The following is a 46,720-nucleotide window of genomic DNA, read 5'->3' as shown; positions in this document are numbered from 1 at the left end:
CACATCCCGCCACCGACAACGTGCGCCGCCAGGGACTCGAACCCCGGACCCGCTGATTAAGAGTCAGCTGCTCTAACCAACTGAGCTAGCGGCGCGTGCTGACAGGAAAATAGTACCTGGTCCGCGGGGGTGCCCGCGACCAAGATCGAGGGTGGGAGGTCAGGGCGCCGGGAGCAGCGCGGCGCGCCCGTGGGTCCGGTACACCCCGGCCAGGGCCTCGTACGCGTCCGGCGTCAGAAGGCGGTACGTCGCCTCGCCCGCCGGACGCCACCAGACCTCTCCCCCGCTCCAGAACCCCGCGCGGCGCAGCTCCCCGCGCCGCACCTTATTGGTCGCCGTCACCGGCATCCGCTCCACCACCCGCACGAAGCGGGGCGCCATCTTGGTGCCGAGGTCGTCCTGGCCGCGCAGGAACTCCGCGAAGGCCGCCGGATCGAACCCCGCCCCCGCGCGGAGCGCCACCGTCGCCATCACCTGGTCCCCCGAGACGGGGTCGGGCACCCCGTACACGGCGACGGCCGCGGCGCCCGGCCAGCGGGCGAGGATGTTCTCGATCATGGCGGGGGCGAGGTTCTCGCCGTCCACCCGGATCTTGTCGTCGCCGCGCCCGGCGAAGTACAGGAACCCGGCCGCGTCCCGGTAGAAGAGGTCGCCGGTCCAGTACCAGCCGTGGTCCCGGACCCGCTCCGCGTACGCGGCGTCGTTGTGCCAGTACCCCTCGAACGCCGAGCGACCGCGGTTGACCAGCTCCCCGATCGCGGCTCCGCCGTTGACCAGCCGCCCGCCCGCGTCGAACCGGGCGGGCGGGCACTCGGCCCGGGTCCGCGGGGCGAGCACCGCGAGGTCGTCGCCGGGCGCGGGGCGTCCGATCGCGCCGGGCGGGGTGTCACCGCTCCGCTGCACCGCGGCGCCGCCCTCGGACGACCCGTACCCCTCGACGAGCCGCACCCCGAACCGCTCCTCGAACCGCGCCGCGTCCACCGCCCCCGCCTCGGTGCCGAACCCGGCGCGCAGCGGATTGTCCCGGTCGTCGGGGCGTTCGCCGGTGGCCAGGATGTACTGCACGGCCCGCCCCACGTACGTGAAGTACGTCGCCCGGTACCGGCGCACGTCGGCCAGGAACCGGGACGCCGAGAACCGCCGCGCGAGCGCTACCCCCGCCCCCGCCGCCATGGCCGGGGCCCAGTCGGCGATGACCGCGTTGCCGTGGAAGAGGGGCATGCAGATGTAGTGGACGTCGTCCGCGCGCACCCCGAAGGTGGCGGCCAGGGACCGGCCGGCGGCGGCGAGCCGCCCCTGCGTGCAGATCGCGGCCTTGGGCGCGCCGGTCGACCCGGAGGTGAAGTAGAGGAGCAGCCGAGAGGCGGGCCCGGCCCCCGCCGCGATCACCGGCTCCGCGCCCGCATAGGGGGCGAGCAGTTCGGCGTAGGCGCCGGTGTCGGTCACCAGGACCCGGACCCCGGGCAGCCGTACCCCGTCGAGCAGCGGCAGCCGCGCCCGTTCGGTGACCAGGACGCGGCACTCGGTGTGGGTGATGTCGCGGGCCAGTTCGGCGCCGCGCCGGGTCGGGTTGATGCCGGCGACGGCCGCCCCGGCGAGCGCAGCCGCGGCCAGCCACTGCGGGAACTCGGGGGTGTTGTCCAGCAGCACCCCGACGTGCGGCGCGACGCCGCGCGGCAGCAGGTCGGCGAGGAGCGCGGCGCGCGCGGCCGCGCCGGCGGCGAACTGGTGGTGGCTGAGGACCCGGTCCTCGCAGGCGAGGCCGGGCCGGTGGTCGCCCCAGCGCTCCTGGACGAGTTCCGCGAAGGTGCGCGTCGTCGGTGCCATGGCCGCGCACCCTAATTGACGGGCCGTCAGATGTGGAGACCCGTACGCGACTCTGTACGCGACCCCGTACGCCGGCCCGCGACCGGGGCGGCGTACGGGGAAGCTGCGTGCCAGGGGCTCAGAAGGTGACGTCCGAGCACGCGTAGAACGCGTTCGCCGTGTCGGCGATCGTCCACACCGCGAGGATCACGTGGTGGCCGGACTTGCCGGACGGCAGGGTGCCGGAGTGCGAGAGGGTGGCCGGCGGCTGGCCGCTGTAGGGCACCGTGAGGAACGGGGTGGTGTCCAGGGCGGCACGGGTGAGCGGCTGGCTCTCGTTCCAGCCGTTCTTGGTGACGTAGTAGCGGAAGTCCGTGGTGGAGTGCCGCGCGGTGAACTGCCAGCGGAACGTGTAGCTCTGACCGCCCGTCACCTTGGTGGTGGGCCAGGCGGAGCCGTTCGGCTGCCGGGCCCCGTTGAGCTGCCCGAACTCACCGTGGTTGCCGGAGCATATCTGCCCGTCGGCGGGGCCCGAGGCCGGGAAGCCCTTGGGCCCTTCGACGCTCTGCGGCTCCCACTGGATGTTGCCGCAGTTGGCGACGGTGCCGTTGGCACAGAGTTTCTGCCGGCTGATGGGGAGGTCGGTGTAGCCGTGGCCGCTCGCGCCGCTCGCCGAGAGCGCGAACGCCCCGGCGGTGGTGAGGCCGAGCAAAGCCGCGTAGATCTTCTTTCGCATGCTGCCGCTCCTGGGGGTGTGGGGAGTGCCGGAAGCCGTGCGCACAGCGGTACCGAGATTCAGGTCTAGACCAACCCCCAATGTATGGCTGGGAGTTGGCCGTGTCCATACAAAGACTTGACCCGCTCTCGCGCGGCGCCGGAACCGCCCCGTCACCTCACCGGCCCGTCACTCGCCCCGGCCCGTGCAGAACGCCACCGTCAGGTCCTTCACGAGCGCCTTGCGCTCGTAGTCGTCCAGCTCGACCAGGCCGCGGGCGGTCAGCCGCGTCACCGTCTCCTCCACCGAGTCCACGACGGAGGTGAGCACGCTGGCCCGGTGCTGCGCGTCGAGCGCCGCGGCCCGGCGGCGCCGCATCGCCGCCGCCACCTCGGGCGCGTACTCGATCCGGGTCGGCTGCGCCGAGAAGATCTCGATGCCGACCGTCCCGACGTCCGCGGCGAGCCGCCGGGTCAGCAACTCGCCGACGGCCTCCGCGTCGCGCAGCGTCGGCGCGCCCGGATGGGCGGCGGCCCTGCCGGCGGCGGGCGGCGGCGCGTCGACGGGCAGCTGCGAGACGACCCGGGCGAGCCCCGCCTCGACGCACTCACGCAGGTACGCCTCGTGGTCCTCGACGCCGAGCGTGGCCCGCGCCGTGTCCTTGACCCGCCACACGACGAGGACGACGACACGCAGGGCGACCCCGTTCGCGTCGACCGCGGGCAGCTGTTCGCTGCGCCAGTGCCGCAGGCGCAGGTCGACGCGGCGGCGCAGCAGCAGCGGGTTCACCCACAGCAGCCCCGACCTGCGCACGCTCCCCCGGTAGCGGCCGAACAGGGTGAGCACCCAGGCGCGTCCGGCCCGGCCGCGGGCGAGCCCTCCGAAGCCGAAGAGGGCGAGCGCCCCGGAGGCCGCGAGCGCCGCCCACTGCCGGACGCCGAGCCCGACACCCTCGTACCCGGGCAGCCCCGCCAGCTCCGTCACGATGTGCGGCAGCGCCCCGGCCCAGCCCAGGCAGGCGGCGGCGCCGACCACGCCCGCGGCGCCGCCGAGGACGCCGAGCGCTCCGGGCAGCACCCGCCCCCGCCGCTCCCCGAGCTGCGGGTCGACGGCCGGCACGGTCCGGGCCGGGGTACGCGGAGCGCCGCCGGGCGCGGGGCGGCCGCCGCCGGTGCCGGTGCCCACGACGGCCGGGCGCAGCGGGACGGTGACCGGGTCGGGGTCGTCCCGGAAGAGCAGGTGGACGGGGATCTCGGTGGTGGTCTCGTTGCGGATGACCCGGGTCCCCCGCAATCTGAGCACCCCGGCGACCGCGCCCCCGGCCGGGGCTCTGCCACCGCTTCCGCTCGGGGCTCCGCCCTCAAGGGCGCCGGGCCCGCCGTCGCGGCTTTCGGCCACGACGGCCCCGGGCGCACTCTCGCCCCGTCCGTCCCCCGCGTACTCCTCGGGCTCCTCCGCACCCCGGCGCCCCAGGACGGGCGCGCGCTCCGGCCCCGACCCGTCGCCGGCGCCCCGCGTCCCGCCGTGCCCCTCGTCCCGCACCGCCGCCGCGCCCTTCGCGACCTGTCCCGGCTCTTCCGTCGTCGTAGTCATCCGCGCCTCCGTCCAGAGATCCGCACCGCGTTCCGTACTGCGTTCCGTACCGCGCCCCGCGCCGGGCCGCGTCCTGCGTGCCGCCCCCGACGCCGTACGGGGAGGTCACCACCCGGGTCCGTGCCGCCACCGGCCCTCACGAGAAGAGCCGTCGCCAGGTCTCGGGGCCCGGGTAACCGTCCGCCGACCGGCCCCGCCAGCCCTGGGCCCGCTGGAACGCCTCGACGTTGCGCCGGTCCGCCTCGCTCCACCGGGGGCCCGGCCCCTTGGCGTAGTGCTTGCCGAATCCTTTCTTCACGAGCTGTCGGCCGAGCTGGGTCACCGCCGCGTTCTGCGCGCCGGGCCGGAACTTCGCCGCCCCCGGGAACGCGGGCGCGTCCCCCGCGCTCGCGGCCGGGATGTCCCGGCCCTCACCGGTGAGCAGGTACGACCACGTCGTCGGCCCGGGCAGCCCGTCCGCGTCCCGGCCGCTCCACCCCTGCGCCCGCTGGAACGCCGCCGTCGCCCTGCGGTCCGCCTCGCTCCAGCGCGGCCCCGGCCCCTGGCGGTAGAACCGCTTGCCGCCCCGCTCCACGAGGAGTTCGCCGAGCCGCGTGACGTACGTGTTCTCGGCGCCGGGCCCGAAGGAGGTGGCACCGGGAAAGCGTGTGGCCGGGGCGGGTCCGGGTGCCTGGGCTCCCGCGGCGCCGCCGGCCCCGACGCCCTTGTAGCGGTAGGGGACGTAGCGGCTGGAGTTGGTCCAGTACGCGTAGGGCGTGGACTGACGGCGGGCGCCGGGGCGGGTCTGCTCGTAGGCGAAGTAGGAGTTGCGGGTGTGGTCGGTCCAGCCGCCGAAGATCGTGACGTGCGAACCCTTCTCGGGGTTCTTGGGGTTGTGGAAGAGCAGGATGTCGCCGGGTTCCAGCCCCGCCTTGGTGATGCGGGTGGCGAACTTGGCGAGGCTGCCCGTCCATTCGTTGCCCGGCAGGCCCCAGGCCATGGAGACGTAGCCGGAGCAGTCCTGGCGGTAGCCGTCCTTCCAGTACTTGTTCATGGCGTACGGGACCTTGGCCTCGACCCAGGTCTGGGCGCGCTGGATGATCGCGGCGCGGGTGGTGCGGCCCTCGGCGCCCTCGGGGGCGTCGGTGTCCTCGGGGCCGTCGGTGGCCTCGGTGGCTTCGGCGGGCTCGGTGCTCTGCTGCGCCTGCTGGACGGTCGGTTCGGGCTCCGGGGTGCCGTGCAGGGGGCCGGTCCCGCCCTGCGGGGTCGACGTCGGGGCCGGGGTCGCGCTCCCGTCGCCGGGGCCGGGGTCGTCCGGTCTCTCCTCGTGGTGTTCGGCGGCGACCGCGGGGGTCAGCTGGAGGCCGCCGACGACGGTGCCCGCCGCGGCTGCGACGACCAGCGCGTGCCGGGCGCCGATCCTGGTGCGCACCGGGTGCGGGACGGCGCCGCGCCACTGGAGGCAGCCCGCGCAGTCGCAGTCGTCCGCCGGGGCGATCTCCTCGAAGACCGGCGGTTCCATGCGGTGTCCGCACTCGCTGTGCTCCATGGGATTTCCCTCACATTCCGGTGCCGGGCGTTGAACTGTCGAGCCACGTTTTCGCACGCGGAAAGCGTCTCAACTCTCTGCGCAAATCGCATGTTGACGGTGCGAAAGGTGGAAATCGGCACAAAAGGGGGCCACGCTCGGCGCGGCGAGTGGTCACGAGCACTCCGGGCCGTCGGGTAAAGTTATGCAGGTCAGCAGGCGCCGCTAGCTCAGTTGGTTAGAGCAGCTGACTCTTAATCAGCGGGTCCGGGGTTCGAGTCCCTGGCGGCGCACGTTGTTGGTGGCGGGATGTGTTCGCGGAAAACGCGAACCGTCCCGCCACCGTTCTTTTTGCGGGGCTCCGCCGCGCGTGGTGGGGGCTTCGCCACCCACACCCCCGTAGGCCGGGTTCGATCCCGCCGGGGCGCACGTTGCCACCGTTCTTTTATGCGCGGCCGCGCCACCCTCAGGTCCCCATCCGAGGCGACCGATACCGTTGGGGCATGGCGCGTGTCCTGCAAGAGCAGATCAAGAAGCTGATCGTCGACCGGCGGCTTCCGCCGGGGGCCTCGTTGCCCACCGAGCCCGAGCTGATGGAGATGCTCGGCGTCAGCCGCAACTCCGTCCGGGAGGCGCTCAAGGCCCTCCAGGCGATGGGCATCGTCGAGATCCGGCACGGCTTCGGCACCTATGTGGGGCCGATGTCGATGGCCCCGATGATCGAGGGTCTCGCCTTCCGCACCGTCGCCGGGCACTACCGCGGCGAGGACAGTCTGCTCCAGCTCCTGGAGCTGCGCGAGGCCGTGGAGACCGGGCTCGTGGCGCGTCTCGCGGGCCGCGTGGCCGATTCGGACCTGGCCGAACTCGACGCCCTGGTGGGGCAGATGGAGCAGGAGGCCGCCGCCCCGGACGGCACGGTCGCGGCCGCCACGGACCGCGCCTTTCACGCCACGCTCTACCGGGGCCTCGGGAACCCGTTGCTCGTCGAGGTGATGGAGGCGTTCTGGGAGGCGTTCCACCGGGTGCGCACCGACCTCGTGGACGTGCCGCAGGACCCGCGGGTGACGTGCCGTCAGCACCGGGAGATCCTCGACGCGGTGCGGTCCGGGGAGGTGATCCGGGCGGAGCGGGCCATACGGGATCACTTCGGCAACATCCGCCACCGGCTCGCCGCGACCCCCCAGCAGGACCGGTGACCACCCACCGCCGAGCGCCGGACGCCCTCTAGGCCGAAGGGCTCATCCGTTCTAAAGTCGGACCCGTGGCCCCGGACCTCGGCCCCGCAGGTTAAGTACGACCGGACCGACTTCTCGCACCTCCCGCGCCGACGCCGGGTTACTCCCGCAATCCGCTGCGCGCGCGGTCGAGGACCAGCCCGGCCGGCGGCTCCGGGGGGAGCGGGCCGTCGGCCGGGTCAGGTGCCGCGCGGGTCAGCGCCCGCGCCCCGGCGCCTCGTCCACGCCGGTCAGATAGGCGGAGACGACGACGTTCGCGGTGTACGTACGCGACGTTTTGTCGAAGGTGCCGCCGCAGGTGATCAGCCGGAGTTCGGCGCGGCCGGCCCGGTGCTGCCCGTACACCTTGTGCGGGTCGAAGGTCTTGCGGGAGAAGACCTGGACGTCCTCGACGGTGAACTCCACGACGGAGCCGTCGTCGCGCACCACCCGTACCTTGTCACCGGAGGTGGCCTCGCTGAGGTGGTAGAAGACGGCCGGCCGGCTCTCGGTGTCGACGTGGCCGACGAACAGGGCCGTGCCGCTCTCCCCGGGCCGGGCCCCGGCGCCGTACCAGCCGACGACGCCCTCCTGGTCGTAGGGCGGCGGGTCGATGGCACCGCCGCCGTCCAGGCCGCGGGCGACGACGGGGGCCCGGATGTGCAGCGCGCCGATGTCGATGCGCTGCGGTTTCGCGGCCCGGACCGGCGGGTGGGCGCCGGGCAGCCGGACGGCGAAGGGCCGGCCGACGGCCGCCGCGTCGCCGGTGGTCGGCGAGGAGAGGTTGAGGTCGGTGATGCCGCGGCCCCACAGCCACAGGCCGAGCAGCAGCACGGTCCAGGCGAGGCCGGCGATCAGGCGTCCGGCGCCGTGCGAGCGATCGCTCATGACACACCCGCCTACCGGGGGGACCGGCGGCGCCGGACGCTGCGGAAGGCGACGGCCACCGCGGCGATCGCGGTGAGCACCAGGCCGATGACGGCGTGCCGGGTGCCGGGGCCGTCCGAGACCGCGTGCGGCACGGGGTGGGCGGCGAGCCGCGCCGCCGTACCGCCGCCGCCCGCGTGGACGAGCGCGGTCGGTGTCGGGGCGGGCGCGCTGCCCGGCGCGAGGACCCGGACGGTGCCGTGGAGCGGGGCGCCCTGGCCGCAGACCACCTCGACCGGGTACTGCCCGGCGGCCGCGGTCGACCTCACCCGGGCCTCGGCGAGCAGGGCGGGCCGGCCGGTGTCGGGGGCGAGCACGCCGGGTGCGGCGAAGGCGTCGGAGCGGGCGCGGCCCGTGGTGCCGTCGCAGCCGCTCACCCGCAGGTCGACGTCGGTGCCCGGGGCGACGGCGGCGGGGCTGACGGAGACGGATCCGCCGCGGTCGGCGGCCGGCGCGGTGGTGACCGGTACGGTCACCAGGACGACGGCGGCCGAGGCGGCACTGAGAGCAAGCGGACCTGCACGCATCGTGAACCTCCTGATACTGGCAGGTTCACGCGTCCGGCCGCATTCCGCATCCCGGGAGCGCGGGAGTGCAGGTCAGGGCCGTTCGTGCCGGTGGACCGGGGCTCGCGGGAGTCCGGCGACGGGTCGCGGTCCGGGCGGCATGAATACGATGGCCGTCCCGTAGATCGACAGGGTAGGAGCACGCACCCATGACAGAGCCCAGGCCCATCGCATCGTGGCTGACCGACATGGATGGCGTCCTCATGCACGAGGGGGTGCCGATCCCGGGCGCGGACGCCTTCATCAAGAAGCTGCGCGACTCCGGCAAGCCCTTCCTCGTCCTGACGAACAACTCCATCTACACGGCCCGGGACCTGCACGCCCGGCTCAACCGCATCGGTCTCGAAGTGCCGATAGCGAACATCTGGACCTCGGCGCTGGCCACGGCCCGGTTCGTCGACAGCCAGCGGCCGAACGGCACGGCCTACGTGATCGGGGAGGCGGGTCTCACCACCGCCCTGCACGAGGCGGGGTACATCCTCAGCGACTCGGACCCCGATTTCGTGATCCTGGGCGAGACGCGGACGTATTCGTTCGAGGCGCTCACCAAGGCGATCCGGCTGATCAACGGCGGGGCCCGGTTCATCGCCACCAACCCCGACAACACCGGGCCCTCCCCCGAGGGCGTGCTGCCCGCCACCGGTTCGGTGGCCGCGCTGATCACCAAGGCGACCGGCAAGGAGCCGTACTTCGTCGGCAAGCCGAACCCGCTGATGATGCGTACGGGGCTGAACGCCATCGGGGCGCACTCGGAGACCAGCGCGATGATCGGCGACCGGATGGACACCGACGTGCTGGCCGGCCTGGAGGCCGGGATGACGACGTTCCTCGTGCTGACCGGGCTGACCACCGAGGCCGAGCTGGAGCGGTTCCCGTTCCGCCCGACCGAGGTGGTCGACTCGATCGCGGATCTCGTCGACCGCGTCTGAGCGCGCCCGCCACCCGGCGTCAGCTGCCCGTCGCGGACTTCCAGTCCGCCACGTAGGACTGGAGGTTCGTGCCGATGTCCTGCCAGTCCGGCTCGAAGATGTCGACGCCTGCCATGATCCGGCCGAGGGCGAGGGCGTGAGCATCGTCGTGGCGCTCAACTCGCCCATGGACAGGGCGAAGCACAGGCCCGCCGCCGCGTTCAGGGACGGCAGCAGCAGCCTGACCTTCCACAGGACGTACGCAGGCCGCGCGCCGAGGGAGGCCGCCGCCTGTTCGCAGGCCGGGTCGAGGCGGACGACGGCGGCCGAGACGGACTGGTGGGCGAAGGCGGTGACGAGGACGGTGTGGGCGAGGACGACGATCCAGCGGGTGCCGTTGAGCAGCAGCGGCGGCTTGCTGAACGCGACCAGCACGGCGAGGCCGACGACCACGGACGGCACCGCGACCGGCGGCATGAACAGGGCGTCCATGGCGCGCCGTCCCCGTGCGCGCAGGGCGGCGGCGGCGAGCACGGCCCAGCCGCCGACGACCAGGGCGAGCACGCTCGCGGTCAGCGCGGTGATCAGGCTGGTGGTCAGGGCGGTGAGCGCGTCACCGCTGGTGGCCGGTAGTCCACGCGGAGATCGTCCCAGACGGGGGTGAACGGGAGGGGACCGTCGCGTGGGCCCTTGCCGGGCCGGGGCCGGGGCCGGGGTCGCCGGGTCGGGGTCACCCCGTGCGCAGGCGCCGGGCCGTGGCCATCAGTGCCGCGCCGGCCAGGAGGAGGCCGCCCGCGACGGCCCCCAGGGCGAGGAGCGTCGCGTCGTCGGGCCCCGTCGCGGCGAGCTCACCGGCGTAGACCCGGCCCGGAAGATTCCCGCTTCCGTCCCCGTCCCCGTCCCCGTCTCCGTCCCCGCGCCACTCTCGGCCGCCGCCCTCGTCCGGGACGATGTCGAAGGGGTAGTGGCCGGACTCCCCCACCCAGTCGCCGTCGTCGCCGCGGCGCTGGACGAGCGCGGCGTCGGCGACGATGTGGCCGGGGGCCGTGTCCGGGGCGAACGCGAGCCGGACCCGAACAGTGACCGTCTCCCCCGGGCCGGCCGAGAACCCCCGGAAGCCGTCGTCGAAGACGCCGACGTGGTCGCCCTGGCCGGTCCTCTCGAACCGCACCGGCCGCCACTGCCCGCCGTCGTCGAACTCCAGGTGGATCTGGCCGGACCGCAGCGTGCGCCGGTGGTCCACGAGGACGAGGACGGGGTGGAGGGCGTCGCACGCCGCGTCGGTCGTGTTGGTGAGGCCGAGCGTCCACGGCCGGGGGGCGCCGCCGGGGCGGTAGGCGTCCGGCCCGGCGTGGATCGTGCTGGTGACGGGGAAGGCGCCGCCGTCCGACGCGGCCTCGCACGCCCGCCCCGCCGGGGGTCCGCCCGCCGCGCTCGCCGCCGGCACCGGCCCGGACAGGGCGAGGCCGGCGGCGGTGGCGGTGACGCCCAGGGCGAGCGTGCGGCGCAGTCGCATGAAGAGCCTTTGCTGGTCGCGGAGTCGGCGACCACCGCGGGCCCGCGGGCCGGGCGGCCGTGGCCGAGGAATCTGCCACCCCGCCCGGCCCGCCCACGCACGACACGGCCCTGTACGGCCCGATGGACCCCGAAATCCCCCTCGATCAGGCCACGTCCAGGCCATTTCGGATTGAGGCGGAGGCGGGGGTGCGAGAAGCGCGTGCGCGGCTGCGTGCTGTGGGGGTGAGCCGGGCGGCCCGGCCCGGCACCCACCAGCCCCCGCGCCCCGGGAATCCGCGGAGCGGCTACGTCCTCGGGGTCGGCCGGGCCGCGTTCCCACGGCCGAAGAGGGGCGCGAGGATGAGTTGCGCGGCGCCCTCGACGACGAGGGTGGGCCCGCCGGGCGCGGCCCGCACCGGTATCGCGGGGACGCCCTCCCGCCGGGCCCGCGCGGCCAGCACCCCCGCCACGCCCCGCACGAACCGCTCCTCGGCGGCGGTCACGGTCCGCCCGCCGAGCAGCACGGCGTCGATGTCGAGCAGGCTCACCAGGTTCCCGGCGCCCTCTCCCAGCACGCGCGCGGCCTCGTCGAGACCGCCCTCGCCGCCGGCCGCGACCGCGGCCAGACAGAGCGCCTCGACGCAGCCGCGGCTGCCGCAGGAGCACCGCGGCCCGTCCAACTGGATCACCTGGTGGCCGAATTCACCGGCCCCGGTGCGCGCGCCGCGGTACAGCGCCCCGCCGAGCACGAGCCCCGCGCCGAGCCCGGTCCCCAGGTGGAGGTAGGCGAAGGAGCGCTCACCCGCGCCCGCGGCGCCGCCCAGGGCGAGGCCGAGAGCCGCCGCGTTCGTGTCCTTGTCGACGACGACCGGGAGCCCGAGCCGCTCGGCGAGCGCGTCGCGCAGCGGGAACCCGTCCCACTGCGGGAAGCCGGTGACCCGGTGCAGCACGCCCCCGGCGTGGTCGAGCGGCCCCGGCACGGCGACCCCGACGCCGAGCACGGACCGGCCACCACGTGCACCCGGGTCCCCCGCGCCCCCGCTCTCGCTCTCGCCCGCCCTGAGCAGCGCGTTCACCTCGCACGCGGTGGCGGTCAGGACGGCGTCGGCGCCCGCGCCCAGGTCGAGCGGGGCGCGCCGGGCGGCGACGACGGTGCCCGCCAGATCGGTCAGGACGGCCCGCAGCTCGTCCCGGTCCAGGTGCAGCCCGACCGCGTGCCCGGCCCCGGCGACGAGCCGCAGCACGGTGCGCGGCTTGCCTCCGGTGGAGGCGCGCCGACCTGCTTCGACGGCGAGCCCGTCCCCGCGCAGCCGGGCCGTGATCTTGCTGACGGCCTGCGGGGTGAGGCCGGTGCGTTCGGCGAGCTCCAGGCGGCTGATCCCGCGCTCGCCCGCGGTGCGCAGCAGGTCGAGCACGAGGGCGGCGTTGTGCCCGCGCAGAGCGGTCAGGTTCACGCCCGCGGTGGGCCTCGCTTCGCTGTTCACCTGCCCATTGTGCCTCGCGCTTGCACTTTGGCAACACCGTTGCTTAAGTGGAGCCATGACTGGTACCAGCTCCCCGCTCAAGGTGGGCCTCGTCGGCTACGGCCTGGCGGGCTCCGTCTTCCACGCCCCGCTGATCGCCGCGACCGAGGGCCTGGTCCTCGACACGGTCGTCACCTCGAACCCGGAGCGGCAGGCCCAGGCCCGCGCCGAGCACGGCGACGCGCTGCGCTTCGCGGCCGCCCCGGACGAGCTGTGGGCCCGCGCCGGCGACCTCGACCTGATCGTCATCGCCTCCCCGAACAAGACGCACGTGGCGATCGCCACCGCCGCGCTGGAAGCGGGCCTGCCGGTCGTCGTCGACAAGCCGGTGGCGGGCACGGCGGCCGAGGCGCGCACGCTCGCGACGCTCGCCGACGAGCGCGGCCTGCTCCTGTCGGTCTTCCAGAACCGCCGCTGGGACAACGACTTCCGCACCCTCGAATCCCTCCTCAAGAGCGGCGAGCTGGGCGACGTGTACCGCTTCGAGTCCCGCTTCGAGCGCTGGCGCCCGCAGCCCAAGGGCGGCTGGCGCGAGTCCGGGAACCCGGCGGAGATCGGCGGCCTCCTCTACGACCTGGGCAGCCACGTCGTCGACCAGGCCCTGGTGCTCTTCGGCCCGGTCACTGCCGTCTACGCGGAGTCGGACGTGCGCCGCGCGGGCGCCGAGGCCGACGACGACACGTTCCTCGCCCTCACCCACGCAAGCGGCGTCCGCTCCCACCTCTACGTCTCCGCGACCACGGCCCAGCTCGGCCCGCGCTTCCGCGTCCTCGGCTCCCAGGCCGGGTACGTGAAGTACGGCCTGGACCCGCAGGAGGCGGCGCTGCGCGAGGGCAGGCGTCCGGCGCCGGGCGTCCCGTGGGGCGTGGAGGACGAGTCCCAGTGGGGCCGGGTCGGCTCCGGCGAGTCCCCGCTGACCGGCGGTGGCCGCCCGCAGCCCACGCTGCCCGGCGACTACCCCGCGTACTACGCCGCCGTGGCCGCCGCCCTGCGCGACGGCGCCCCGAACCCGGTGCCCGCCACCCAGGCCGCCGACGCGCTCGACGTGCTGGAGGCGGCGCGCCGCTCCGCCCGCGACGGTGTGACGGTGACCCTGTGAGCGCCCCCGACATCGAGACGCTGGAGGAGCAGGAGCGCCGCCTCGTCCTGGACTCCTTCACCTACGACGACGCGTGGGCGCTCGGCACGCTCCTGGTGGAGCTGGCCCGCGAGCGCCGGGCACCGGTCGCCGTCGACATCACCCGCGGTGGCCAGCAGCTGTTCCACGCGGCGCTGCCCGGTGCGACCCCGGACAACGACGCGTGGATCGCCCGCAAGCGCCGCGTGGTGGAGCGCTACCAGGCGTCCTCGTACCTGGTGGGCAGCCGCTTCCGCGCCAAGGGCACGACCTTCGAGGACTCCTCGCGCCTGGACCCGGACACCTACGCGGCCCATGGCGGCGCGTTCCCGCTGACGGTGCGGGGAGCGGGAGTCGTGGGCGTCGTGGTGGTCTCCGGCCTGCCCCAGATCGAGGACCACGCGCTGGTGGTGGAGGCACTGGAACGCTTCGTCGCCACCGCGTGAGAGACGCCGCGCCCCCGGAAGGCGCCGCACGAAGTGCGCACCTTCCGGGGGCGCGGGGAACCGCGCGACCAGCCACGACGGCGCTGAACCCGCGTCTCCGGCGCGCGGCGCGACCAGCCCCCAGGCGGAGCCCTACGCCGGCTTCAGCTCCTGCCGCTGCCGCCCCAGTCCCTCGATCTCCAGCTCCACCACGTCCCCGGCCCGCAGATACGGCTTGGGCTCGGGCTGCCCCATCGCCACCCCGGCCGGGGTCCCGGTGTTGATCACGTCTCCCGGGTACAGCGTCATGAACTGGCTGACATAGCGCACCACTTCGGCCACCGGGAAGATCTGCTGAGCCGTGGTGCCGTCCTGCTTGAGCTCGCCGTTGACCCACAGCTTCAGGCCGAGGGCCTGGGGGTCGGGCACCTCGTCCGCGGTGACCAGCCAGGGGCCGAGCGGGTTGAACGTCTCGCAGTTCTTGCCCTTGTCCCAGGTGCCGCCGCGCTCGATCTGGAACTCCCGTTCCGACACGTCGTGCGCGACCGCGTACCCGGCGACACAGGCGAGCGCCGCCTCCTCGGACTCGACGTAGCGGGCCGTACGTCCGATGACCACGGCCAGCTCCACCTCCCAGTCGGTCTTGACCGAGCCGCGCGGCACCAGCACCGTGTCGTCCGGCCCGACCACCGTGTCCGCCGCCTTGAAGAAGACCACGGGCTCGGCGGGCGGCTCGGCACCGGTCTCGGCGGCGTGGTCGTGGTAGTTGAGGCCGATGCACACGACCTTGCCGATCCGGGCCACCGGCGGGCCGACGCGCAGCCCCGTGGCGTCGAGCACGGGCAGGTCGCGGGCGGAGGCGGCGGCGCGGACCCGGTCCAGTGCCGCGTCGTCCGCGAGCAGCGCCCCGTCGACGTCCGGCACCAGGCCCGACAGGTCGCGCAGGGTGCCGTCGGCGTCCAGCAGTGCGGGACGCTCGGCTCCGGCCGGACCGACTCGCAGCAGCTTCATGGGTAACTCCCTCTGTGCTAGGAGGAGCCTCCTAGGCCCGGTGCGGCCGACAGCCATCGGAGGTCTGGTCGATCCTCCAAGTTCGGCGTCCACTCCGCAATACCCCGTTCACGGAGTGGACCCGGAGGGGGCCGGAGGGGACCCGGCCGCCGCCCGCCCGGGGTCAGAGCGCGGGAAGCGCGGCCCCGGCCCCGTACGGCATGTCCCGGTACAGGACGGCCCGCTCGACGGCGCTCCAGGTCGTCGACGTGACGACGTACAGGGCGGCGGCGAGCGGCACGAACGCGACCGAGAACAGCGTCATGAAGGACATCAGCGGCATGTACCGCGACATCGCCGCCATGCCGGGCACCTGCGGCCGGTCGCCGGCCGGGGCCGCCGCCGCGGCCTGGGCCATCTGCCGCTTGGTGCGCCGGTAGTTGAAGGTGGCCACGGCCGCCACGAGCGCGAACAGCGCCACGTAGACCAGTCCCTGCGCGCCGAGGAGACCGCCGTGGGAGAGGGCGTCCTTGGCGTTGCCGCTGAGCGGGGCCGCGCCGAGGGTGTGGCCGAGCAGGGCGTTGGGCGCGCCGCCGATGCTGTGGCTGGAGAACAGGTGGTACAGCAGGAAGAACGCCGGCATCTGGAACAGCATCGGCAGGCACCCCGAGAGCGGGGAGACCTTCTCCTCGCGGTGCAGTTCCATGATCGCCTTCTGGAGCGCCTCCGGGTTCTTCCGGTGCTTCTCGCGCAGCGCGGCGACGCGCGGCTGGAGCTTGAGCCGCGCCCGCTGGCCCCGGGCCCCGGCGCGGGACAGCGGGTGGACGAGGAGCCGGACGGCCGCGGTGAACAGGATGATCGCCGCGGCCGTGGCCGAGGCGGCGAAGAGCGGCTGGAGCGCGCTGGCGAGATGAGCGACCAGGCTGGCGAAGACGGACATGAACGACGACATGGGTGAGCCCTCCGGGGGTCTCGTCGGACCGGAAGATGCGGGAGGCGCGCGGTATCGCGACACGTCGATACTTCGATACGACGAACACGCGCGGGACGCGCTGCATGATGCGGCGGGACGGACCTGCGGGCCGGGACGGAGGATCACCGGGTCCCCGGTGTCTCGTGGCTGAGGCAGCCAGGGATCACCGGGTCATCGGGCCATCGGGGTCCCCGGGCCTCATGGCTGAGGCAGCCGGGGATCACCGGGTCGGCGGGGTCTCCGGTCAGCAGGCCGTCGGGACGAGGCAGCCCGGTGCCCGGGGCCTGGGGCGCCCGGAGGCGTCGGGGTCGCGCTGGGGCAGGAAGGCGGTGCGCTGCGCTCTGTCGCGCAGCGCGGTGCGGACCCGGTGGCGGGGCACGGCGGGCGCGCAGCGGGCGGCGAGCAGGGCGCAGGCCGCGAGGGCGGAGCCGGCGGCGGCGGTCGCGGCGAGCGCGACGGCCCCGGCGAGGCTGCCGGTGTCGACCAGGACGGTCTGGACGAGCAGGAGGAGCAGCAGCGCGGCCGGGCGCGGGCCGGTGGGCCAGGTGCGGGGGCGAACCATGCGGCGTCCTCCTTCCGTCGTCGACGCGTACGGACCCGCTGGCGGGTCCGTGAGGCATGTCCTGCCAGTTATACAGCCTCGGTCACGACCGGCTGAAGCAGGCGGCGGGGAGCGAGCAGGGCCCGGCTGACCGGATCGGCCGGGTCCGGGTCGAGTCCGGCGCCCGGGAGCATCTCCACGTCTTCGAGCGGGACCGGGCCTCCGCAGGCCGGGCACTCCCCCACGGTGCCGAGCGCCGTACCGCACACGGCGTGCCGGAACTCCCGCAGCGGCTCGGTTCCCGGGATGCCCCGTCCCCAGGCGCCGAGGGCGCGCAGCGCGGGCCACAGTTCGCGGCCGCGCGCGGTGACGACGTACTCGTCGCGCGGCGGCGACTGCTGGTAGCGGCGCTTCTCCAGGACGCCGGCCGCGGTGAGGGTCTGGAGCCGGGAGGCGAGGACGGCGCGCGGGATGCCGAGGTGCACGAGGAAGTCGTTGTAGCGGCGCACGCCGTACAGGGCGTCGCGCACGACGAGGAGCGTCCAGCGCTCGCCGACGATCTCCAGCGCGCGGGCGATCGAGCATTCCTGCGCCGCGTAGTCCTTGCCGAGTGCCATGCCTCCCACTGTAGCCACCCTCCTCCCCAAGGTTCAATGAACGAACCGACAGTGCTACGCTCGCCCCACAACCAGAGTTCATTCACTGAACCCACGAGTGGACGGCCCTCCCATGTCACAGCCCACCCGCACCGAAGCCGTCGCCGCCCCGCCCGGGCCTGCGGCCCCGCCGGCGCCCCGCCCCGCGGCCACCCTCGCCGTCACGAGCGCGGCGACGGCGGTGGCCCTGATGACGTACACCGCGCCGATGATCACGCTCGGCGACACCGCCGCGTCCCTGCACACGCCGCTGTCGTCGCAGGCCTGGCTGCTCAACGGCACGCCCCTCGGGCTCGCGGCCCTGCTCCTCGTCGCGGGCAGCCTCGCCGACGACTACGGCCGCCGCCGCGCCTTCCTCTACGGCACCTTCGCCCTCGGCGTCACGACGGTCCTGAGCGCCCTGGCCCCCACCACGCTCCTGTTCACGCTCGCCCGGGTCGCGCAGGGCGCCGCGTCCGCCGCGGTGATCGCCGCGAGCCTCGGGCTGCTGGTGCACGCGTTCCCGACCCCGGCGGGCCGTATCCGGGCGACCGGGGTCTGGGGCGCGTTCGTCAGCGGCGGCATCGCGCTCGGCCCGGTGGTGGCGGGAGCGGTGGCCGGGGCCGCGGACTGGCGGTGGTCCTACGCGGTGCTGGGCGCGGCCGCGCTCGCCGTCGCCGCGCTCGCGCCGAAGGCCCTGACGGAGTCGCTGTCCCCCCGCCCCGGCCGCCCCGACCTGCCCGGCGCGCTCACCCTCGGCCTCGCGCTCGTCGCGCTGCTGGCCGCGCTCACGCTGGGCCGCGACGGATGGCTGCGCGCGCCCATCGGCCTGCTGCTCCTGGCGGCCGTGCTGCTCCTCGCCGCCTTCGGGGTCCTGGAGCGCCGCAGCGCGACCCCGATGCTCGACCTGTCCCTGCTGCGCCGCCCGCTCTTCCTGGCCTCGACGGCGGGGGCGCTCTTCACCGGCCTGTCGGTCATCGCGCTCTTCAGCTACGTCCCCACGCTCGTCCAGCAGACGATGGGGGTCTCCCCGATGGGTACGGCCGGGCTGCTCGTGCTCTGGTCCGGCTCGTCGTTCCTGGTCGCCCTCCAGGCGCGGCGCCTGGCCGGCCGGGTCTCCCCGCGCCACCAGCTGGCCCTCGGCTTCGTCCTGCACGCGCTGGCCGTCGCCACGATGCTGGGGGCGGTCGGCTCCGGTCACTGGCAGCGGCTCCTGCCCGGGCTGCTGCTCTCCGGCATCGGCAGCGGCCTGCTCAACGCGGCGCTGCCCCTGCTCGCCGTCGAGTCGGTCCCGGCCGGGCGAGCGGCGATGGGCTCGGGGGCCAACAACACGGCGCGGTACATCGGTTCGGCGGCGGGTGTCTCCCTGACGATCGCCCTCGCGACGTCCTCGGGCCCCTCCCACCACGCGCTCGCCCAGGGCACGAACACGGCGCTCCTGGTCTCCGGGACACTGGCCCTGGCGGCGGCCACCCTCCTCCTCACCCTCCACGACAGACACCCCACCGCCCAGCTCTGACCCCGCTCCTGCACGGGCCCCAGAGGGGGCAGGCGCCGACACCTTTCAGGGGAACGCCCCCGATGAGATGCCGCACGCAGTGCGCATCCCAGGGGCGCGGGGAACTGCACGAGAACCCCCACGACGGGAAAGCCGACCATCCTCCCAGGAACCCGCAGGGCACCACGCCCCCACAACAACCCACCCAGGGGCGCGGGGAACTGCGCGAGAACCCCCACCGGCCGCGCACCCGAAGACCGACCCATCAGGGGCGCGGGGAACTGCGCAAAAACCACAACCCGGCCGCACCCACCCCACGCCCCCCACACCAACCCGGGCGCCCCCTACCGCTCCCCACCCACCCCCAAAGAACCCCGCGCCAAAACCTCCTCGTCCCCCCGCCCATCCCGATCGGGCGACCCCCCGTAAGTCACCACACCGGCCACCACGACATTGCAGCCCAGTGCAACGACCCCCGCATTGACCCCGAACACCGGATCAAGCCCCCCGAACACCAGCCCGCACACCACCCCCACCCCCACCACCAGCCCACTGACCGCCCCCACAAGACTCAACCGCCGCCACACCAACCCCACCAGCACCATAGGCAGCAGCTGCGCCATCCCCTCGTAGGAGATGAGAGAGAGCCGCACAAGCGTGTTCGGCGCGCCATACGTGAGCAGAAGCGCCACCACCCCCGCGACGACGACCACCACCTGCGCCCCGGCCTTCCGTGCCGCGGGTCCCCGCCACCGCGGCACGAGGGACAGCACACTGCTCCCCCACATCGTGCCGATGACCAGCATGAACACCGCCATCGGCACGATCGACGACAACGCGGCCGCGACCCCGATCACCCCCACCGCCCAGGCCGGCAACGAGTCGACGACCAGCTTGAGCAGCGCGAGGTTCGACTCGGCCCCGCTCAGCCCCGGCACGACGAACAGCGCGGCCATGCCCAGCAGCATCGGCACGAACAGCAGGATGTTGTAGGCGGGCAGCCACATCGCGTTGCGTCGCAGCACATCGGCGTCGCGGGCCCCGAGGTACCCGGCGACGGTGGTCGGGAAGATGACGACGGTCAGGGCGTTCAGGAAGGTGGTCGTGGCGAACCACCCGGTCCCGTACGGGCTGGCGCCACTGCCCGGCAGCGTCAGCCACGCGCCCTTCTCCTCGACTAGCCGCCCGAGGAAGTCCCCGTAGCCGCCGAAGTAGTGCAGCGGCACGTAGACGGCGAGGAAGGCGAGCGTGACGATGACGAGCACGTCCTTCAGGACGGAGACCCAGGCGCTGCCGCGCAGCCCGCTCACCACCACGAAGACGGTGGTGACGGCGAAGCCGACGAAGTAGGCCCAGTTGAGGCTGATCGCGCCGTAGGACATCGTCGACACGACCACGCCCATCCCGGTGATCTGCAACTGGATGTACGGCAGCAGGAAGACGGTCACGAGGATCGCGACGGCGGCGCCCAGCCACGGCCGGCCGAACCGGTGGGCGACCATGTCGGTGATGCTGACGAGGCCGTGCTGCCGCGCGTACGCCCAGAGCAGCGGCCCGACGACGTAGCCGACGGCGTATCCGCACGACATGTAGGCGACGACGTACAGCACCGGGGCGCCGTAGTTGTAGCCCCAGCCGGCGGCGCCGAGGTAGCTGAAGCTGGTGTAGCCCTCGCCCGCCATCAGCACCCAGATGAAGACCGTGCCGAGCGAGCGGCCGCCCACCGACCACTCGGCGAGGCCGCCGCCCTTCCCCTTGCCGCGCACGGCGAGCAGCCCGAGGGCGAGGGTGACGACCATGAAGGCCCCGAAGAGGGTGCTGGCCACCGCCGCGTCGCTCATGACCGCTCCTGCCTCTCGCGCGCCTTCCGGTCCCCGCGCCACGTCAGCCAGACGGCGGCGGGCGTCAGCAGGGTCGCGGCCAGCAGCCACACGAACAGGAACGGCAGGCCGAACACCACGGGCTCGACCCGGTTCGCGAACGGCAGCGCGCCGATGTACAGCACGAAGGGGACGAGGAGCCAGAGCAGCTGGGGCCGTTTGATCACGAGCAGGCAGCCTATGCCCGCGGCGCCGTCCGGCTGAGCTTCCCCCACACCACGAGCCGGTACCTGGACGTGAACTCGGGGGTACAGGTGGTGAGGGTGATGTAGTACCCGGGTTCGCGGTACCCGGCCGACGGCACGACCCGGCTGCGCGGCACCGCCCCGACGACGCCCCCGTCCCCGGCGGAGGTCCGCGCGAGGCTCTTGTCGACGACGTACGTGTAGGTGGCCTCCCGGGTCCGCACGGTGAGGGTGTCGCCGCGCCGCAGCCGGTTGATGTACCGGAACGGCTCACCGTGCGTGTTGCGGTGCCCGGCGAGCGCGAAGTTCCCGGCGCGGCCGGGCTGCGCGGTGCCCGGGTAGTGGCCGACGTACCCGCGGTCGAGGACGTTCGCCTTGCTGATCCCCTGGGCGACCGGGGCGCGCAGGCCGAGGCGGGGGACGTCGAGGATGGCGTAGGCCTGGTCCCAGCGGGGTTGCGCACCGCGCCCCCGGGCTCCGGCCCCGCCGCCACCGCTGCCGCCCCCACTGCTGCCGCCCTCGCTGCCGCCGGAGCCCGCGGCGGGACGCGACGGAGCCTCGTCCCCGACCGCCGGATCGTCCCCCGGGACGCCCGCGTCGCCGCCCGCCTCCACCGGCGCGGGGCCGGTCCCGCCTGCCCACTCCCGCTCCAGGGCCCGCACCTTGTGCCCGGCGTCGGCCTTGGCCTGCCGATTGGTCCACCACAACTGGTGCACGACGAGCAGAAGCAGCACGACGCCGACGGTGACGGCGACCTCGGCACCGCTCCACAGCACGCGCCGCAGGGGCGAGCGAGGGGGCCGCCGCCCCTGGGCGACGACGTGAGGCCGGCTGTCCGTACGTTGCGGGGGCACGCGCGCAAGATAGGCCGCCTCGCCCCAACTGGCCAGGCACACGCCCTCCCGATCTGCCCCGCCCCCGAGCCGGGCGCCCGCCGCCCCTCCCTCCTGTCCCTCTTGAACGCCCCTCCCGCCGGGCACCGGCGTCGCCGGACACGGGCGGTCCCACCCGACCCGTCCGGCAGTACCGTGTCCTTCATGCGCCCCGACACGCCTGCCACGCCCGCCGAGAACGAGCACGCCGACCACGTAGCGGAAGCCGAGCGCCTGGAACGCACGGCGGCCATGTACCCCGAGGACGCGGAAGCGCTGCTCCTCCAGGCCGCCGCTCATTACGAACTGGCCGACGCCCGCGAACGCGCCACCGCCCACTACGACGCCCTGCTGGCCGCGCCGGACGTGCACGACCCCGCCCTGATCCGCGCGCTGAAGGCCGCGAACCTCTGGGAGTACGGCCACGAGGCCGAGGCCCAGGCGATCATCACGGGCCTGCGCGCGAGCGCCCCGCGCTCCCCGGCGCCGTGGGTGATCATCGCCGAGTCCCTCGAAGCGCACGACGAGCTGGAACCGGCGCACGAGACGTTCACCGAGGCCCTCGAACTCCTCGTCCCGCAGCCGGAGCGCGACTCGGGCGACGTCGGGTACGCCAAGCACCCGCTCGTCCTCGGCCGGCACCGCGTCCGCCGCCTCCTCGGCGCCGACCACGACACGTGGGACGCCCTCGCCGACCGCGTCAACCGCACGTCGGTCTCCCTCGACGAACTCCACGACCCGAAACGCCTGTGGGCTCTCGGCTCGAACAACCCGGCGGAACTCCGCGCGGAGATCGACCGCCTCCACGCGGAACTGGGCTCGTTCCGCGAGGCCCTCTCCCGCCCGTTCCCAGTGGCGGTCCTGCACTGGCCGTCCGCCGAATACGCGGAACTCCTCGCGGCGTACCCCGCGCTGGGCTCCGAATACCCGTCCTACGAAGCCCACTTGGCGTCAATAGAGTCCTCCCTGCGCGAACTCGCCGCGTCCGGCACGGCCAACCTCGGCATCGTCACAGGCACGCTCCCGTCCTACGAGGCCTTCGCCGCGTCGGAGGCCTCCTCCCCCGACGACGCGTCGCTGCTCCCGCAGTACGCGACGACACTGGCGGCCCGGGGCCGAGCGGTGGCTTGGCCGCCGGCGGGGGACGGGGCGTGCTGGTGCGGGTCGGGGTCGGCTTATTCGGGGTGCCATGGGGAGTGATCCCCGCCCGTCCGCCCCCCGTACCCCGGCAGGTCCGCACCCGGTGAACCAAGTGAAGCCTTCCTCACCGACAGTCTCCGCCCGGATGTCCAAGCAGGTCAGCAAGGACACAGCGGCGGAGTTGGCGGTACGCCGGCTGCTGCATGCCGCCGGGTTGCGCTATCGGATCGAGTACCGCGTACCAGGCATGGCACGGCGCCGCATCGACGTGGCCTTCCCCCGCGCGAAGGTCGCGGTACTCATCGACGGTTGCTTCTGGCACGGGTGCCCTCGTCATGCCACACAACCGAAGTCGAACGCGGAGTGGTGGCGGCGAAAGCTGGAGCGGAACGTGGCTCGCGACCGTGAGACGACAGAGCACCTGACCGCCATCGGCTGGACCGTCCTCAGGTTCTGGGAACACGAATCGCCCGAACACGTGGCCGCACTCGTCGAGCAAGCGGTACGGGAGCAGAAGGTCCCCCCAGCGACATGAACCTGGAAAGGCCATGTGACCAGGTCATATGCGCATGCGCCAGGCAAGGGCTCGGAAGTCGTGACCTGGTCCCTGCGCCACCTGCCCCGGCCACCGGTTAACGTTGGATCGTTCGGGGCGGAGCGTGTGCCGACATCGACGTGCAGTCACGTGTCGATGCCGCTCGCCCGGGACGGTTCGATGGTCCTAGGGGGAGCGCGGCGCCGTGGCTGACGAGTTTGACGACATGTACGACACCTTCAGCATGCTGCTCGACAAGTGTCCGCCGGCGGAGACGGTGAAGCGGCTGGAGCAGTTCGGCATCGACGCCTCGACCATCCGACGGATCCAGGACCGACACGAGCAACAGATCACCAGGATCCGGGAGCTCGAAGAACCGCAGACCGTCATTCGCGGCAACCGTGACACCTGGTACACCGGGCCGCGCCCCGGGGACCGATGCTGGCCGGCGCTGGAACAGTCGTTGCACGATCGGGGTTGGAGCGACGCCTCGACCAAGTCCCTCGACGACTCCTCCACCCGCATCATGTCGCTGCTGGACCACCCTCGGGAACAGGCCTTCTCGACGCGCGGTCTGGCTCTCGGATACGTCCAGTCCGGTAAGACCACCAACTTCACCGCGGTGATGGCCAAGGCGGCCGATCGCGGCTACAAGTTGTTCATCGTGCTCTCGGGTATCCACAACGGACTGCGCAGGCAGACGCAGGCTCGGCTCGTCTCCGAACTCGTGGAACCCAACCCCGATCTGTGGTCACAGCTGACCGGCCTCGACCAGGACTTCGTCCCGCCCGCCAACCCGGCCTCCTTCTTCGGCAAGAGCAACCGGACCCACGTCCTGTGCGTGGTGAAGAAGAACGCGGCGGTGCTGCGAAAACTGGCCACGTGGTTGGAGGGCGCGTCCAGCTATCTGGAGAACTGCCCGGCACTGATCATCGACGACGAGGCGGATCAGGCGACCGTCGCCACCAAGTCGATCAACCCCTTGATCCGACGCCTCATGAAGGGACTGCCGCGCAGCGCCTACATCGGCTACACCGCCTCCCCCTTCGCCAACCTTTTGATCGACCCGAGCGCCGAGGACCTGTATCCGCGGGACTTCATCGTCAACCTGCCCAAGCCCGCGGACCATTTCGGCACGGAGGTGCTGTTCGGCCGTTACGCCCTGGACGGCGAGGACCCGGCGGACGTGGACGACGGCTATGACATGATCCGCTCGGTCCCCGAGACGGACATCGAATACGTCCGGCCGCTCACGCGTGCGGACGTGGACGGGTTCGTCCCGGAGATCACCGCGACCCTGCGCAGGGCGGTCCTCTACTTCTGGCTCGTCGTCGCCGCGCGTCGTGTGCGCGGTACCGGCAACCCGCACAACACGATGTTGATACACACCAGCGTCAACACCTCGGTCCACAACAGCTTCAGGACTCCGCTGGAAGCGCTACGGGCCGACACGAAGGCTTCTCTGCGAGATCCCTCCCTGATCGAAGAGATGCGCAAGCTGTGGGAGGACGAGACCGGGCAGGTCGCCGCCGAAGAATTCGGAGAGACCAAGGTCCCGTTCGAAGCCCTGTCGAGGGAGCTTCCGAACGCGCTGGACAGTTGTCGCGTCATCATGGACAACTCCAGCAGTCAGGACCGGCTCGACTACGAGAACGGGCCGGTGGTCGCCATCGCGGTGGGTGGTAACACCCTCTCTCGTGGGCTCACCCTGGAGGGCCTCTCCGTCAGTTACTTCGTGCGCGCGGTGTCCGCCTACGACACGTTGTTGCAGATGGGGCGCTGGTTCGGGTTCCGCAAGGGATACGCCGACCTTCCGCGTACATGGATGACCGACGAACTCGCCGAGTGGTTCCGCCACTTGGCGACGGTCGAGACCGAGATGCGCCGCGACATCGACGTCTACCTGCACAATCCCAACGAAACGCCGTTGACCTTCGCGGTACGCCTGCGGACCCATCCCTCGCTGCAGGTGACCGCGGCGGCCAAGATGAAGGGTGCCGTCAAGGCCGCCTCGTCCTACGGAGGCAAGCGTGTGCAGACACACTGTTTCCACACGGATGCCGCGTGGTTGCGACAGAACCTCGAGGCCGCTCGGCGACTGGTCTCCCAGGCCGCGACGAACAACGCGGTGGCGAAGGAGGACCGCGCGGCCGAGGGGCGCATCCTGTTCCGTGGAGTACCCCACGACGTGGTCCTCGACTTCCTGAGCGAGTACCGGTTCCACGAGGGGACGCGGGAGAAGGGAGCGAAGCTCGTTCGGGAGAACGATGCCAAGCTCATCACCGAGTACATCAGGAAGCGGGTTCGCAACGCCGGCGCGCTTCGCCGCTGGAACGTGGCCGTCATCGGCAATCCGCCGAAGACGCCCGAGGGGAATCACGAGTTCGCGCCGAACGTGTCCGTGGGTCGTGTCACGCGAGCCAAGCTCGCCACGCGGGCCGACGACAAGGGTGACGCGTTCGCGGACATCAAGACGCTGATGAGCCGCAAGGACGCGGCAGTCGACCTGGCGGGCGATGCCACGGGGCTGACGGAACAGCAGATCCGAGACGCACGACGGATGCAGCTCCCGGACACGGGACTGCTCGCGCTGTACCCGATCGACAAGTACTCCGAGCCCGATCGTTCCAAGAAGTTGCGCGAGCCTTTGGATGCGGAGGACCACGTGATCGGCGTCGGTCTCGTGTTCCCCGAGCCGGACGGACCCGACTCCGCAGTCGAACCCGAGTACGTCTCCGCGGACCTCTCCGGCGTACAGCTCGAGGAGTTCGAGGAGGAGGAGCTGCGCCTCATCGAGGGGGCGGAGTAGTGGACGCCGAGTCGCTGCGTGACATGGTCGCCCAGCAGTGGTCGGCCCTCGAGACGGAGCCGGTGACCGCCGAGCGCCGGTTGCGGGTCACCGACCTTCCGGTCCGGACCGACAACGGCAGTCTGGTGGCCGCGATCGACTACGAGGGCCATCGTCACTTGCTCGTGCCCATGAAGTCGCGCCAACAACTACGCAGAGGCCCCGACGGCCCTGTACTCCATCTGCGCAAACGTCCCCTCGAGGACGAAGCGGGATACCGCACGTACGCCGATCTGGGTTGTCTGGAGCGCAACCTCAACGATCTCTTCGCCACGTTGTGTTCGGACGTCCTGGTCGCGGCCGAGCAGTTGCCGTCGAACCCGGTCAAGGCGCTGTACCGCGCGATGGACCGGTGGAAGTCGCTGTTCCGGGTCCAAGGAGCGCCCCTGAGCGCTGAACGGCTCACCGGCCTCTTCGGCGAGCTGACGGTCCTGGTCAGGATGCTCGAGAAGGATCCCAGCGCCCACCGTCTGTGGCTGGGACCCACCGGACACCGACACGACATCGCGGCCCCGCAGGGAGCGATCGAGGTCAAGGCGACAACCACCGCGGAAGGGCGGCGCCCACGCATACACGGGCTCGACCAGTTGGAGACGCCGGACGGGGGGTCATTGCATCTGGTCTGGTTCCGACTGGCTCCGTCGGCGAATTCGGGCGCCTCGCTCCCGGATCTGGTTGATCGCGCGTTGGAGCTGTGCGATGACGAAGCCGCCGTGCGTCACCTCCTGAGCAAGGCCGGCTGTCAGGCCTCGGACGTCGAGCATTACCGCGACACCCGCTTCGTCGTCGCGGAGGAGCGTTGGTACCGCGTGAGTGAAGACTTCCCGCGCCTGACCGCACGACAACTCCGACAGGCGGGCGTGCCCGTGACGGTTCTGGATGTCGAGTACTCGATCGATCTGTCCGGCAAGCACCCCGAGCCCCTCGACGACGAAGGTGCCGCCGAGGCCCTCGAACTGCTTCTCCAGGAGCTTGAATGACCGTCCCGGTCTGGTTCTCCCAGCCGTACCCGCCGGAGGGGGCCAGCGCCGCCGAAGGCATTCGTAACCAGTTGGGTAGTCCGGCGCTCGACCTGTTCACCATCTTGGTCCGCGAGTCGGCACAGAACAGTTGGGACGCACGCCCACCGGGGTCGTCCGAGCCCGTGCACTACGAGATCGACCTGTCGAGTGTCGGCCCGGCGCACGCTCCGGCCTGGCGAGATCTGCTGCTCAGCACCGCCCCGTCGAGCAGCCAACTCCCCCTGCGTGATTCGCTGGCCCGCGGGCCGATCCGGTTGCTCACCGTCTCCGACCGCGGTACCACGGGTCTCGGAGGCCCCACCAGGGCGGACCGAACGGCCGATGAGATGTCACGCGACTTCGTCTCGTTCGTCCGCAACATCGGGGAGCCGCGCGACACACCTTTCGGGGGTGGCACCTACGGTTTCGGCAAAGGCATCTTCTACTTGCTCTCCCGCTGCGGCACTGTGTTGATCCACACACGGTGCCGAAACCCGCAAGGCGAACTGGAGACACGGCTCATCGGCTGCTCCCTGTGGCGGAGCTACTACGCGGACGACACACACGCCTCTCGGCGCTACACAGGTCGTCACTGGTGGGGCGATGCCTCGGGTGAAGTCATCGAACCCCTGATCGGACCGGAGGCGGACGCGGCCGTGCGTCGGCTCGGCCTCCGTTCGTTCGGGCCGGTGGAGACCGGCACGTCGGTCGTGGTGATCGACCCGAAATTGGAACGCGACGAGCGGCGTATCGAGGCTGACGAAGTCGCCGACTACCTGGCTGAGACGATCTGTTGGCACCTGTGGCCGAAGATGATCGAGAAAGAGTCCGGTGTGCCGGCGATGCGGTTCAAGGTCAGGTGCGAAGGTCGGGACGTCCCGGTGCCCGATCCCCGCCGACACCGTCCGCTCAGTCTGTTCGTCGCCGCCTACGAGCGGATGGCCGGTGAACAGGGACACGATCTTTCATGCGGCAAACCGCGGAAGTTGTTGGGCAGGTTCGGCGTGGTCAAACGCATCATGCCGCCGCTGCAGCCGAAGCCCGCGTCGCGCATGCTCGGTATCGAGGACCTGGTGCACCACGTCTGCCTGATGCGGCCGGCCGAACTCGTGGTCACGTACCACGCCGGGCCGAAGCCCCCGAGTGAGAATCAGGGATACGCCGGCGTGTTCCGCGGTGACCCCGACATGGACGAGGCATACGCCAAGGCAGAGCCACCCACGCACGACGCCTGGCACTGGCACTCCCTGGAGATTCCGGACAGCACCTACGTGCGGACGACGTTCCGTCGCATCCACGAGGAGATCAACAAGCTCCTCGCGCTGAGCGGCGGAGTCCGCGCGGGAGCCGCCCGCGTCCCCTTGGGCGCGGCCAGCGCCCGCTTCTCGGGTCTGGTCGGCGGGGCCTGGGGGATCGGTGGGGCCACTGCCTACGCCAGGCCCGGCGCCGGACTTCCCGGTCACGGCAACGCAGGGGACGAAGAGGAAGGGCCCGAAGCCACTGTCCGCGCCTCCGGTCACCGTACGGCCGCGTCCTCGGCAGAGCCGGGCGGCACCCCGGAGGCGGGTACCTCACAGGGTTTCGAGGCTCCTGTTCTGCGTCGGGTCAGACCTCGCGTGCAGTACGTGGGTGAGCCCTATTACGACGAATGGGGGCAACGAGCGGTACTGGTTCAGGAGTTCAGGCTCCCCGTCGATGTCCCCCAGCAGGTCCGGATCAACCTCGCCGTCACCCTTCCGGGTTCCGGCGGTCGGGAGACCGACCCACCCGCGGGTGCGCGCATGCCCACCCTTCTCGGATGGCAGGATCCGAGCGGAGGTCTGTACACGACACCCGAGTTCGAGATCACCGGAGGCGAAGCGGTCTGGCGGGTGTTGGTCGAGCCCGCTCCGGACACGGTCACAGAGATCGCCATCAAGGTGAAGGCGATGACGGACTGATGGCTCGCCATGCCCTCCCCTATCGCGTTCCGCCGCGCGACGTCGTCGAGACCGGTCCTTGGACGCTCGTCACTCCTGACGGCGAGGTGCCTCTCCCGGAAGCGATCGACGACTGGGACTACCAGATGGACCTCAGCCTCCGTCGTCGGGTGACAGTCGATCAGGTCCGCACCCGAGCACGAGCCGGCCTGCCCGAGGACACCGAACTCATGCTTTCCGCCGTGTGGACGGCCACCGGATCGAATCTGCGTGGCCCCGGTCATGTCACCTGTCTCACCGGGGCGGAGCCGGTGACCGTCGATCTCGACGTCCGGCTACGTGGCGCCGATCTCGGCGGAGTACTCCTGCTGGAGACCGCTCTGGTCCTGGGGCGGCGCCGCGACGACGCCCGACCGGCCGCACCGAGACGTGCCGGTTCCGTGTTGTGGCAGGACACCGCGGAGCTGCGGCTCCAAGGCGATGCGCCGCAGTTCCCGATGGCTGTCATCGACTTCTCCAGGACGTCGTTCCCGAACGGCGCCGCCTGGCACGTCCAGATCGACGGAGAACTGGACAGTGCCGCCATGGGTTCGCTGTTGTTGCTGATCAACGAGAGAAACACGGTGACAACCGAAGCGTTCCAGAACGCCGCACGTCCGCGACCTGTGGACCGTGCCGTGCTGTCAGCCGCCCATGCGGACGTCGCTCGGACCTTGATGGAGCATGCGCTGTCCCACGAGGATTTCGCGGACGGCTGCGACTTCGCCGAGGGCTCCTTGGGCGCCACGCTGCTCTCGCTGTTCCAGCGATTGTTCCCGGAACAGTCCGTCACCGACGTACGTCTCCGCCGACAGCACTCCCCCGGCCTGTTCTCGTCCGAACTCCAGGCGGCCGTGAAGATCTTCGAGGAGCCCCAGTGAGCTTGCTCTACCCCCGCTTGCTCGCGGGCCAGGCCAGGCCTCTCTTCGACGAGTACCAACAGTTGTCGATCACGGAACTGACAGAACGCGCGGACGTCTCCCATCCGTCGACGGTCTATGTGGCCACCGGCGGCGACCGTGTGGGTCCCGAGCAGTTGTCGGAGCTTCGCGAGGCAATCCTGCACCTGGCCCGACAGGCGGGTTTCCCCGACGCCTCGGACCGCTCGCGCAACGCCGAGTTCGATGTCCGTCTCGCTCGGCTACTGCACTCCCGCATGTCCCTGGCTCCCGCCGAGGCGGCCTCGCGTGACCTGTGGGCCTTCCTCGCGCTTGTGCTTCTCCCGGACGTCGCCTTCTGGCGGTACCCCAGACCGCCGAAGGACCGTGCGCTCGGCACCGACCTGACCCGTCACGTCTTCGGCCGCCTCTGGTGGCGCGCACAGTTGATCTTCTCCCCTGCCGCCCCCGAACCGTACGAGGCTCTCAACATCCTCGGTGAGGCGGCGTTCGACCAGATCTATGCCCGGCGAGCCGCTCTGGGCGGCAGTCCGCACCTCGTGAAAGCGATCATGAGGGTCTGGAACGAACTGGACCTCCGTGGACTCAATCGCCGTGAGACTCTGCAGGACTTCCTCAAGCGACTGCTGCGCCTGGCCCCGTTCGTGCTGTTCGACGCCATCGACGAGCAGGCACTGGACACAGAGTTGCGGGAAGCGGCACGCGAATCGGTGACCGAGCTGCTGCGTACCAAGCACGGAGAGAGCGACCGGGGCACGACCGCCGTGGAGGAGCAGTTGGCGACGGTGTTCGCCCACGCGGCCGCTGTCCCCTCTGTGTCCGTCGACGTACCGGACCATGGGCCGCGCCACGCAACGGCGACCGGAGCCATCGCGGCCTCCCCGTCGACCGACCGTGCCGGGCACTTCACCTCGTTCGAGATCTGTGCCGGGTCCGGCGCGCAGGCACTCGGCCTCGAGCAGGCCGGGTTCGATCCTGTGCTGCTGCTCGACACCAAGGCCCATGCCTGCTGGACGATCGAACTCAACCGGCCGCAGTGGAAGGTGCTCTGTGGCGACCTGCTCCACTTCGACCCCGCGGACCACCCCGAGGTGCACGGAGTCGATCTGTTCAGCGGCGGCCTGCCACGGATCAAGTCCGCGGCCGCCGTGCGGCGCCCGGACGACGAACTCGAACGTGCGGTGCTGCGACACGCAGTGGAACTCGTGCCGCGGATCCGCCCCAGAGCGGTGGTGCTCGAGAACCTCCCGGACCTTGTCGAGAAGGACGACTATCGAGCGGAGCGGGCGTGGATGGAGTCACAGTTGCAGGGAGCGGGGTACCGCGTGTTCTGGAAGGTCCTGGACGCTGCGGACTTCGGAGTCCCTCAGCACCGCAGGTCGGGCTTCCTGGTCGCGTTGCAGGAGGCGCACGCGGAGGGTTTCGTCTGGCCGTCACGGACGGTGTTGCGCGTGCCGACCGTCGCCGACATCCTCCGACCGTCGATGGCCCAGGGCGGTTGGCGCGGCGCCGACCAGTGGGCGCTACGGGCCGACCGTCCGGCTCCCGCCCTCGTGGGCGGTTCCGACCGTCGCGGTGGAGCGGACCTGGGTCCCACGGGTTCGAAGCGTGCCTGGGCCCAGTTGGGGGTGAACGGCAACAGCCTCGGTGACGACGTGCCCGACGCCGATTTTCCGCCGCTGGAGTTGCCCAGGCTCACGCTCGGCCAGACCGCGCTCCTGCAGGCCATCCCGCCCACCTGGCAGATCTCCGGTGGCAAGACAGCCGCCTATCGACAGATCGGCAACGCCCTGCCGCCTCCGGTGGCCCGGGCACTGGGAGTGGCGATCGCCACCGCGCTGGCCCTCTAGGATCGCCACATGAACGCACCGTCCCCTCCCGCCTCCCCCTTCAAGATCGTCGATCTTTTCGCGGGGCCCGGCGGGCTCGACCAAGCCGCGCGGCAGCTCGGTGTGGCGTCCGTCGGCATCGAGTGGGACAAGGACGCCTGCGCCACCCGGAGCGCCAACGACCTGCAGACCGAATGCGGCGACGTGCGGGACTTCGATGCGGACCGGTTCACCGCCGACGGATGCAACGTCCTGGCCGGGGGCCCTCCGTGCCAGACCTTCACGGTGGCGGGCAGAGGGGCGGGACGTCGCGCGCTCGACCACGTCCTCACCTTCGCGGACCGGTTGCGCGCGCGGCATCCGATGAAGGCAGTCCGAGCCGACCTCGCAGCGCTGAAGGACGAGGTGACGGGCAAGCACGACGACCGAACCGGACTCGTCCTGGAACCTCTGCGTTGGGCACTCGAGGCCGTCGACGTGGGCCGCCCCTTCCAGGCGATCGTCCTCGAGCAGGTGCCGGCCGTGCTCCCGGTGTGGAAGAGGTACGCCGAGATCCTGCGTGGAGAGGGGTACGCCGTGGCGACCCCCCGGGTCCTCCACACCGAGGAGTACGGGGTTCCGCAGACCCGGCGCAGGGCCATCCTCATCGCCCGCTGGACCGGCGAGGACCGCTTGCTGTCCGGGGTTCCGAGTCTGCCCGAGCCGACGCACGGGCGTTATCACAAGCGAAAGGCTCGGGAGGAGCACGGTCTCGGTCTGGCACCCTGGGTCAGCATGGAGGACGTCCTCACCGAACGCCCCACCCCCTTCACCGTCGTCTCCAACTACGGGACCGGAGGGGATCCGAAGGCCCGCGGCGAGCGCGGATCGTCCGAGCCGGCCGCGACGGTGACAGGCAAGATCTCCCGCAACCGGGTCGTCGGCCGGGGCGGACGCGAACAACCCCGTCTCACCGAGTCCGAGGCGGGTCAGCTCCAGACCTTCCCCGCCGCGCCGGACTGGATCTGGGGTGGTTCCGCCGTCGCCCAGCAGATCGGCAATGCAGTGCCGCCCCGCCTCGGTATGCACGTACTCGCAGCGGCCCTCGACCTCGATCGCGAACACCTGGAGCAGGCGTTGAAGCAGTACTACACCTGCTGATGTCACCGACCGCATCGGTCGGAGCGACGCTCGGACCGATGCGTCCCCTTGCAACCGAGCCGACCCACCCGTGACCCAGCTCACAGCGCCAGATCTGTCACACATCCCCATTCTGCTCCGTCAGAGTCAGGTAACCGACACACCGGCGGCCGCACCTCACGGTCGGCCCGCCCGACGGCTCTGGGAGATCACCATGGAAGCCCGCCTCAACCTCTTCGGCAACGCGCTCGCCGCCAAGTTCATGCGCCACATCAACTCCGCCGGAAAGGTCGTCTCCGACGCCGGCGTGCCGCACGCCACGCAGGAGCTGGTGAAGATCCGGGCCAGCCAGATCAACGGCTGCGGCTTCTGCACCGACATGCACACCAAGGACGCCGCCCACGCCGGGGAGACCGCCCAGCGCCTCCACCTCGTCGCCGCCTGGCGCGAGGCCACCGTCTTCACCGACGCCGAGCGGGCCGCCCTGGAGCTGGCCGAGCAGGGGACCCGGCTCGCCGACGCGGCCGGCGGGGTCAGTGACGAGGCGTGGGCCGACGCCGCCAAGCACTACGACGAGGACCAGCTCGTCGCCCTGGTGTCGCTGATCGCCGTCATCAACGCCTACAACCGGCTCAACGTCATCGTGCGGCAGCCCGCCGGTGACTACCAGCCCGGCATGTTCGGCTGAAGCGCCGCGCGGGGCCGGGGCCGCGGCCGTGTGCCGCGGCCCGCGGCGTAGCCTCGGACCTCGTAGCCGCGCCAATGGCGTCGAAGGCGTCAGCGCGGACCTCGTCGACCTGCCCGGAGGGTTCCATGGCCGCCACCCGTATTCCTACCGCCCCGCTCGCCGCCGCGGGCCTCGTCGGCGGGTACGCCACCGCCCGCTTCACCAAGAAGCGGCAGCTGGGCGGCGTCGTCCTCGCCGCCGCCGGCGCGGCCGCCGCCACCCGGTGGAAGCAGGCCGCGGGCGGGCCGGTCGCGGGGGCGCTGACCGGGGCGTACGTCGCCGCGTTCGCCGGGTCGCACCCGCTCGCCAAGAAGGTCGGGGCGTGGCCGGCCGTGTTCGGCGCGGCCGGTGTCGTGGCCGCCGCGTCGTACGTCCTCGTGGACCGCCGCGCCGCCTGACCCCGGTCCCGGCGACGTACGTACCGGGCCCCTCCAAGGCCCCGGGCCCGGGCCGTCCAGGACTCCTGGCGCCCCAGCACCACCCGGGCCCCGGCGCCGGGCCAGAACCGTCCAGGACTCCCGGCGCCCCAGCACCAACCGGGCCGGTCCGACCCCGGCCCCGTACCGAAACCTCCAAGCCCCCGCGCCCTACCGCCCCCGCCTACGCCCCCGCACTCCCCCCATGCCCCAGCACATTCACCACCTTCCCCTGCGGATCCCGCACGAAGAAGCGGCGCACGCCCCACGATTCGTCCCGCAGGTCGCGGACGATCTCGGCGCCCGCCGCGAGCATGGCCGCGTACGCCGCGTCGACGTCGCCCACCTCCACGCTCATGTCCGGTACGACCAGGGCGGGGCCGCCCTGCTCGATGAAGTTGATCTGGGCGGCCGGCCGGGTGGGCGACGCCATCGTCATCACCCAGCCGAGGTCCATGACCTCCTCGAAGCCGAGCGCGCCGTAGAACGCGCGGTTGGCCGCCAGGGACTCCTCGCCGTCCACTGGCACGTTCGGTACAGCCCTGCGGACTTCGTTCATCTCAGTCATGCGGTTCATCGTCCCCGGAACGTGGCCCGGTACGCCCCCGGCGACACACCGACAGCGCTCTGGAAGTGCTGGCGCAGCGACGTGCCGGTGCCGAATCCGGTCTCCGCCGCCACCCGGTCCACGGTGTGATCCGTCTGTTCCAGCAACTCCTTGGCGCGGTCGACCCGTTGGCGCGCGAGCCACGTCATCGGCGTCAGGCCCGTCTCCTCGCGGAAGCGGCGGTTGTACGTCCGTACCGACATCGCGTCCCGCGCCGCCAGCTCCGCCAGGGTCAGCGGCTCGGCCAGCCGCTCCAGGGCCCAGGCGCGCGAGCCCGACGTCGAGGTCACGCCGGTCTGCGCCACCGGCCGCCGGATGTACTGCGCCTGCCCGCCGTCCCGGTGTGGCGGGACCACCGTGCGGCGCGCCACGTCCGCCGCGACGGCCGCGCCGTGGTCCGCGCGGATCATGTGCAGGCACAGGTCGATGCCGGCCGCCTCGCCCGCCGAGGTCAGCACCGGGTCCTCGTCCACGTAGAGGACGTCCGCGTCGACCGTGACCCGCGGGAACGCCCGGGCGAACCGGTCCGCGGACATCCAGTGCGTGGTCGCCCGGCGCCCGTCCAGCAGGCCCGCCGCGCCGAGCACGAACGACCCCGTGCAGATCGACGCCACCCGCCCCCGCGCCGCGCGCAGGGCGTCCGCCAGCTCCGCGTCGAGCGCGCCCGGGAGCAGTTCCTCGTCCGTCTCGTGCGACGCCGGGACCAGGACCGTCCCCGCCGCCCGGACCGCCTCCAGGCCGTGGTCGGCGTAGAGGTGGAAGTCGGCGTCCGTGCGGATGCGGCCGGGGCGCGGGGCGCAGGTGCGGACGGTGTAGAGGCGGTCGCCCGTCGCCGGGTCGCGCGCCGCGCCGAACAGCTGGTGGACGAGGCCCAGCTCCATGGGCAGGACCCCGTCCCTGACCAGCACCGCCACCGTGGCGGCGGGTGCTCTCCTCCGCTCGCTCATGGCCGGATTCTTGCACTCCTGAGCGGTACGGCCGGGGCGCTCGTCACGGGCTCTCCGGTGACACCTGCGACAGCGGCTTCGCGATGTCCTCCAGGGACTTCTGTTCCGCCTGCACCGCGAAGAACACCGCCACCAGACCGGCCAGGCACATCAGCGTGGCGCCCACCTGGAACGCGAGCACCGTGTCACCGACCTTGCCGCTCTTGGTGAGGTCGGCGAAGAGCAGCGGGCCGCTGATGCCGCCGGCCGCCGTGCCGATCGCGTAGAAGAAGGCGATCGCCATCGCGCGCGTTTCCATCGGGAAGATCTCCGAGACCGTCAGGTACGCGCTGGAGGCGCCCGCCGACGCGAAGAACAGGACCACCGACCAGCAGGCCGTCAGGGTCGTCGCGGTCAGCGAGCCGCGGTCGAAGAGCCAGGCCGTGCCGAACAGCAGCACCCCGGAGAGCAGGTAGGTCGAGGAGATCATGATGCGCCGGCCGACGGTGTCGAAGAGCTTGCCGAGCAGCAGCGGGCCCATGAAGTTGCCGGCGGCGATGATCGCGAAGTAGTAGCCGGTGGAGCCGGTCGGCACGTCGAAGAAGGTGGTGAGGATGGCGCCGAAGCCGAACGTCACCGCGTTGTAGAGGAACGCCTGTCCGATGAAGAGCGCCAGGCCGAGGGTGGTGCGGCGCGGGTAGTCGCGGAAGACGGTGCGGGCGATCTCGCCGAAGCCGATGCTCTTGCGCTGGCGGATGGTGATCTCACCCGCCGACGGCGGCAGTTCGCGGCCGTGGTGCTGGTCCCGTACGCGTTCCTCGACGTCCGTGACCAGCTTTTCGGCCTCCTCGCCGCGGCCGTGGATGAAGAGCCAGCGCGGGCTCTCGGGGACGTTGCGGCGCACCAGGAGGATCACCAGGCCGAGGACGACGCCGAGGCCGAAGGTGAGCCGCCAGCCGACGTCCTTCGCGAAGAGGTCCGTGTCGAGCGCGACGATCGACAGCAGCGAGCCGCCGATCGCGCCGAGCCAGAAGCTGCCGTTGATGATGAGGTCGACGCGGCCGCGGAAGCGGGAGGGGATGAGTTCGTCGATCGCCGAGTTGATGGCCGCGTACTCGCCGCCGATGCCGAAGCCGGTGAAGAACCGGAAGACGAAGAACCACCACGGGGAGAAGGAGATCGCGGTGAGGGCCGTCGCCGCGAGGTAGACGGCCAGCGTCAGCAGGAACAGCTTCTTGCGGCCGAACCGGTCGGTGAGCCAGCCGAAGAAGAGCGCTCCGACGCAGGCGCCCGCCACGTACAGGGCGGCGGCGACGCCGGTGACCTGCGCGGACGAGATCGGCAGACCGCTGCCGGGCTCGGAGAGCCGGCCCGCGATGTTGCCGACGACCGTGACTTCGAGGCCGTCGAGGATCCAGACCGTGCCGAGGCCGATGACGACGGTCCAGTGCCAGCGCGACCAGGGCAGCCGGTCGAGGCGGGCGGGGACGGCGGTGCTGATGGTGCCGGTCCCGGCCGGACCGGGCTGCGAGTGCTCCGGGGACATGTACGCCCTCCTCGTTGAGGGAACTGACCCTCCACGCATGCCCCGCCTGCGGCGCGGGGAACTGCGCGATCAGCGACGGCACACCCGCACCCGGACACGTTCCCCCACTCGGCGCACCCCCCGCGCCGGAGGGGTTACGCCCCCAGCGCCCGCGACACCGTGTAGATGAGCAGCCCGGCCAGGGAGCCCACCACCGTGCCGTTGATCCGGATGAACTGGAGGTCGCGGCCGATGTGCGCCTCGATCTTGCGGGAGGTGTGCTCCGCGTCCCAGCCGGCCACGGTGTCCGTGATCAGAGAGGTGATCTCGGCGCGGTACGTCGTCACGACGTACACCGCCGCGCCCTCCACCCAGCCGTCGACCTTGGCCTGCACCTTGGGGTCGGTCGCCATCCGCTGTCCGAGGGAGAGCAGGGAGGCCCGTACCCGCGTCCGCAGCTCGCTGCGCTCGTCCTCGGCGGCCGCCACGATCATCGAGCGGACCGCGGACCAGGTGGAGGCGATCAGGTCCTGCACCTCGGAGCGGCCGATCACCTCGGACTTCAGGCGCTCCACCCGGGCGCGGGTGTCGGTGTCGGACTGGAGGTCGCCCGCGAAGTCCTTGAGGAACCGGTCGACGGCGCCGCGCGCCGGGTGCCGCGGCATGTCCCGCATCTCGGTGACGAAGCGCAGCAGTTCCTTGTAGACGCGCTCACCGACCCGCTTGTCGACGAAGCGGGGGGTCCAGCCGGGGGCGCCGCCCTGCACCGCGTCCATGACGGAGTCCGCGTGCAGCACCAGCCAGTCGTGGGCCCGCGTGCACACCAGGTCGACGACCCGCGTGTGGCCGCCGTCGGCGACGACCTTCTCCAGCATCTTGCCGATGCCGGGCGCGATCTCGGCGTTGTCGGCGCGGCGCGTGACGGCCTCGCCGACCACGGCCTGTACGTCGGAGTCGCGCAGGACGGTCAGGGCGCCCCGCAGCGCGGTGGCCAGCTCGGCGGTGACCCGGTCGGCGTGGTCGGGCTCGGCGAGCCAGGCGCCGAGCCGGGAGCCGATGCCGACAGCGCGCAGCCGCTCCCGTACGACGTCCCCGGAGAGGAAGTTCTCCCCGACGAACTCGCCGAGCGAGACGCCCAGCTGGTCCTTCTTCGTCGGGATGATCGCGGTGTGCGGGATGGGCAGGCCCAGCGGGCGGCGGAAGAGGGCCGTGACCGCGAACCAGTCCGCGAGCGCGCCGACCATGCCGGCCTCCGCCGCGGCCGCGACGTAGCCGCTCCAGGCGCCCGCGCCGGTGCGGCCGGCCCAGGTCGCCAGGGCGTAGACGAGCGCGACCAGGGCCAGCAGGCCGGTCGCCGTCAGCTTCATGCGGCGCACCCCGCGCTCCTTCTCCAGGTCCGCCGGGCTGAATTCGCCGCCGAAGCGGCGGGGGGGCCGGGGTTGCGCGCGGGTCGACCGGGCATACTGCCCGGTGTCCGCATCACCCGTTTCGTCCGCTCCGGTGCCGGGCGCCCCCGGCGCCCCGCCCACCGCCTCGCGCCGCGCGCCGCCGCGCACCGACCCGCGTTCGTCACCGCCGCTCATGACGTCACCACCGCCCTCCACGCCACCGGCCGCCCGGTCCGCTCCGTCACCGGTCATCCGGTCCGCTCCGTCCCGGGCGTCGCCCGTTCCACGTCGTACGTCGTCGTACGCCCGTTCACTGTCATTCCCCTCACACATTGTCCCTTTCCGGTCCCCTTGCGGAACGAACGACAAGTTCCCGGCGTCTGAGTGGACGGAGGGGGGCAGTGTCGGCCCCCTTGTTCGACGGTCCCCACCCATGCCGCATCATGGGTTCATCACACCGGAGCCTCGGGCTCCCCCTGCCCGAGGAGACACCCACCGCATGGCCAGGCGTCACGGTTATGCCCTGTTGGCCGCGCTCGTCGCAGTTGTCGTCGTGATCTCGGCCGCGATCTACATCGGCTTCTCCGGTGTGCTGCGCGACGACGACGGCTCCGTCCGGGCGGGCGGCGCGAACGGACACGGCTCCGCCGCTCCCGCCTCCACCGGCACCTGGGCCGGCAGCTGGTCCGCCTCCCCCGCGGGAGCCGAGCCCGGCACGGAGACGACCGGCTTCTTCGGCCGCTCCCTGCGCAACATCGTGCACACCAGCATCGGCGGCACCGGTGCCCGCATCACCCTGTCGAACCTGTACGGGCAGCAGCCCCTCAGCATCACGCACGCCTCCCTCGCCGTCGCCTCCGCGCCCAACGACCCGACGGCGCTCGCCGGGACGGTGCGCCGGCTGACGTTCTCCGGGAACACCTCGGTCGTCATCCCGGCCGGCCGGCAGGTGATGAGCGACGCGGCGCGGCTGCGGGTGCCGCGGGACGCGGACATGCTCGTCACCACGTACTCCCCGACGCCCTCCGGACCGGTCACCTACCACCCGCAGGCGCGGCAGATGTCGTACGTCGCGCAGGGCGACCGCACCGAGGACCCGAGCGGCGCGGCGTACACCCAGCAGAGCCCGTACTGGCGGTACGTGACCGCGCTCGACGTGCTGAGCCACGAGGCGGAGGGCACCGTCGTCGTCCTCGGCGACTCGCTGACCGACGGCATCACCTCCACGATGGGCGCCAACGTGCGCTGGCCCGACCTGCTGGCCGACCGGCTGCGCACCGAGCCGGGTGCCCCGCGCTACGGCGTCGTGAACCAGGGCATCAGCGGCAACCGCGTGCTCTCCGACGGGCTCGGCCGCCCCGCGAACAACCCGAGCGGCCTCTCCCGCTTCGAGCGGGACGCGCTCGGCCGCACCGGCGTCCGCGCCGTCGTCATCGACCTCGGGATCAACGACATCCTGCGCAACCCGCAGCAGACCGACCCCGACCGGATCGTCGACGGGCTGCGGGAACTGGTGCGCCAGGCACACACCCGCGGGCTGCGCGTGGTCGGGGCGACCCTCATGCCGTTCCAGGGCCACCGGGGGTACGAGCCGCACCTGGAGGCCGTCCGCCAAGGCGTGAACGCGGCGGTGCGCGGCGGCAAGGTCTACGACAGCTACGTCGACTTCGACCGGGCGCTGCGCGACCCCTACAACCCGCGCAAGCTGCTCCCGCACTACGACTCGGGCGACCACCTGCACCCCAGCGACGCCGGATACGCGCGGATGGCGCGCGCCTTCGACCTCGCGTCCCTGAAGGGTTCCACCGGCGCGGAGCTGTGAGCCGGGCGCCCCTGCGCCCAGGGGCGTGACTCAGTCCCGGCCCCGGCGGCGCTCCCGCCGCCGCTCATGGCGCTCCCGGTGCTCCTCCAGGCGCTCCAAGTGGTCCTCCATGCGCTCACGGTGGCGCTCCAGGCGGTCCGCGTGCAGGAAGTGGTGGCCGTCGCGGCCGCTCTCCAGCGCGCCGGGCCGCCCGGCCCTGCGCTCCAGCTTGTCGCGGCGGCGCTCCTCCTTGAGCCGCTGCCGCTCCGCCCGCGTCACCTTGCGTTCCACGCCGACCCCGCCCCAGAACGCGAACCCGGTGACCACCACCCGCGGCGCCCCCGGGTCCCCGGGCACGCCCTCCTCGCTCTGGTCGAAGCCGCCCATGATGCCGATGCCGCGCACGACGACCTCGACGCCGGGCGGCACCACCACGTTCATCCCGCCCATGACCGCCACGCAGTTGATGACGGTCTCGCGGTCCTCGAAGTGCGCCTCGCGCAGATCGATCTCGCCGCCGCCCATGAACGCGAAGCAGGTGAAGCGCCGCGGCGCCGTCCACCGGCCCTTGCGCTGGAACCCGGAGAGGACACCGACGCCCCAGGTGGAGGTGGCCTCGCGGCCGCCGATCCGCGCGGACCAGTCGAGAGCCCCCTCGGGCAGCGGCGTCTTCACCAGGTTCACCGGCGCGGCCACCCCGGCGCCCGGCAGATCGCGGGTGAGCGGCGCCAGCTCCCGGTACGTGCGCGCCGTGTACGCCGCCTCCAGCCGCTCCTCGAACTCCGCCATGTCGAGCCGGCCCTCGGCGAGCGCGTCCCGCAGCCGCTCCGCGACCTGCTCCCGGTCGGCGTCGGAGGCCCGCAGATCGGGGACGGCAGGCACGTCGGAGCGCTCGGGCCGCGATTCGTCGGTCATACCTCCCAGCCTACGGGCGCGGGCCCGCGGCGGAGGCGTCCCGGGCATACATCCGCGCGATCACGGCCTCGATGTCCGGCTCCCGCACCGAGAGGTCCACCAGCGGGCAGCGCTGCGCGATCGCGGCGACCAGCGGCGCCGCCGAGCGGTCCGCGGGGAACGCCAGCCACTGCCGCGCCCCCTCCACCTTCACCACCCGCGCGAACTCCACGTCCAGCGGCGGCAGTTCGCGCTCCAGATCGACGACGAGGGTCCGCTCCACCGCGCCGCCGCCCACCTGGTGCAGCCCCTCCAGCTCACCGTCGTACATCAGCCGCCCGTGGTCGATCACCATCACCCGGCGGCACAGCTGCTCGATGTCGGTCAGGTCGTGCGTCGTCAGCAGCACCGTGGTGCCCTGCTGCGCGTTCAACTCCCGCAGGAAGGCGCGCACCTTGACCTTCGAGACGACGTCGAGGCCGATCGTCGGCTCGTCCAGATAGAGCACCTCGGGGTCGTGCAGCAGCGCCGCCGCGATGTCCCCGCGCATCCGCTGCCCCAGCGACAGCTGACGCACGGGCACCTCCAACAGCTCGGCCAGCTCCAGGAGTTCGACGCACCGGTCGAGGTTCTGCGCGTAGCGCTTGTCGGGGATGCGGTACATGCGCCGCATCAGCCGGTAGGAGTCGATCAGCGGCAGGTCCCACCAGAGCGTCGTGCGCTGCCCGAAGACGACGCCGATGCGGTGCGCGAGCCGGGACCGCTCGCGCGAGGGGTCGATGCCCGCCACCCGCAGCCGGCCCGCGCTCGGCGTGAGGATGCCGGTCAGCATCTTGATCGTGGTCGACTTGCCCGCGCCGTTCGGCCCGATGTAGCCGACCATCTCGCCGCGCGGCACCGTGAAGCTCAGCGCGTCCACGGCCCGCACCGTGCGCCGCTCACGGCGCAGGAAGCCCACCTTGCGCCGCACGTCGAAGACCTTCTCGACCCCGTCCACCTCGATGAACGCCTCGTCCCTCACCACCACGTCCTCCACTCCCCTTCAGCTTCCCGTACTGCGGTACGCGCGCAGCGCCCCCCGCCAGGCCAGGCCCGCCGCGCCCAGGCAGACGGCGGCGACCAGCGGCGGCGCGAACGCGACCCAGCGCGGCAGGTCGAGCGGGTAGGGGCGGCCCAGGATGTAGAGCGCGGGCAGCCAGTTCACGAAGGCCAGCGGCAGCACGAAGGTCACGCCGCGCAGCAGGTTGTCGCCGAAGACGGTCGGCGGGTAGGCGAGCATCGCGTTGCCCCCGAACGTCGCCGCGTTCTGCACCTCGGCCGCGTCCTGCGCCACGATCTGGAAGGAGGCGCCCGCCAGGAACACGGCCGTGAAGATCCCCGCGCCACTGATCAGGAGCACCGGCACGAGGAGCGCCTTGAGCGGTGTCCAGGCGACGTCCAGCACCAGCAGCGACCACACCATGACGACCAGGCCCTGGGTGACCCGGCCGAGGCGGCGCAGCGCGAACCGGTCGGCGCCGACCTGCGCGAGGACCGGCGCGGGCCGCACCAGGAACGCGTCGAGGGTGCCGTCCCGCACCCGGTCCCCGATCCGGCCCAGCGAGCCGGCGAACAGGTCCGCGAGCCCGAAGGCGGCGCCGGCCGTCCCGTACAGGAGGGCGATCTCGGGCAGCGTGTAGCCGCCGAGCCGGTCCACCTGCGAGAACATCAGCAGCAGCCCGACGAACTCCAGGCCGGTGAGGGCGAAGTTACCGAACGCCGTCATCACGAAGGAGGCGCGGTAGGCGAGCGTGGACCGGATCCACATGCCGCTGATCAGGCGGAACGCCCGCGCCCCGGTGCGGAGCTGGTCGACGCGGCCCAGGGGCCGGCCCCCGGCACCGGCCGCCGTGTGCTCAGCCACCTTGGACCACCACCCGCCGGGTGGCCGTCGCCTGCAACAGGCGGCCCAGGACCAGCAGCGCCGCGGCCCAGGCTCCCTGGAAGAGGTAGCTGCCCAGCACGCCGCGGCCGCCGTCCGTGCCCATCAGCACGTCCGCGGGCACCTGGAGCAGCGCCGACCACGGCAGGACGCGGGCGATGTCGCCGATGGCACCTGGGAAGACGTTCAGCGGCAGCAGCATGCCGCAGAAGAACGTGGCCGTGATCCCGTACATCTGCGCGACGCCGCTCACGTCCATGAGCCAGAACGCGGACATCGCCACGAGGTAGCGCAGCGCGAAGCTGACCAGCATGCCGAGCAGGACCGCGACGCAGAACGCGAGCCAGGCCGCGGGCCGGGCGGGCAGCGCCAGGTCGAACAGGAGGGCGCCGACCGCCATCGGCACGACGCCCCGCCCCAGCAGCTGGAAGACCGCCCGGCCCAGGTCCTGCGCCAGCCACCAGCACTGCAGATCGGCCGGCCGGTACAGGTCCACGGCGATGTCACCGGTGCGGATCCGCGCCGCCAGCTCGCTCTCGAACCCGGAGGGCACGCCCAGCATCATCACCGAGAACATCGCCTGCCCGACCCAGACGAAGGTGAGGGCCTGCGCCTGGTCGTAGCCGCCCAGGTGGGGCCGCTCGTCCCAGAGCGCGGTGTAGGTGCAGGCGATGATCAGCCCGAAGACGGTGTTGGTGAAGACGCCCGCGAAGGTGGCCCCGCGGTAGGTGGCGTAGCGCCGGAACGCCCCGGCGGCGACGGCCGCGTACAGCCGGACTCCGTGCACCACGCCCCCTCGTCGCCCCCTCGTTCGGCCGAAGCGCAGGAGCCTAGTCCAGTCCGGGCTCCGCCTGCCACGCATTTTCCCGGTGATGTAGGAGGCTTATGTGTCATACGAGGCGTACGTGACGTACGACGCGAATCAGGAGTTCCTCAGGACATGAGCAGCGACGAGCCGCCCCAGCCTGCGCGCCCCGGACCGGACCCGGAGCCCGGCCCCGCCCACGGCCCGCAGGCCGGACCACCGCCCGCCACCGAGGACGGCCGGACCACGGGCAAGCGGCCCCGGCGCAGGGGCTGGCGCCGCGCCGTCCCCACCTGGCGGACCCTGCTCGCCACCGTCGTCGTCGCCCTGCTGCTCTGCGTCGGCCTGTTCGCCGCCGGCTACTTCCTCGTGGACATCCCGCGCGCCAACCAGGCCGCGACCGCCCAGTCCAACGTCTACCTCTACGCCGACGGCACGCAGATCGCCCGCGACGGCAAGGTCAACCGGGAGAACGTCCAGCTCGCCCAGGTCCCCAAGACCACCCAGCACGCGGTGCTCGCCGCCGAGGACCGCGACTTCTACAGCGAGTCCGCCGTCGACCCGAAGGCGATGGTGCGCGCCGCCTGGAACACCGTCACCGGCAAGGGCAAGCAGTCCGGCTCGACGATCACCCAGCAGTACGTCAAGAACTACTACCTCGGCCAGGAGCAGACGGTCACCCGGAAGGTGAAGGAGTTCTTCATCTCCATCAAGCTCGACCGCGAGGCGTCCAAGAGCGACATCCTGGAGGGATACCTCAACACCAGCTACTTCGGGCGCAACGCGTACGGCATCCAGGCCGCGGCCCAGGCGTACTACGGCGTCGACGCCGAGGACCTGACGACCGCGCAGAGCGCCTACCTCGCCGCCCTGCTGAACGCCCCCAGCGCCTATGACGTCATCGCACACCCGGAGAACAAGGGCCGGGCCCTCGCCCGCTGGAACTACGTCCTGGACGGCATGGTCAAGGAGAAGTGGCTCGGCGCGGCCGACCGCGCCGCCATGAAGTTCCCCGTCCCCGACCAGGCCAGGGGGGCCGCCGTCCTCTCCGGCCAGCGCGGCTACCTCGTCCAGGCCGTCAAGGACGCCATCACCTCCCAGGGCATCCTCGACGAGGACACCCTGGCCACCGGCGGCTACCGCATCACGACCACCCTGCAGAAGAAGAAGCAGAACGCGCTCGTGCACGCCGTCGACGACCAGCTCATGGCCCACATCGACAAGAAGCGGCGCAAGGCCGACCGCTCCGTCCGCGCGGGCGGCGCCGCCATCGACCCGGCCACCGGCAAGGTGCTCGCCATGTACGGCGGCATCGACTACACCAAGCAGTACGTCAACAGCGCCACACGCCGCGACTACCAGGTCGGCTCCACCTTCAAACCGTTCGTGTTCGCCTCCGCCATGGAGCACGGCGCGCGGACCCAGGACGGCCGCGCCATCACCCCCACCACCGTCTACGACGGCACGAACAAGCGCCCCGTGCAGGGCTGGAGCGGCGGCCCCTACGCCCCCGCCAACGAGGACGACCGCTCCTACGGCCCCATCACCCTCGGCACCGCCACCGACAAGTCCGTGAACGCGGTGTACGCGCAGCTCGCCGTCGACGTCGGCCCCGCCGAGGTGAAGCGGACCGCCATCGACCTGGGCCTGCCGGAGAAGACCCCCGACCTGAACCCCTACCCCTCGATCGCGCTCGGCCCCGCCACCGCCAGTGTCCTGGACATGACCGAGGCGTACGCCACGCTCGCCAACCACGGCAGGCACGGCACGTACACGCTCCTGGCCGCCCTCAGCAAGAACGGCACCGCCGTCGGCCTGCCCGAGCGCACCACCCGCCAGGCCGTCGACCGCGAGTCCGCCGACACCACCACCGCGGTCCTGCGCTCCGTCGTCGACGGCGGCACCGGCACCGCCGCCCAGGCCGCAGGCCGCCCCGCCGCCGGCAAGACCGGCACCGCGGAGGAGGACCAGGCCGCCTGGTTCGCCGGCTACACCCCCGACCTGGCGACCGTCATCGCCGTCATGGGCCAGAACCCGGACACCGGCGCCCACACCTCGCTCTACGGCGTCGGCGGCCTGCCCCGCGTCAACGGCGGCGGGTTCCCGGCCCAGATCTGGGCCCAGTTCACCCGCAAGGCCCTGGCCGGCACCGAACCCGCCGACTTCGACCTGGAGGCAAAGGAGACCGGGCCGTCCCCCGTCCCCACGACGAGCAGCCCCTCGGCCACCGGCTCCGCCTCCTCCGCCCCCGACGACTCCGGCACCGCCACCGGCACCGGGAGCCCCAGCCAGGGCACGTCCAGCAGCGGCGCGGCCGAGGGCCAGGACCAGGGCGCCACGGCGGGCGACACCCAGGACCCGGGCGAGGGCGGCGGCGACGGCGGAGCGGCGGACAGCGGCGGCCCGGCCGACGGGAGCGCCACCGACGGCGGCACGGACCCGGACGGCACCGACTTCGGCGGCACCGAGGGCGAGGGCGGCGGCGCCGTCGACCCGTTCACCGACCTGACGTCGCCTTCAGGCCGACGATCGCCACCAGGAGCAGAGCGATGAAGAAGACCCGGGCCGCGGTCGCCGGCTCACCCAGCACCAGCATCCCGACGATCGCCGCGCCCGCGGCCCCGATCCCCACCCACACGCCGTACGCCGTACCGATGGGCAGCGACTTGGCCGCGTAGGACAGCAGCAGCATGCTCGCGACGATCCCCGCGCCCGTGAACAGGCTCGGCCACAAGCGGGTGAAACCCTCGGTGTACTTCATCCCGACCGACCAGGCGACCTCGAGAAGTCCGGCGATCACGATCAGAATCCAGGCCATGACTGGCACCTCCGTCAGCGGTTCTCAACAGGGGTGCGTCGTCTTTGCCAGTCCCGGTACGGCGCGTCTCGTCGGGGTCCCTCCACGGTAGCAAAGGCCAGGGGTGGGGGGCCGGTGACCATGGTCACCGGCCCGCCGACCGCCTGCGGCACCGGCCCGCGCAGCTCTCCGGCGGCCAGCAGCAGCGGGTC

41 protein-coding genes, 2 tRNA genes, 2 pseudogenes and 1 riboswitch are annotated in these 46,720 nt (G+C 72.3%); of the genes and pseudogenes, 18 read left to right on the top strand and 27 right to left on the bottom strand.

All coding sequences use genetic code 11. From position 1 onward, the window contains the following. Positions 1–21: 21 nt before the first annotated feature. The 5 genes from ABZY33_RS29480 to ABZY33_RS29460 form a co-directional block, all read right to left on the bottom strand. Positions 22–95 (bottom strand) — tRNA-Lys (locus ABZY33_RS29480). A gap of 64 nt (positions 96–159) precedes the next feature. Beyond that, positions 160–1,827, bottom strand: coding sequence for an AMP-binding protein (locus tag ABZY33_RS29475; protein WP_356494733.1), 1,668 nt, complete (start codon positions 1,825–1,827; stop codon positions 160–162). Between the two features lie 118 nt (positions 1,828–1,945). Further along, the gene (locus tag ABZY33_RS29470) at positions 1,946–2,542 is read right to left on the bottom strand and encodes a lytic polysaccharide monooxygenase (protein ID WP_356494732.1); all 597 of its coding nucleotides are present in this window, start codon (positions 2,540–2,542) and stop codon (positions 1,946–1,948) included. A gap of 168 nt (positions 2,543–2,710) precedes the next feature. After that, a complete protein-coding gene (locus tag ABZY33_RS29465) occupies positions 2,711–4,114 on the bottom strand; it encodes an SPFH domain-containing protein (RefSeq protein ID WP_356494731.1) in 1,404 nt (467 codons plus the stop codon). A gap of 136 nt (positions 4,115–4,250) precedes the next feature. Continuing rightward, the gene (locus ABZY33_RS29460; RefSeq protein ID WP_356494741.1) at positions 4,251–5,615 is read right to left on the bottom strand and encodes a peptidoglycan-binding protein; all 1,365 of its coding nucleotides are present in this window, start codon (positions 5,613–5,615) and stop codon (positions 4,251–4,253) included. A gap of 225 nt (positions 5,616–5,840) precedes the next feature. On the opposite strand from ABZY33_RS29460, the gene ABZY33_RS29455 reads away from it, so the two are divergent. Beyond that, positions 5,841–5,914, top strand: a tRNA-Lys gene (locus tag ABZY33_RS29455). A 210-nt stretch (positions 5,915–6,124) separates the two neighbouring features. After that, positions 6,125–6,817: a FadR/GntR family transcriptional regulator gene (locus tag ABZY33_RS29450; protein ID WP_356494730.1), complete on the top strand. Its 693-nt coding sequence runs from the start codon at positions 6,125–6,127 to the stop codon at positions 6,815–6,817. A 234-nt stretch (positions 6,818–7,051) separates the two neighbouring features. On the opposite strand, the gene ABZY33_RS29445 is transcribed toward ABZY33_RS29450, so the two are convergent. Both ABZY33_RS29445 and ABZY33_RS29440 read right to left on the bottom strand, forming a co-directional pair. Further along, the gene (locus ABZY33_RS29445; protein ID WP_356494729.1) at positions 7,052–7,723 is read right to left on the bottom strand and encodes a class F sortase; all 672 of its coding nucleotides are present in this window, start codon (positions 7,721–7,723) and stop codon (positions 7,052–7,054) included. Between the two features lie 11 nt (positions 7,724–7,734). After that, entirely contained in the window at positions 7,735–8,289 is a 555-nt protein-coding gene (locus ABZY33_RS29440) for a hypothetical protein (RefSeq protein WP_356494728.1), read from the bottom strand. Positions 8,290–8,477: 188 nt separating this feature from the next. Here ABZY33_RS29440 and ABZY33_RS29435 point away from each other — a divergent pair, with 188 nt between their 5' ends. Then, positions 8,478–9,257: an HAD-IIA family hydrolase gene (locus ABZY33_RS29435; protein ID WP_356494727.1), complete on the top strand. Its 780-nt coding sequence runs from the start codon at positions 8,478–8,480 to the stop codon at positions 9,255–9,257. Between the two features lie 19 nt (positions 9,258–9,276). On the opposite strand, the pseudogene ABZY33_RS29430 reads toward ABZY33_RS29435, so the two are convergent. The 4 genes and pseudogenes from ABZY33_RS29430 to ABZY33_RS29415 form a co-directional block, all read right to left on the bottom strand. Further along, positions 9,277–9,402: pseudogene (locus tag ABZY33_RS29430) on the bottom strand (2-aminoethylphosphonate ABC transporter substrate-binding protein); the annotation flags it as partial. Then, a pseudogene (locus ABZY33_RS29425) lies at positions 9,390–9,863 on the bottom strand (ABC transporter permease); the annotation flags it as partial. The pseudogenes ABZY33_RS29430 and ABZY33_RS29425, both read right to left, overlap by 13 nt. Before the next feature lie 103 nt (positions 9,864–9,966). Beyond that, complete coding sequence (locus ABZY33_RS29420; protein WP_356494726.1) at positions 9,967–10,752, bottom strand: hypothetical protein; 786 nt, start codon at positions 10,750–10,752, stop codon at positions 9,967–9,969. Positions 10,753–11,038: 286 nt separating this feature from the next. Then, complete coding sequence (locus ABZY33_RS29415; RefSeq protein ID WP_356494725.1) at positions 11,039–12,217, bottom strand: ROK family transcriptional regulator; 1,179 nt, start codon at positions 12,215–12,217, stop codon at positions 11,039–11,041. Between the two features lie 55 nt (positions 12,218–12,272). Between ABZY33_RS29415 and ABZY33_RS29410 the strand changes: the two genes are divergently transcribed. Then, positions 12,273–13,355: a Gfo/Idh/MocA family oxidoreductase gene (locus ABZY33_RS29410; protein ID WP_356494724.1), complete on the top strand. Its 1,083-nt coding sequence runs from the start codon at positions 12,273–12,275 to the stop codon at positions 13,353–13,355. After that, complete coding sequence (locus tag ABZY33_RS29405; RefSeq protein ID WP_356494723.1) at positions 13,352–13,819, top strand: heme-degrading domain-containing protein; 468 nt, start codon at positions 13,352–13,354, stop codon at positions 13,817–13,819. The genes ABZY33_RS29410 and ABZY33_RS29405 overlap by 4 nt, the downstream gene beginning before the upstream one ends. Positions 13,820–13,951: 132 nt before the next feature. Here ABZY33_RS29405 and ABZY33_RS29400 read toward each other — a convergent pair whose 3' ends face one another. The 4 genes from ABZY33_RS29400 to ABZY33_RS29385 form a co-directional block, all read right to left on the bottom strand. Next, positions 13,952–14,809: a fumarylacetoacetate hydrolase family protein gene (locus tag ABZY33_RS29400; RefSeq protein WP_356494722.1), complete on the bottom strand. Its 858-nt coding sequence runs from the start codon at positions 14,807–14,809 to the stop codon at positions 13,952–13,954. A gap of 163 nt (positions 14,810–14,972) precedes the next feature. Next, positions 14,973–15,740, bottom strand: a complete 768-nt coding sequence (locus ABZY33_RS29395; RefSeq protein ID WP_356494721.1) for a YidC/Oxa1 family membrane protein insertase — start codon at positions 15,738–15,740, stop codon at positions 14,973–14,975. A 265-nt stretch (positions 15,741–16,005) separates the two neighbouring features. After that, on the bottom strand, positions 16,006–16,323 hold the full coding sequence (locus tag ABZY33_RS29390) for a DUF6412 domain-containing protein (RefSeq protein WP_356494720.1): 318 nt from the start codon (positions 16,321–16,323) through the stop codon (positions 16,006–16,008). Between the two features lie 68 nt (positions 16,324–16,391). Further along, the gene (locus ABZY33_RS29385) at positions 16,392–16,919 is read right to left on the bottom strand and encodes a helix-turn-helix domain-containing protein (protein ID WP_356494719.1); all 528 of its coding nucleotides are present in this window, start codon (positions 16,917–16,919) and stop codon (positions 16,392–16,394) included. 112 nt (positions 16,920–17,031) lie between these two features. Between ABZY33_RS29385 and ABZY33_RS29380 the strand changes: the two genes are divergently transcribed. Continuing rightward, the gene (locus ABZY33_RS29380) at positions 17,032–18,456 is read left to right on the top strand and encodes an MFS transporter (RefSeq protein WP_356494718.1); all 1,425 of its coding nucleotides are present in this window, start codon (positions 17,032–17,034) and stop codon (positions 18,454–18,456) included. Between the two features lie 323 nt (positions 18,457–18,779). On the opposite strand, the gene ABZY33_RS29375 is transcribed toward ABZY33_RS29380, so the two are convergent. Genes ABZY33_RS29375 through ABZY33_RS29365 form a run of 3 tightly spaced genes read right to left on the bottom strand, consistent with a single transcriptional unit; the run spans position 18,780 to position 21,285 of the window. Next, complete coding sequence (locus ABZY33_RS29375) at positions 18,780–20,276, bottom strand: sodium:solute symporter family protein (RefSeq protein ID WP_356494717.1); 1,497 nt, start codon at positions 20,274–20,276, stop codon at positions 18,780–18,782. Then, positions 20,273–20,488 carry a DUF3311 domain-containing protein gene (locus ABZY33_RS29370; protein WP_356494740.1) on the bottom strand — a complete coding sequence of 72 codons (216 nt, stop codon included), beginning with the start codon at positions 20,486–20,488 and terminating at the stop codon, positions 20,273–20,275. Before ABZY33_RS29370 ends, ABZY33_RS29375 begins: the two co-directional genes overlap by 4 nt. Positions 20,489–20,493: 5 nt before the next feature. Continuing rightward, positions 20,494–21,285: a class E sortase gene (locus ABZY33_RS29365; protein ID WP_356494739.1), complete on the bottom strand. Its 792-nt coding sequence runs from the start codon at positions 21,283–21,285 to the stop codon at positions 20,494–20,496. 252 nt (positions 21,286–21,537) lie between these two features. Between ABZY33_RS29365 and ABZY33_RS29360 the strand changes: the two genes are divergently transcribed. The 10 genes from ABZY33_RS29360 (at position 21,538) to ABZY33_RS29315 (ending at position 33,826) form a co-directional block, all read left to right on the top strand. Further along, entirely contained in the window at positions 21,538–22,572 is a 1,035-nt protein-coding gene (locus ABZY33_RS29360; RefSeq protein WP_356494716.1) for a hypothetical protein, read from the top strand. Positions 22,573–22,657: 85 nt separating this feature from the next. Further along, positions 22,658–23,047 (top strand): very short patch repair endonuclease, encoded by a 390-nt coding sequence (locus ABZY33_RS29355; RefSeq protein ID WP_356494715.1) that lies wholly within the window; start codon positions 22,658–22,660, stop codon positions 23,045–23,047. A gap of 205 nt (positions 23,048–23,252) precedes the next feature. Then, entirely contained in the window at positions 23,253–25,856 is a 2,604-nt protein-coding gene (locus tag ABZY33_RS29350; RefSeq protein ID WP_356494714.1) for a Z1 domain-containing protein, read from the top strand. Then, complete coding sequence (locus ABZY33_RS29345) at positions 25,856–26,875, top strand: PD-(D/E)XK motif protein (RefSeq protein ID WP_356494713.1); 1,020 nt, start codon at positions 25,856–25,858, stop codon at positions 26,873–26,875. Before ABZY33_RS29350 ends, ABZY33_RS29345 begins: the two co-directional genes overlap by 1 nt. Then, positions 26,872–28,836 (top strand): hypothetical protein, encoded by a 1,965-nt coding sequence (locus ABZY33_RS29340; RefSeq protein ID WP_356494712.1) that lies wholly within the window; start codon positions 26,872–26,874, stop codon positions 28,834–28,836. Before ABZY33_RS29345 ends, ABZY33_RS29340 begins: the two co-directional genes overlap by 4 nt. Further along, complete coding sequence (locus ABZY33_RS29335; protein ID WP_356494711.1) at positions 28,836–29,735, top strand: hypothetical protein; 900 nt, start codon at positions 28,836–28,838, stop codon at positions 29,733–29,735. Before ABZY33_RS29340 ends, ABZY33_RS29335 begins: the two co-directional genes overlap by 1 nt. Before the next feature lie 17 nt (positions 29,736–29,752). Then, positions 29,753–31,603, top strand: coding sequence for a DUF6339 family protein (locus tag ABZY33_RS29330; protein WP_356494710.1), 1,851 nt, complete (start codon positions 29,753–29,755; stop codon positions 31,601–31,603). Positions 31,604–31,612: 9 nt separating this feature from the next. Next, entirely contained in the window at positions 31,613–32,722 is a 1,110-nt protein-coding gene (locus ABZY33_RS29325; RefSeq protein ID WP_356494709.1) for a DNA cytosine methyltransferase, read from the top strand. Positions 32,723–32,915: 193 nt separating this feature from the next. Next, positions 32,916–33,389: a carboxymuconolactone decarboxylase family protein gene (locus ABZY33_RS29320; protein ID WP_356494708.1), complete on the top strand. Its 474-nt coding sequence runs from the start codon at positions 32,916–32,918 to the stop codon at positions 33,387–33,389. Positions 33,390–33,514: 125 nt separating this feature from the next. Next, positions 33,515–33,826, top strand: coding sequence for a hypothetical protein (locus ABZY33_RS29315; RefSeq protein ID WP_356494707.1), 312 nt, complete (start codon positions 33,515–33,517; stop codon positions 33,824–33,826). A gap of 202 nt (positions 33,827–34,028) precedes the next feature. Here ABZY33_RS29315 and ABZY33_RS29310 read toward each other — a convergent pair whose 3' ends face one another. The 4 genes from ABZY33_RS29310 to ABZY33_RS29295 all read right to left on the bottom strand — a co-directional run bounded on the left by ABZY33_RS29310 (position 34,029) and on the right by ABZY33_RS29295 (position 38,269). Further along, a complete protein-coding gene (locus tag ABZY33_RS29310; protein WP_356494738.1) occupies positions 34,029–34,403 on the bottom strand; it encodes a VOC family protein in 375 nt (124 codons plus the stop codon). A gap of 14 nt (positions 34,404–34,417) precedes the next feature. Then, a complete protein-coding gene (locus ABZY33_RS29305; protein WP_356494706.1) occupies positions 34,418–35,398 on the bottom strand; it encodes a helix-turn-helix domain-containing protein in 981 nt (326 codons plus the stop codon). A 43-nt stretch (positions 35,399–35,441) separates the two neighbouring features. Continuing rightward, on the bottom strand, positions 35,442–36,923 hold the full coding sequence (locus ABZY33_RS29300; RefSeq protein ID WP_356494705.1) for an MFS transporter: 1,482 nt from the start codon (positions 36,921–36,923) through the stop codon (positions 35,442–35,444). 134 nt (positions 36,924–37,057) lie between these two features. Continuing rightward, positions 37,058–38,269 carry a DUF445 domain-containing protein gene (locus ABZY33_RS29295; protein ID WP_356494737.1) on the bottom strand — a complete coding sequence of 404 codons (1,212 nt, stop codon included), beginning with the start codon at positions 38,267–38,269 and terminating at the stop codon, positions 37,058–37,060. Between the two features lie 520 nt (positions 38,270–38,789). On the opposite strand from ABZY33_RS29295, the gene ABZY33_RS29290 reads away from it, so the two are divergent. Next, positions 38,790–40,112, top strand: coding sequence for an SGNH/GDSL hydrolase family protein (locus tag ABZY33_RS29290; protein ID WP_356494704.1), 1,323 nt, complete (start codon positions 38,790–38,792; stop codon positions 40,110–40,112). A gap of 30 nt (positions 40,113–40,142) precedes the next feature. On the opposite strand, the gene ABZY33_RS29285 is transcribed toward ABZY33_RS29290, so the two are convergent. The 4 genes from ABZY33_RS29285 to ABZY33_RS29270 form a co-directional block, all read right to left on the bottom strand. After that, entirely contained in the window at positions 40,143–41,006 is an 864-nt protein-coding gene (locus ABZY33_RS29285) for a DUF1707 domain-containing protein (RefSeq protein ID WP_356494703.1), read from the bottom strand. A 10-nt stretch (positions 41,007–41,016) separates the two neighbouring features. After that, positions 41,017–42,006 (bottom strand): ATP-binding cassette domain-containing protein, encoded by a 990-nt coding sequence (locus ABZY33_RS29280; RefSeq protein WP_356494736.1) that lies wholly within the window; start codon positions 42,004–42,006, stop codon positions 41,017–41,019. A gap of 21 nt (positions 42,007–42,027) precedes the next feature. Further along, positions 42,028–42,792 (bottom strand): ABC transporter permease, encoded by a 765-nt coding sequence (locus ABZY33_RS29275; RefSeq protein ID WP_356494735.1) that lies wholly within the window; start codon positions 42,790–42,792, stop codon positions 42,028–42,030. Positions 42,793–42,880: 88 nt separating this feature from the next. Next, positions 42,881–43,693 (bottom strand): ABC-2 family transporter protein, encoded by an 813-nt coding sequence (locus tag ABZY33_RS29270; protein WP_356494734.1) that lies wholly within the window; start codon positions 43,691–43,693, stop codon positions 42,881–42,883. A gap of 153 nt (positions 43,694–43,846) precedes the next feature. Between ABZY33_RS29270 and ABZY33_RS29265 the strand changes: the two genes are divergently transcribed. Then, the gene (locus tag ABZY33_RS29265; protein WP_356494702.1) at positions 43,847–46,264 is read left to right on the top strand and encodes a transglycosylase domain-containing protein; all 2,418 of its coding nucleotides are present in this window, start codon (positions 43,847–43,849) and stop codon (positions 46,262–46,264) included. Here the strand turns inward: ABZY33_RS29265 and sugE are convergent. Then, entirely contained in the window at positions 46,209–46,529 is a 321-nt protein-coding gene (sugE, locus tag ABZY33_RS29260) for a quaternary ammonium compound efflux SMR transporter SugE (protein WP_356494701.1), read from the bottom strand. The two genes, ABZY33_RS29265 and sugE, sit on opposite strands and share 56 nt — an antisense overlap. Before the next feature lie 32 nt (positions 46,530–46,561). Further along, positions 46,562–46,631: riboswitch (guanidine-III (ykkC-III) riboswitch) on the bottom strand. Positions 46,632–46,720 lie beyond the last annotated feature (89 nt).

Origin of the sequence: Streptomyces sp. NPDC006552, from assembly GCF_040611655.1 — a bacterium.
In the GTDB taxonomy this organism is placed as follows: domain Bacteria; phylum Actinomycetota; class Actinomycetes; order Streptomycetales; family Streptomycetaceae; genus Streptomyces.
This window is presented reverse-complemented; position numbering and strand designations above follow the sequence as displayed.

Bases quoted from the DNA above. Each gene is read 5' to 3' on its own strand.
- ABZY33_RS29475 (WP_356494733.1), bottom strand. From the start codon at position 1,827: ATGGCACCGACGACGCGCACCTTCGCGGAACTCGTCCAGGAGCGCTGG.
- ABZY33_RS29470 (WP_356494732.1), bottom strand. From the start codon at position 2,542: ATGCGAAAGAAGATCTACGCGGCTTTGCTCGGCCTCACCACCGCCGGG.
- ABZY33_RS29465 (WP_356494731.1), bottom strand. From the start codon at position 4,114: ATGACTACGACGACGGAAGAGCCGGGACAGGTCGCGAAGGGCGCGGCG.
- ABZY33_RS29460 (WP_356494741.1), bottom strand. From the start codon at position 5,615: ATGGAACCGCCGGTCTTCGAGGAGATCGCCCCGGCGGACGACTGCGAC.
- ABZY33_RS29450 (WP_356494730.1), top strand. From the start codon at position 6,125: ATGGCGCGTGTCCTGCAAGAGCAGATCAAGAAGCTGATCGTCGACCGG.
- ABZY33_RS29445 (WP_356494729.1), bottom strand. From the start codon at position 7,723: ATGAGCGATCGCTCGCACGGCGCCGGACGCCTGATCGCCGGCCTCGCC.
- ABZY33_RS29440 (WP_356494728.1), bottom strand. From the start codon at position 8,289: ATGCGTGCAGGTCCGCTTGCTCTCAGTGCCGCCTCGGCCGCCGTCGTC.
- ABZY33_RS29435 (WP_356494727.1), top strand. From the start codon at position 8,478: ATGACAGAGCCCAGGCCCATCGCATCGTGGCTGACCGACATGGATGGC.
- ABZY33_RS29420 (WP_356494726.1), bottom strand. From the start codon at position 10,752: ATGCGACTGCGCCGCACGCTCGCCCTGGGCGTCACCGCCACCGCCGCC.
- ABZY33_RS29410 (WP_356494724.1), top strand. From the start codon at position 12,273: ATGACTGGTACCAGCTCCCCGCTCAAGGTGGGCCTCGTCGGCTACGGC.
- ABZY33_RS29400 (WP_356494722.1), bottom strand. From the start codon at position 14,809: ATGAAGCTGCTGCGAGTCGGTCCGGCCGGAGCCGAGCGTCCCGCACTG.
- ABZY33_RS29395 (WP_356494721.1), bottom strand. From the start codon at position 15,740: ATGTCGTCGTTCATGTCCGTCTTCGCCAGCCTGGTCGCTCATCTCGCC.
- ABZY33_RS29390 (WP_356494720.1), bottom strand. From the start codon at position 16,323: ATGGTTCGCCCCCGCACCTGGCCCACCGGCCCGCGCCCGGCCGCGCTG.
- ABZY33_RS29385 (WP_356494719.1), bottom strand. From the start codon at position 16,919: ATGGCACTCGGCAAGGACTACGCGGCGCAGGAATGCTCGATCGCCCGC.
- ABZY33_RS29380 (WP_356494718.1), top strand. From the start codon at position 17,032: ATGTCACAGCCCACCCGCACCGAAGCCGTCGCCGCCCCGCCCGGGCCT.
- ABZY33_RS29375 (WP_356494717.1), bottom strand. From the start codon at position 20,276: ATGAGCGACGCGGCGGTGGCCAGCACCCTCTTCGGGGCCTTCATGGTC.
- ABZY33_RS29360 (WP_356494716.1), top strand. From the start codon at position 21,538: ATGCGCCCCGACACGCCTGCCACGCCCGCCGAGAACGAGCACGCCGAC.
- ABZY33_RS29355 (WP_356494715.1), top strand. From the start codon at position 22,658: ATGTCCAAGCAGGTCAGCAAGGACACAGCGGCGGAGTTGGCGGTACGC.
- ABZY33_RS29340 (WP_356494712.1), top strand. From the start codon at position 26,872: ATGACCGTCCCGGTCTGGTTCTCCCAGCCGTACCCGCCGGAGGGGGCC.
- ABZY33_RS29335 (WP_356494711.1), top strand. From the start codon at position 28,836: ATGGCTCGCCATGCCCTCCCCTATCGCGTTCCGCCGCGCGACGTCGTC.
- ABZY33_RS29325 (WP_356494709.1), top strand. From the start codon at position 31,613: ATGAACGCACCGTCCCCTCCCGCCTCCCCCTTCAAGATCGTCGATCTT.
- ABZY33_RS29320 (WP_356494708.1), top strand. From the start codon at position 32,916: ATGGAAGCCCGCCTCAACCTCTTCGGCAACGCGCTCGCCGCCAAGTTC.
- ABZY33_RS29315 (WP_356494707.1), top strand. From the start codon at position 33,515: ATGGCCGCCACCCGTATTCCTACCGCCCCGCTCGCCGCCGCGGGCCTC.
- ABZY33_RS29310 (WP_356494738.1), bottom strand. From the start codon at position 34,403: ATGAACGAAGTCCGCAGGGCTGTACCGAACGTGCCAGTGGACGGCGAG.
- ABZY33_RS29305 (WP_356494706.1), bottom strand. From the start codon at position 35,398: ATGAGCGAGCGGAGGAGAGCACCCGCCGCCACGGTGGCGGTGCTGGTC.
- ABZY33_RS29300 (WP_356494705.1), bottom strand. From the start codon at position 36,923: ATGTCCCCGGAGCACTCGCAGCCCGGTCCGGCCGGGACCGGCACCATC.
- ABZY33_RS29295 (WP_356494737.1), bottom strand. From the start codon at position 38,269: ATGAAGCTGACGGCGACCGGCCTGCTGGCCCTGGTCGCGCTCGTCTAC.
- ABZY33_RS29290 (WP_356494704.1), top strand. From the start codon at position 38,790: ATGGCCAGGCGTCACGGTTATGCCCTGTTGGCCGCGCTCGTCGCAGTT.
- ABZY33_RS29285 (WP_356494703.1), bottom strand. From the start codon at position 41,006: ATGACCGACGAATCGCGGCCCGAGCGCTCCGACGTGCCTGCCGTCCCC.
- ABZY33_RS29275 (WP_356494735.1), bottom strand. From the start codon at position 42,792: ATGTGGATCCGGTCCACGCTCGCCTACCGCGCCTCCTTCGTGATGACG.
- ABZY33_RS29265 (WP_356494702.1), top strand. From the start codon at position 43,847: ATGAGCAGCGACGAGCCGCCCCAGCCTGCGCGCCCCGGACCGGACCCG.
- sugE (WP_356494701.1), bottom strand. From the start codon at position 46,529: ATGGCCTGGATTCTGATCGTGATCGCCGGACTTCTCGAGGTCGCCTGG.